The following is a 56,879-nucleotide window of genomic DNA, read 5'->3' on the forward strand; positions in this document are numbered from 1 at the left end:
GGGGAGATTGGCAGCTCGGCGGCAGCACTTTTCGGCCGACGAAAGCGATTGCTCCAAGCTCGCTAGGTTCTGATCGCTTCCGCTGGACTCGCATCGTCCGGTGCCGGACAATACATCTTCATCGACTGAGTCCTTGTGAGGCGGCGCGAAAAAACCATGGCGGATGAGAGACTTCCACGCGATCCCTTGCTGCGCGAGGCCTATGCAAAGGCGTCGCGGGCGGAGCAGGCGGCGCGTCGGTTCATTCATCTGCGCGTGCATTCGGCCTATTCGCTGCTCGAAGGTGCCTTGCAGCTCGGCAAGATCGTCGGCCATGCGGTGCAGGACGAATGCCCGGCAATCGCCGTCACCGACACCAACAATCTGTTCGGCGCACTGGAATTCGCCCAGAAGGCGGTAAAGGACGGCATCCAGCCGATCATAGGCTGCCAGATCGACCTCGCCTTTTCCGGCGAGGCGAGCGACAGCCAGCGCGACCGCAGGCGGCAAGGGCCGGAGATGCGGCCGGTGGTGCTGATCGCCGCAACCGAGGCCGGCTACGGCAATCTGGTCAGGCTGGTAAGCCGCGTCTACCTCGAGACACCGCCCGGTGAAGCGGTGCATCTGACGAGCGAGATGCTGCAGGGCCATTCCGACGGTCTGATCTGCCTTACCGGCGGGCCGCGCGGTCCGATCGGCAATGCCTTGAAGGAGGACCGCCGCGAACTCGCCGAGACCCGGCTCCTGGCGCTCAAGGGCCTGTTCGGCGACCGGCTCTATGTCGAGCTTGAGCGGGTCTCCGGCTATGACCGCGCGATTGAGCAGTCGTCGGTCGACCTCGCCTACCGCCACGATCTGCCGCTGGCTGCCACCAACGAGGCGTTTTTCTTTTCTCGTGAAGACTATGAGGCGCATGACGCCCTGATCGCCATCGCCGAAGGCTCCGTGGTTGCAGCAGACAATCGCCGCCGCCTTTCGCCCGACCACTTCCTGAGAAGCCAGGCCGATATGGCGAGGCTGTTCGCCGACCTGCCGGAAGCAATCGACAACACCGTCGAGATCGCGCTGCGCTGCTCGTATTACCCGAAGACGCGCAATCCGATCCTGCCGCGCTTTGCCGGCCGCGATGTCGCCGACGCCGATGCTGCGGTCAAGGCGGAGGCGCAGGAGCTTGCCAGGCAGGCGCATGAAGGGCTGGAGGCGCGGCTGGCGGCGCATGGGCCGACGCCCGGCTATACAGTCGAGCAATATCGCGAGAGGCTGGATTTCGAGCTCGGCGTCATCGAGAAGATGAAATATCCCGGCTATTTCCTGATCGTCGCCGACTTCATCAAATGGGCCAAGGCGCAAGACATTCCGGTCGGGCCGGGCCGCGGATCGGGCGCCGGCTCGCTGGTCGCCTATGCCACCACCATCACCGACATCGATCCGCTGCGCTTTTCGCTGCTGTTCGAGCGCTTCCTCAATCCCGACCGCGTGTCGATGCCCGACTTCGACATCGACTTCTGCCAGGACCGGCGCGAGGAGGTCATCCGCTACGTCCAGCAGAAATACGGCCGCGACCAGGTCGGCCAGATCATCACCTTCGGGACGCTGCAGGCGCGCGCGGTGCTGCGCGACGTCGGCCGCGTGCTGCAGATGCCATATGGCCAGGTCGACAAGCTGAGCAAGATGGTGCCGTCGAACCCGGCCAATCCGGTCAAGCTCGCCGACGCCATCGCCAACGAGCCGCGCTTTGCCGAAGAGGCGGAGCGCGAGCCGATCGTGCAGACGCTGCTCGATACGGCGCAGAAGCTGGAAGGTCTTTATCGGCACGCCTCGACGCACGCCGCCGGCATCGTCATCGGCGACCGGCCGCTGTCGGAGCTGGTCCCGATGTACCGCGACCCGCGCTCGGACATGCCGGTCACGCAGTTCAACATGAAGTATGTCGAGCAGGCCGGGCTGGTGAAATTCGACTTCCTTGGCCTGAAGACGCTGACCGTGCTGGACAGAGCGGTCAAGCTGATCCGCCGCCGCGGCATCGAGATCGATCTCGCCCACATTCCGCTCGACGACCCGGAAACCTACGCCATGCTGTCGCGCGGCGAAGTGGTCGGCGTGTTCCAGGTGGAAAGCGCCGGCATGCGCAAGGCGCTGATCGGCATGCGGCCCGACTGTATCGAGGACATTATCGCGCTGGTTGCGCTCTACCGGCCGGGGCCGATGGAGAACATCCCGACCTACAACGCCAGAAAGCACGGCGAGGAGGAGATGGCGTCGATCCACCCGAAGATCGACCATCTCGTCAAGGAGACGCAAGGCGTCATCGTCTACCAGGAACAGGTGATGCAGATCGCGCAGGAGCTCTCCGGCTATTCGCTGGGCGAAGCCGATCTGCTGCGTCGCGCCATGGGCAAGAAGATCCGCGCCGAGATGGACAAGCAGCGCGAGCGCTTTGTTTCGGGTGCCGTCGAGCGCGGCGTCGGCAAGCCGCAAGCCGACTTCATCTTCGACCTGCTGGCAAAGTTTGCCGACTACGGTTTCAACAAATCGCATGCCGCCGCATATGCCGTCGTCTCCTACCAGACCGCCTATCTGAAGGCGCATTACCCGGTCGAATTCCTGGCCGCATCGATGACGCTCGACATGGGCAATACGGACAAGCTCGCCGATTTCCGCCAGGATGCGCTGCGCCTCGGCATCGAGGTGGTGGCGCCGTCGGTGATGACGTCGTTCCGGGATTTCGAGGTCGGCGAGAACCGCATTTTCTATTCGCTGGCCGCGCTCAAGGGCGTTGGCGATGCGGCGGTCGAGCACATCGTCGCCACGCGCGGCGAAAAACCGTTCAAGAGCCTCGCCGATTTCTGTGAAAGGGTCGATCCGAAGATCGTCGGCAAACGTGTCTTCGAAAGCCTGATCATGGCCGGCGCGCTCGACTGCTTCTGTCATGACCGCGCGGCGATGATGGCCGGCGTCGAGCGGATGATGGGACTGGCGTCGCTGGCGCAGCAGAATGCCGTCACCGGCCAGCACGACATCTTTGGCGCCTCGCTCGGCGCACAGTCGCAGGCGCTCAACCTGCCGGCGACCGAGCCCTGGCTCGCCGCCGACCGCCTGCACCGTGAATTCCAGGTGGTCGGGTTCTATCTCTCGGCGCATCCGCTCGACGAATACAAGGTGGCGCTGCAGAAAATGCGGGTGCAGACATGGGGCGAGTTTTCGGCCGCCGTCAAACGCGGTGCCGCCGCCGGCCGGCTCGCCGGCACGGTCACCACCAAGCAGGAACGCAAGACGCGCACCGGCAACAAGATGGGCGTCGTGCAGTTTTCCGACACGTCAGGCCAATATGAAGCGGTGCTGTTTTCCGAGGGACTGGCGCAATACCGCGACCTGCTCGAACCCGGCCGCTCTGTGGTCATCACCGTTTCGGCCGAGGACAGGCCGGAAGGCGTCAATCTGCGCATCCAGACCGTGCAGTCGCTGGAGGACGAGGCAAGTCGCGTCCAGAAAGCGTTGCGCATCTTCGTGCGCGACGCAGCACCGATCGGCACGCTTGCCGGCCAGCTTGCCGTGAAGGGCGAAGGACAGGTAAGCTTCGTGCTGATCAAGGATGACGGCCAGGGTGAGGTCGAGATCGAATTGCCCAGTCGCTATCGTATCTCGCCGCAGATCGCGTCGGCCATGCGCGCGGTGCCGGGCGTGGTTGAAGTGGAGCTGGTCTAAGAGTTAGCGCACGCTTATGAAGCGGCGATCTCCGCCGGTTGCGGAGCTCTCCGCTGCAGGTTGAGCAGATTACCCATGAGGATCAGCAGGGCGCCACCGGCGGTGAAGGCGTCGATCTGCTCGTGATAGAGCAGCCATCCGATCACCGCCGACAACGGCACGCGCAAAAAGTCCATTGGCGAGATGACCGTCGCATCGGCATAGACAAGTGCGCGGGCCATGCAGAAATGCGACGACATGCCGGTGAAGGCGATGAGCAGGATCCACGGCCAGAGCTCGAGCGGCGGGTTGCGCCATTCGTAAAGCGCCGGGACCAGGCCAAGCAGCGACTGGATGATCAGCATCCAGAAGATGATGCGCACGACGCTGTCCGTCCGCGTCAGCGACTTGACGAGGACCACCGAGACGCCGAAGCAGACCGCGGCTCCCAGCACGATGACATGTCCCGGATTGACCGCGCCGACGCCCGGACGCACGATGATCACAACGCCGATCAGCCCCAGCACGATCGCCGCGAGCCGTGGCCGGGAGAGCCTTTCGCCGAGGAAAGCGACCGCCAGCAGCGCGGTCCAGATCGGCGTCGTGAATTCGATCGAGATCAGTACCGCAAGCGGGATCAGCGTCAGAGCGTAGAGCCAGGCAGCCTGGCCGGTATAGTGGACGACGTTGCGGGCGATATGGGCCAGCGGACGCCCGGTGCGCATCGCCGCAAAACCGCCTGACATCATGACCAGCGGCAACAGGATGAAAAAGCCGATCACCGAGCGCAGCTCGAGGACCTGGAAGACGTTGAGTTCGGCCGTCGTGGCGCGGCCGGCCACCGACATCGCCAGGAACGAGGCGATCGACAGCGCCATCCAGAACGCGGCCTTGGGGATCGAGGGTGCGGGTACCATGCGGCTATGTCGCAAGCCGGAGCGCTCATCGCAACCGCTAGCCGACGCATTCGGCTGGGCCAGCCGTGAAGCGTTGCAAACAGTGATGTTGAAGCCGGAACCCTCGGCTGAGGGAAGCGTTGGTCGGTCAGTGTTTGCGTGCTGTGTTTTGGATACCAACCAGGAGCGGTCCGATGAAATCACTTGCACGATTTGTACTTGCCGGCTGCCTGACCGCCGGGGCTGGCGCAGCGCATGCCGACGATCCGGATTTTCTTCGCTCATTCCAGGGGAATTTCGCCGGCAAGGGCATCGTCAAGGTCACCACCGATGCCCCGACGGTGAATGTCTCCTGTCATTTCAATTCCGACGCGACGTCGAGCTCATTGTCGCTCGACGGCAGCTGCCGTGGTCTGATCGTGGTGACGCGCGCCATCAGCGCGGATCTGAAGTCCAGCGGGACGAAGTATACCGGCACCTATGTCGGATCGCGCACCGGGCCGGCGCAACTGAGCGGCAGCCGTTCCGGCAACGCTATCAATCTCGGCATCCGTTGGGCCAAGGAGGTCAATGGCGATCGCACGGCGCAAATGAAGGTCGAGAAGAACGGCGAGGACGGCATGCGCCTGACCGTCGTCGATACCGATCCGAAAACCGGCAAGAGTGTGGTGACCACCCGGATCGATCTGCGGCGCACCTGACTATCACTCCTCGACCGGTTCGGGCGGATGGGCGTCGCGGCCCTTGCCGAAGGTATAGCCGGTCTCCACCGCCCTGCGGCCGAACTTGCCGCGCAGCGTGTCGATGGCGCCTTCGGCCATGGCGCGCTTGCGTGACTGGACGTCGACCAGATCGGGCGGGTCCGCCCGGTCATCGTCGGAGAGATCGCTGACGCCAATGCCGAGCAGCCGGTATTTCGTGCCATCCGCTTCCTTGCGCAGCAGCTCGAGCGCGGTCTGAAAGATGCGGTCGGCCAGCCGGGTCGGATCGCCGAGCTGGCGATTGCGCGTGCGGATTTTGAAATCCTGGGTCTTCAGCTTGAGGACGACGGTGCGTCCGGCAATGCCGGATTTCTTCAGCCGGGCCGAGACGTTTTCCGACAGCGCCCTCAGCACCGAAACCAATTCGTCGACGGAGGCGATGTCGGTGTCGAAAGTGGTTTCCGCCGAGACGCTTTTCGCGTCCTGGTCGGGAACGACGCGACGGTCGTCCTCGCCGCGCGAAAGCCGGTAGAGCCGGTCGCCCATCACGCCGTAGCGGCGCATCAGGTCGCCGCGTTCCATGCGCTGCAGCTGGCCGATGGTGCGGATGCCGTCGCGCTCGAGCGTGGCGGCAAAGGCCTTGCCGACCCCCCAGATCAGCGTCACCGGCTGCTCAGCCAGGAAGCCGATAGCCTCGGCCTCGCCGATCACCGAAAAGCCGCGCGGCTTGCGGAAGTCCGACGCCACCTTGGCCAGGAACTTGCAGTAGGAAAGGCCCGCCGAAACGGTGATGCCGATCTCCTTTTCCACGCTGAGTGCGAAGCGCGCCAGCACCACCGCAGGCGGCAGGCCATGCAGGCGCTCGGTGCCGGCGAGGTCGACAAAGGCCTCGTCGATCGAGAGCGGCTCGACCAGCGGCGTCAGCGCCTGCATCATGGCGCGCACCTCGCGGCCGACGCGGACGTATTTTTCCATGTCCGGCGGGAGGACCACCGCTTCCGGGCAGGCTTCGAGCGCCTTGAACATCGGCATTGCCGAGCGCACGCCATGGATGCGGGCGATGTAGCAGGCGGTGGATACGACGCCACGCTTGCCGCCGCCGATGATCAATGGCCGGTCCTTCAACGCCGGGTTGTCGCGCTTTTCGACCGCCGCGTAGAATGCGTCGCAATCGATATGGGCAAGGCGCAGCCGGTAGAGCTCCGGATGGCGGGCGAGCCGTGGACTGCCGCAGCGCTCGCAACGGCGTGCCTCGCTGCGCTGAAAACTCAGGCAGTCGCGGCAAAAACCGTGTTCGGGATTGTTGACAGGGGCCGCCATCGCTGCGAACATAAAGAGAACAAATGCAATGGTACGTCAGGACGGACGCCACGACAAGGCGGTGGGCCGGGAGAGAGCTCATGAATACGACCATAGCGCCGCTAGTGCCCGAGCTTTGGGCGGATTTCGAAGATCTTTTCGGTAAGCAAGGCGCCTGCTACGGCTGCTGGTGCACACATTTCCGGCTGTCGCCGGCAGCGCGCCGCGCGAGCAACCGGGAGCGGAACAAGGATCATATCAAGGCCCGGATCGAGGCCGGGCCACCACCCGGTCTGCTGGCCTTCGAGGGTGGTCAGGCGGTCGGCTGGATGCAGATCGGCCCGCGCGCCGACGTGCCCGAGTGGAACAATAAGGGCAGGGGGTCGGCTCCCGTCGACCCAGCCGATGCGACCGATCCGGGTGTCTGGGCGATCTCCTGTTTCTTCATCCGGACCAAGGCGCGGGGTAGGGGCGTGTCGCACCGTCTGGTCGCGGGCGGCATCGAGTTCGCCCGCCAGAACGGCGCGCGGCTGATCGAAGCCTGCCCGATGGATCTGTCGAAGGATTCGCGCTCGATCGGCCTCTTCGTCGGCTCATCGCGGGTCTTCGAAAAGGCCGGGTTCCAGCGGCTGGTCGAACGCAAGCCGGGCCGGCCGCTGGTGCGACTGGTGCTGTAACAGCCGCCGCAGCACATAGGCCTTCTCTTGCGGCTGTGATGGTATTTGCCTACCAGTGATAGAACGGCTTGAGGGCCGCGATTAAGTGAGGATCGACATGAAGCGCGTTTTGCCACTTGTTTTACTTCTTGCCTGCAGCGCACCGGCCTTCGGCCAAGCGGTCGACAGGCAAGGCGCGAAGCAGCTTTCCGACGATCTGGCGCACTACATCGGCAAGAAGCTGTTCGATATCGGGTTCGTGAAAATTTCAGTCGACGGCGATGCCTACAAGCTCGCTTTCGACTTCAAACCAGTCACGGATTTGATGGCAAAGCAGCAAGCCTTCAAGTTCGACGTCACGCCTTACTTCATCTTGGTCAAGCCACGCAAAGATGGACACTGGGACGTTTCGGCGGACGTGTCCCCGAAGGGGTCTATCGATTTCGTTGGCCCTGAGGGGGCGCAGCACATCGACTTCTCCGTGTCGGACAACAAGTTCGCCGGAGTTTATGACCCCGACCTGGCCGCTTTCGCGAGCGCGACCGGTTCGATGGCTGGCATGACGATGACCACCCGAGAGCCCAAGCAGCAGGCGGATGTCACGGTCGGTCCTGGCACTGCCGTAATAGTTTCGACCAAATCCGCAAATGGCGGCATCGATTTCACCGTGACGGAAAAAATAACAAACTTCGCCGAAACGATCAAAGTCAACGATCCCAAAAGTGGGTTGAGTTTTCCGGCTGCTGTAAAAGCGCCTGAACTTTCCGTGGATGCGGCCGGCAAGGGTTTGCGGACAAAGCCGCTGCTCGACCTGCTTGCTTTCATCGTGGCGACTGACGATGCAGCCAAATTCAAGGCGGATGAGGCGGAGTTCAAATCGCTTCTGACGGCAGCACTGCCATTGTGGGAGCGGATCGACGGCACCTACGGCTTCAAGGACTTTGTGGTGGAGAGTCCGGTTGGCAAGTTCGGTGCGACGCAAATGAATACCGCCGTCGGCATGGACGGCATCGCCAAGAACGGCAAGATCAACTACGCGTTCAAGGTTTCCGGCCTTACAATACCGCAGCAGGTGCTGCCCAGCTGGAGCGTTGCATTGCTGCCGACGGATATCGACATCAACTTCGGCGGCGCCAACATCGATCTGGACAGCATGGCGAAGAAAACCATCCAAACCCTTGATTTCAGCAAGGATCCACCGCTGCCGGCAGATTTCGGCAACCAGATCTCCGCCGATTTCCTGGCCAAGACGCCAAAGGCCATTCTCGGACACAGCACGATCAAGAACGGCAACATCGAGATTGCGATGGAAGGCGAGATGACCTTCCCCGGCAAGAAGCCGCGTGCGGATGTGACAATCGACATCACCGGCTACGATAAGATCGTGGAGACCTTGCAGACGGCGGCGAAGACGGACCCGCAGGCCGCGCAGTATTTCACCGGCGCGCTGGCGATCAAAGGGTTTGGCAAGACGCTGCCGGACGGCCGGCTTGAATGGGTGATCAACACCAAGGCCGACGGTTCAGTGATGGTCAACGGCGCCATGCTGAAGCCGGCCGACCCCATTGGGACGGACGACAGTGGGGAAGAGGCAACGCCATAAAGTATCAGCACTGGCCCGTCGTCGGCGGCAAGTTCTTCGATCTATCCGCTGTCTCGGGATCGCCGCTTATATCGAATGCTCATGATTGTCGTCGCCGAGCGGGAGCGCCCGCAATGCCTTGCCGACTGCGGCGGGTGGCGTTCCGGTCTCCTCGGAAAAACGCATCAGCGTCGGCTCGTGGGCGAGGATGAACTGCAGCACGCCGGCCAGGAATCCCGGCTCGCCGGCGGCCCGGCGGATGGAATGGGCTTCGATGCCGGTGATCGCCAGGAAACGGGGCAGAAGTTCCGGATCGGCGGCGACGAAGCCCAACGCCTTTACGGCAATCGTTTCCGCTTCCTCGCGCATTGACGCTTGGTTTGCCATCGCTACCTTCCTTCGTGGGCGGAATCGTTCTGTTTTCGCAGTAGTGGCAAGTGTTGCCGGCAGCAAGCTCGCCGACCTGGAATCCGAACGCTTTTCGGGCGGCCGGTTTCCGTTTCGTCAATCATATTGCCGTATAGTGGGAACAGGTTTGGTGCGTGCCGACAAGGAGCGCATGACGGCACCCTTCGAGTGGAAGGCCAGCCGGGACGGGAAATCGATGCCAAAGAAGGTTATGATCGTCGAGGACAACGAGCTCAACATGAAGCTCTTTCGCGACCTGATCGAAGCGAGCGGCTACGAGACGGTGCGTACACGCAACGGCCTGGAAGCGCTGGATCTGGCGCGGCAGCACAGGCCGGACCTCATCCTGATGGACATTCAGCTGCCTGAAGTGTCGGGCCTTGAGGTCACCAAATGGCTGAAGGAGGACGACGATCTCCACGTCATCCCGGTCATCGCCGTCACCGCCTTCGCGATGAAGGGCGACGAGGAGCGCATCCGCCAGGGCGGCTGTGAGGCCTATATCTCCAAGCCGATCTCGGTGCCGCGTTTCATCGAGACCATCAAATCCTACCTGGGCGATGCCTGATGCGCCTTTCCAGCCGAGCCGGAGCTTTGTGAAATGACCGCGCGGATCCTCGTCGTCGACGACATCCCAGCAAATGTCAGGCTGCTGGAGGTTCGGCTGCTCGCCGAATATTTCGAGGTTCTGACCGCCACCAACGGGCCGGATGCGATCGAGATCTGCGAGAACGGCAAGGTCGACGTCGTGCTGCTCGACGTGATGATGCCCGACATGGACGGGTTCGAGGTCTGCCGGCGGCTGAAGGGCGACCCGGCGACATCGCACATCCCGGTCGTGATGATCACCGCCCTCGACCAGGTTTCGGACCGGGTGCGCGGCCTCGAGGCCGGCGCCGACGATTTTTTGACCAAGCCGGTCAACGATCTGCAGTTGATGACGCGCGTCAAGAGCCTGGTCAGGCTGAAGTCGCTCACCGACGAGCTGCGGCTGCGCGCCTCGACGACACGCAATATCGGCATCGAGGAGCTTTTGAGCCGCAACTTCGCTACCGACGACGCGGTGCCGAAGGTCCTGCTGGTCGACGAACGCAAATCCTCGTTCGAGCGCATCCAGAAGATGCTGCGCGGCAGTGCCGATCTCGACGTCGCCAACGATCCGCATGCCGGCTTCTTCCAGGCCGCCGAGCAGCCGTATGAATGCGTGATGATCTCGACGGCCTTCGCCGATTTCGACCCGCTGAGGCTCTGCTCGCAATTGCGCTCGCTCGATCGCACCCGTTTCCTGCCGATCATCCTTCTGGCGGACGAGGGCGAGGAGGGGCGTATCATCCGCGGCCTCGAACTCGGCATCAACGACTATCTGATGCGGCCGATCGACCAGCAGGAGCTGACGGCGCGGCTGCGTACGCAGGTGCGCCGCAAGCGCTACAACGACCAGCTTCGCGCCAGCGTCACCCAGACCATCGAGATGGCGGTGACCGATGCCCTGACCGGCCTGCACAACCGCCGCTATCTCGACAGCCATTTGCAGACGCTGTTCGACCGCGCCGTGGCACGGCGCCGGCCGCTATCGGTGATGATCACGGATCTGGACCGCTTCAAGAGCATCAACGACGCGCATGGCCATGACGGTGGCGACGACGTGCTGCGCGAATTCGCGCGGCGGCTGCGCAAGAATGTGCGCGGCATCGATCTAGCCTGCCGCTTCGGCGGCGAGGAGTTCGTCGTGGTCATGCCGGACACCGACGGCGCGGTAGCCGAAAAGGTCGCCGAGCGCATTCGCGCCGAAATCGCCCAACTGCCGTTTGCCGTCGGCACCGAAGGCAAGGCCGTCGAAGTCACCGTCAGCGTCGGCGTGTCGTCGGTGCTGAAGGGGCTAGACACGGTCTCCGCGCTGATGAAACGCGCCGACCTCGCGCTCTACGAAGCCAAGAGCGGCGGCCGCAATCGCGTCGTCGCCAAGGCGGCTTAGCACCGAACACCAATTGGCCAGTCAACGCGACAAGGTTACGAATTTACCTTAATCCAAGCGATTTGCGAGGCTTGGTTAAGAAACGGTTGATTTCCATAAGTTGTTGCGCAAATGTGCAGCCCTTAGACGTAACCGGCACGAGGCTAGATCGCCGGTTCGACCCGAAGAATACCCCATGATGCTCAGGTCCGCCGCATCTCCTGGGTCCGTGGGGTCGGCCGGCCGGCGCTGGCACATAGTGGCCTCCTCGTACCGCTGCCAAACGCCGGCCGGCCCCCAATTTTCAAAACACATCAGGATTCTGCGCCAATATCCGGAAAATATTGGCTTTTTTGTCGTGGCAGATAGACCGCCCCTTGATCCGCACGCTGGGGGCGGGTGCGAATGTGCCTGCAGCCGATTGACAGGGCCTGTCTTCTATGCCGAAATTGGTTGGACCATTGAGCCATTTGTGACCCGTTGGCATGACCGAATTCGGCCTTTCCCCCATACAGGCAACTGCTCGCGACGACGCGGTGCTCAAGGCGCTGGCCGGCTTTGTGATGCGCGAAGCCCTCGGGCCCGGCCAGAGACTGCCGACCGAACGCATCCTTGCCGAGCGCCTCAAGGTGAGCCGCAACACCGTGCGCGAGGCGCTGACGCGCTGGGAAGGGCTCGGCCTGGTCGAACGCCGGCAAGGCAGCGGCACCTATCTCAAGGGAGTGGTCTCGCTGGACATGCTGCACATGCCGCTGACGCTGGCCGGCGGCAATGATTTCACCAGCCTGATGCAGACGCTGGAAATCCGCCGGGCACTGGAAGCGGAAGCCGCCGCCCTGTGCGCCGTTCGCGCGGGCCAGGCCGAGATCGCCGAGATCGCGCGCAAGCTCGACATTATGGAGCAGGCCTTCCACGCGCGCGCCGGCATGTCGGCGGAGGAGGACTGGGAATTCCACCAGTCGATCTATCGCACGTCCGGCAATCCGCTGTTCGAGCAGATCATCGCCGCCATGCACGAACTGTTCCATCGTTTCTGGGAGCATCCGCTTGGCGTTCGTGATTTCGGCCACGCCAGCTTTCCTTACCACCGTACGATCTACGAACGCATCGCCGCGCACGATCCGGAGGGAGCCCGGGCCGAGGCGCTCAAGCTGATCGCCACCGTCGAGGACGATCTGAAGCGCGGTGCGGCCAAACTCAAACTTTCAGGCGAGAAATGAGCGACCATTCCGCCGATTTCGAAAACGACTATCTCGCCGAGGCGGCGACGCTTCTCGCCCATGACGAGCCTTTCCCCGGCGGTGCGGTGGTACCGCCGATCTACCAGACTTCGCTCTTCACCTTCGCCAATTATGCCGAGATGGCCGACACATTCGCCGGCAGGCGACGCCAGCCGATCTATTCGCGCGGCGACAACCCGACGGTCATGGAGTTCGAGGCGCGTGTCGCCGCTCTCGAAGGGGCGGAGGCCGCGCGCGGCTTTTCCAGTGGCATGGCAGCGATCAGCGCCACGGTGCTTGCTTTCGTCGGTGCCGGCGAGCGCATGGTCGTCGTGCGCAATTGCTACGGCGACGCCTATAGGCTGTTCGAACGGCTGTTGCCGCGGCTCAACATCAAGGTGGACTATGTCGACGGTTCCGATCCGGACGCGGTCGCGGCAGCACTTCCCGGCGCCAAGCTGCTTTACCTGGAAAGCCCGACGTCGATGATGTTCGAGCTTCAGGACATAACCCATCTGGCACGGCTGGCCAAAGAGCAGGGCATCGTCACCACGATCGACAATTCCTGGGCGACCCCGGTGTTCCAGAAGCCGATTTCGCACGGTGTCGACCTGGTGCTGCATTCGGCTTCGAAATATCTCGGCGGCCACAGCGATACCGTCGCCGGTGTGGTGGCCGGTTCGGCGGCCCATGTTCGACACATCAACGAGCAGACCTATTCCTACCTCGGCGGCAAACTTTCGCCTTTCGAGGCCTGGCTGTTGCTGCGTGGCCTGCGCACATTGCCGCTGCGGTTGCCGCATCACATGAAGAGCGGGCTGACCATCGCCGAACGGCTGAAGGCGCATGGCAATGTCGAGCGGGTCAACCACCCGGCCTATTCCAACCATCCAGGCAAGGCGACGCTTGCCGGCTATGCCGGGCTGTTCTCATTCGAGGTGACGGAAGACGTTGACATCCCGGCTTTCGTCGATGCGCTGAAACTCTTTCGCATCGGCGTCAGCTGGGGCGGCCATGAGAGCCTGGTCGTTCCGGCAAAGGCCTCGCTCGAGCAGACGCCGGGCCTGAATTCGATGGCGCGCTTCGGCGTCAGCCCCCGAACCATCCGCTTCAGTGTCGGATTGGAGAGTGTCGAAGACCTGTGGGCGGATGTTGCCCAGGCCTTCGACAGAGCAAAAAGATAAAAGGAGCCGTTCAAAATGGGAGTGCTGAACATGAAAAAACTGAGCATCCTTCTTGGTGCCGTCGCGGGTCTTGCGATTTCCGCCGGCAGCGTGCTGGCCGATTCCACGGTCAAGATGGTCGAGGTCATCACCAGTCCGCCGCGTACCGAATTCCTCAAGAAGCAGATCGCCGAGTTCGAGACGGCCAATCCGGGCGTCAAGATCGAGCTGGTATCGCTGCCCTGGGGCCAGGCATTCGAGAAATTCCTCACCATGGTGCAGGCCGGCGACACGCCCGACATCGTCGAGATGCCGGAACGCTGGATGGGTCTCTATGCGACCAACGGCCAGCTCGAGGATCTCGGGCCATACATGTCCAAATGGGACGATGCCAAAACGCTGGGCGAACGTGCCAAGCAGTTCGGCTCGACGGTCGACAACAAGCAGTACATGATCCCTTACGGCTATTACCTGAACGCGCTGTTCTGGAACAAGAAGCTGTTCAAAGAGGGCGGCCTGGACGGTCCGCCGGCGACGCTCGATGAATTCGTCGAAGACTCCAAGAAGATCTCGGCGATACCGGGCAAATATGGCTACTGCCTGCGCGGCGGCCCGGGCGCCTTCAACGGCATGCATATGTTCATGAACATCGCCGCCGGCAAGGGCGGCTATTTCAACGAGGACGGCACCTCGACCATCAACGAGGAAGGCTCGGTCAAGGGCCTGCAGATGCTCGCCGACATGTACAAGAACGGCCTGGCGCCGAAAGATGCGGTGAGCTGGGGTTTTAACGAGACCGTCACCGGCTTCTACAGCGGCACCTGCGCCATGCTGAACCAGGATCCCGACGCGCTGCTCGGCATCGCCGACAAGATGAGCGCCGACGACTTCGCCGTGGCGCCGATGCCGGTCGGGCCGAGCGGCAAATCCTATCCGACGCTCGGTTATGCCGGCTGGGCGATGTTCGCCAATTCCCAGCACAAGGACGATGCGTGGAAGCTGATGGCGACGCTGTTGTCGCCCAAGGACAATCTGGAATGGGCAAAGGAAGTCGGCGTCATTCCGATCCACAACGGCGCCGACCAGGACGCTCACTTCAGGACGGAGCAATTCAAAGGCTGGTTCGAGGAACTGAACAACGGCGACAAATACGAGATGGTGACGCCTCCGACGCATCTGGAAAATCTCGGCAATTTCGTCGACCAGGTGGCGATCAAGAATTTTCAGGAAGTGCTGCTTGGTCAGAAGGCGGCCAAGGACGTGGCCGACGAATGGGCCAAGTTCCTGACCAAGGAACAGCAGGATTGGATGGCCAAGAACAAGAAATAGCTTTCCTCCCTTCTCCCCGTTCACGCGGAAAAGGTGTCACGAAGTGACGGATGAGGGGCGGCGCCAACCCGACTTGGCTCGCGCTGCCTCTCATCTGCCTGCCGGCATCTTCTCCCCGTAAACGGGGAAGGCGCTGTCGCCAGCCCATGCTTGTTCCAGGAGACGATCCAGCACCAATGACCTACGCCGTGTCCGAAATACGATCCGCCGGCAGGCCGCGAAAGAAGCGGCTATCCCATGCTGCGATCGAGCCCTGGCTCTATCTCAGCCCGGCGATCGTGCTGCTGGTCGTCGTGCTCTTGGTGCCACTGGTTATCGGTATCGGTTACTCGTTCCGCAAATTCTCCGCTTTCAAATCCGAATATGTCGGGCTTGGGCAGTATCAGGCGATGCTGTCGGATCCCGTGCTCGGGCAGGCGCTCGTCAACACGCTGTGGTGGACGGCAGCCAGCCTGTTCTTCCAATTCTTCCTGGGACTTGGCCTGGCGCTGCTGCTCGACACACCGTTCCGGGGCAGAAAGATCGTACAGGCCGTGGTCTTCCTGCCCTGGGCGGTGCCGTCCTTCCTCTCCGGCCTGACCTGGGCCTGGCTGTTCAATCCGATCATCGGGCCGCTGCCGCATTGGCTCTACGCATTGGGGCTGAAAGCCGAGCCTACCAACGTGCTCTCCGATCCGTCGACCGCCATGTGGGGGCCGATCGTCGCCAATGTCTGGTTCGGCATTCCCTTTTTTGCCATCACGCTTTTGGCGGCGCTGAAGTCGATCCCGTCGGAATTGCATGAGGCGGCGGCGATCGACGGCGCCTCGCCGTGGCAGCGCTTCACCAAGGTGACGCTGCCGTTCCTGGCGCCGACCATCGTCATTACCGTCATGCTGCGCACGATATGGATCGCCACCTTCGCCGACCTGATCTTCGTCATGACCGAAGGCGGGCCTGCCGGTTCGACGGCCACGGTGCCGGTCTATATCTATGTCAGCGCGTTCAAGTCGCTGGACAAGGGCTATGCCTCGGCTGTGGCGGTGCTGCTGCTCGTGCTGCTCATCGTCTATGCGGTTGCGCTGATCGGCATCCGCCGTTCGCTGGTAAGGCACGTCTGATGATTGCCGGACGTTCCGCTTCCTCGCGCGTTGTCGGCGGCATCGGCCTTTACGGCGCCATCGGTGCCTACATGGCCTTCGCGCTGTTCCCGATCTTCTGGACATTGAAGATCTCGGTCACGCCCGAGCGGCTGCTCTATTCCGAAGGCATCACTTTCTGGCCCTCGCAAACGACGCTGCAGAACTTCATCACTGTGCTCGAAGCCACCGATTTCCCGCGTTACTTCCTGAACAGCGTTATCGTTTCGGTGTCGACGGCAGCCTTCGTAACGGTCATTGCCACGCTTGCCGGCTACGCCATGTCGCGATTTTCCTTCCGCGGCAAGGCGACCCTGGCCATCCTGCTTTTGCTCACCCAGACTTTTCCGCTGGTGATGGTCATTCCGCCGATCTACCGCATCATGGGACAGATCGGCCTCATCAACAGCCTGACCGGCCTCGTCGTCATCTACACCGCGTTCAATACGGCCTTTGCGACCTTCCTGATGCAATCCTTCTTCGACGGCATCCCGCGAGACCTGGAAGAGGCAGCCATGATCGACGGCTGCACGCGCCTGCAGGCAATGCGCAAGGTGATCGTGCCGCTGACGCTGCCCGGTATGGGCGCGACGCTCGGCTTCGTCTTTACCGCCGCCTGGAGCGAGTTGCTGTTTGCGCTGATGTTGATTTCCAGCGACGACCAGAAGACTTTCGCGGTCGGCTTGCTCACCTATATCGGCAAATTCGCGGTCGACTGGGGACAGATGATGGCGGCTTCCATCCTGGCGCTGATCCCGGTCTGCGTCTTCTTTGCCTTCCTGCAACGCTACCTCGTCACCGGCCTTACCGCCGGTGCCGTCAAGGGATAGATCGATGGCCTCCGTCACACTCGACAAAGTCCGCAAAGACTATGGAGCCGTGCGCGTCCTGCACGCGGTCGATCTCGAAATCGCCGACGGTGAGTTCGTCGTTCTGGTCGGCCCGTCCGGCTGTGGGAAATCGACCCTGCTACGCATGATCGCCGGGCTGGAGGAAGTCTCCGACGGGGAGATCCATATTGGCGAGCGCCTAGTCAACGACATCGCGCCAAAGGACCGCGACATTGCCATGGTATTCCAGTCCTACGCGCTCTATCCGCACATGGACGTGTCGAAAAACATGGGTTTCAGCCTGATGCTGAGGAAGGCCGGCAAGCCGGCGATCGATGCAAGGGTGGACAGTGCTGCCAAGCGGCTCGGGCTCGATGCGCTTCTGCAGCGCCTGCCGCGGCAATTGTCCGGCGGCCAGCGTCAGCGCGTCGCCATGGGACGGGCCATCGTGCGCGACCCGAAGGTCTTTCTCTTCGACGAGCCGCTTTCGAACCTCGACGCCAAGCTGCGCGTCCACATGCGCGCCGAGATCAAGGCGCTGCACCAGCAACTGAAGACCACTTCGGTCTATGTCACCCACGACCAGACCGAAGCAATGACAATGGCCGACCGCATCGTCGTCATGCATGACGGCCTCGTCCAGCAGGTCGGTGCGCCGCTCGATCTGTACGACCGGCCGGTCAACATGTTCGTCGCCGGGTTCATCGGCTCGCCCGGCATGAATTTTCTGCCTGCCGTGGTTGAAAAGGGCGCCAAGCCGGATGCCATCCTGGCCGACGGCCAGAAGCTGAGGCTGCCGGACGGCCTGCCGCTCAGGGATGGCGATGCGATCACCGTCGGCTTGCGGCCCGAGCATATCCGGCTCGCCAATAATGGCCCGCTGAAAGGCGAGGTGGGTGTCGTGGAGCCGCTCGGCCTGTCGACCCAGTTCTATGCCAGGCTTGCCGGCCAGCAGGTCTGCGTGTTTGCCATGGGCCGGGCCAGCGTGAAGCCGGGTGAGGCCGTGCGCCTGTCGGCTGATCCGGCATCGCTGCATCTGTTCGATCCGGCTAGCGGCAGTCGCATCGGCTAGTCCTGTATTCCCGAAACGAAAAACGCCGCCCGGAGGGCGGCGATTCGGTACTGCGAGAGAAAACCCGATTACTTGATCTTGGTTTCCTTGAATTCGACGTGCTTCTTGGCGACCGGATCGTATTTGCGGAACGACAGCTTGTCCGTCTTGGTGCGGCTGTTCTTGCTGGTCACGTAGAAGAAACCGGTGTCGGCGGTCGACAGAAGCTTGATCTTGATGTTTGCGGCTTTGGCCATGATGTTCGTCCGTTAATGTTCGTGGAGTTTTGGCCGCTGGAGCACGGGGAAACACCCGGACGCGGGAAACTTGCCGCGACACATAAAGAACGCGCCCGGAAAGTCAACCCTTGTCCAGGTTCTGTGTCGTAAGCAGATGAGTTGTCCGGATTAGGTAGCACATGAGTTGTCCGGGTTTATTGCCAGCCGATGGAGGCTGGGGATGAAGCGGACAATTGATGTGCTACCAAAACCCGACAACTTGATTGGCTGCCGACGGCCGCGGGAGGCTCCTGTGTGCCTCCGGCCGTCCTAAGCAGGCTCCGGGTGGCGTCTCAGTTTGAATGCTGGCTATGAGTATCGAGCGATGGACGGCTGATCGATCACCCAAAGCCAGTTCCCGTCACTTTGCCGGCGAGCGATTTCCGCAGTCACGGTGCCATCGGCAAGGCGCGTGGACGTAAGCGCCAAATCCCCGTTGATGATAGTCGGACGCTGATCTCCGAGATCAAACTTTCGTCCCGCTGCCACCAACTTGGCGTAAAATCGGCTGATGGCGTCTCTGCCGCAGGCCAACTGTCCGTTGCCGGTATCGAGGACGGCACCGGGTTCGTAAAGAGCAGCCATTCCTTCCGCGTCTCCCGCTTGCTCGCGAGAAACCAATAGCCGCGCCAGGTCCTGGGGATCGCTTGCCGGTTTGCGGTTTGCTTCATCATTCATTGGCAGGCTTCCTGACAGCCAAATTCAAACCGAGATACGACCAGATTCCGGTCACTCCGCCGCGACGGTTTCCGGCCGCATCGCCTTCTTCCAATCTCCCGTCGTGTTCCACCAGCGGTTCGGGTTGGTGCGATCGTCGAGACCCTTGGAGCGGCTGGCAAGCAGTGGCTGAATGCGGATCACCGGTTCCTGATAGCTGTGAACCTGGTAAATCGCTTCGACGACGCGAGCGGCGAGCTTCTGGTCGTCAGGCAGTTCGAACGACACCTCGACAGTGCCCGGCCGCATGCGTAATTCCGTTTCGGCGCCGGCGGCGGCACCTTCAAGTGGCCGGTAGCGTTCGATGCCGTCCGCCGACTGAAAGGCATTGCTGTCATATTTGCCCATTCTGAGCGGTGCGATCGCGACGACCGCCTCCATAATGCGGTCGACATCGGCTGCCGGTGCCTGAAAGGTCACCAGCAGCAGCAATTCCATCCGCAGCGATTTCGTTTCAAAGCCACTGTCGATCATCCGAGGTCTCCCTGCTTATGCACTTTGAGGGAGCATATACTCGAGCCCTCCTGACATGGTTGTGTCAGTAGTTGGTCAGCAGTGGGAGTGATGTCGGCAGCGGGGCCTGCTCAGAGGATTTTGCGGAGCAGCCTGGTGCCGACCAGCACGATATAGCAGGCGAAGAACAGGCCGAGCGCCCAACCGAAGCCCGACGGCCCGAAAGCGTCCATGCCGATGCCGATTGCCTGCGGGCCAAGCACCATTCCGACACCGTAGCAAAGCACGAAGGCGGCATTGGCGGAGGCCAATTCGTGGCCGGAAAGCTGCGAGCCGAGATGCGCCAGACCGATTGTGTACATGGCAGCGACCACACCGCCCCAGACGAACAGAAGCGCTGCCATCAAATGCCAGTTCTGCGCGAAGAACGGCATGAAGACCGTGCCTGCAAGCCCGACAGTGGCACAGGCCATCAGCAGATAGCGGCGGTCGCTGACGCGGTCGCTGATCATGCCGATGGGGATTTGCAACAGCACGTTGCCGAGGCCGATCATGGTGAGCAACAGGGCTGCGTCCGCTTCGGAGTAGCCGATGCGGTTGCCGTAGACCGGGAACAGGGCAAAGCCGCCGGTCTCGACCGCGCCGAACACCAGCACGGCGGCGGTCGCCGTCGGCACCAGCCAGATGTAACGCAGGAAATTGCTGGTTTCGCCGTCGGAGACGATCGTCGGGCTTTCGTTGCGCGCCGCCAGAACCGGTATGGCAGCCAGCGTTACCAGCGCGATGGTGACGCCGAAGGGCAGGAAACCGCTGCTGCCGAGATGAGCGAACAGCCATGGCCCGGCGGCAAAGCCGAGTGACAGCACTGTGGCATAGATGCCGAGGACGAGGCCGCGTCGGTGCGGCGGCGCCGAGGTGCTGATCCAGAATTCCGACAGGATGAACAGCACCGTCAGCGCGATATGCAGGAGCACGCGCAACGGAAACCACATCCAGAAGGCTGGTGCGAAATGGAAACCGACAAAGGCCAGCGCCCCGGCCGCAATCATGGCAAGCATCGTCCAGGCGACCCCGAACCGCATGGCGAGTGGGGTGGCGAGCGGCGCGCCGGCGATCGACGCGAGGCCGGCGACCGCGGTGTTGAGACCGATCATCGACGCGGAGTGGCCACGCGTTTCCAGGATCACGCTGAGCAGTGGCATGCCGAGGCCGATGGCAATGCCGACGACGCTGATCGACGAGATCGCCGCAACCATCGGCAGCCAGTGTACGCGTTCCTCGACCTCTCGCTGGGTATCCACTGTCATGAAATGCCTGGCTGCTCTAGAGAATTTCGCGGACGAAGCGATTGCGGACAAGCCGGTAGAACGGCACGGGACCGCCGGGGCTCAGCAGCGGATCCCGAGCGAGCCGCGTTTCCAGCTCCTCCAGGACCGTGCGCGTGATGTCTGGAATATCGGCTTGCCTGGCCTTGGCCAGCGGCAGCCAAACGACGTCCTCCAACTCGTCGGTCGGACCGCCATCCGGCAGCTCCACGGCGACGTCGTCGCGCCATGCGGCGAGAAAGCGCGTATCGAAGCGGCGCACCCGATTGGGCGGTGTGATGGCGCGGGCGATGAAGCGCAGCGCTTGCAGCGACGGCATGACGCCGTACTCGACAAAGCCCTGCCAGTCGCGCTTGGCGCTCGCGAAGGCGCCTTTTTGGCCGATCAGCAGGCCGGCCTCCTCATAGGTTTCGCGGATTGCCGACAGAGCAATGGCGCGGGCGCGGACAGGGCTGGTGCGGCCGCTGCCGGCGGTCAACCTCGCTTCGTCCTCGGGATGAAGTGCGCTGGCTACGGGGATGCGGCTGTCGGCCGGATCGGTGCGGCCGCCCGGAAACACGAACTTTCCCGGCATGAAGGCATGACGGGCGTGGCGCCGGCCCATCAGCACCAGGAACTCATCGCCCTTGCGGTCGAGCAGGATCAGCGTCGCGGCGTCGCGCGGGCGTATAGGCTTGGCCTCGAGCGCGACCCGCTCAACCTTGTCGACTTCCGCCTTGGTCACAACGTCCATGCGCTCGACCTAGCGGAATCTTCTCCGATGCGAAAGTGGCGTTCAGCCATGCCGATTTGCGCCAGCCTCGGTTTCAAGCCTCGGGATGCGACTCGATCAGATCTTCTTCACCGCCAAAGCCGTGCATATAAAACGCCCATTGCAGGCCGATGACAGCGCCCTTGACCGGCTGCAGCAGGACGACGGCGAGAATGATGGTCAATGGCACCCAGATGGCGATGTGCTGCCAGGTCGACAGCGTCGAGGTCGCCTCGACACCCATGAAGGCGCCGAGCACGATGTGGCCGACAATGACCACCACAAGATAGGCCGGCAGGTCGTCGGCGCGATGGTGGTGGAGCTCCTCGCCGCAATGATCGCATTTGTCGACGGTTTTGACGAAGGCGCGAAACAGCTTGCCCTCGCCGCAATGCGGGCAGCGGCCGAGCATGCCGCGCTTCATTGCCGTCCATAGCGGCCGGGCGGTCCGGCCCGAGTGATGTTCGCCGCCGAAACCCCGTTCTTCCACCTGCAGTTCTGTTGGCATTACCGTCTCCTGCCGCGCGAGCCTGGACGCGATTGCGACGCTCGGGCGCGGCCTTTGGCCTTGTGGAACGACCGTTTGGAGCCGGGCAGCGGCTTTGGCTCGGTCAGCATCTCGAAACGCATCGCGCCGGCCATCGGCGCCACCTCGATCAGGCGAACCTCGACGCGATCAGCAAGCTGATAGCCCTTGCCGGTGCGTTCTCCGAAAAGCGATCGAGCAGTTTCGTCGTATATATAGTAGTCGCCGCCCAGGGTTGAAACCGGAATGAATCCATCCGCGCCATACTGTGGCAATTGGACAAACAGGCCCGATTTGGTGACGCCCGAGATGCGGGCGTCGAAACGGTCGTCGATCCGCTCGGCGAGATAGGCGGCGATCAGCCGGTCGACCGTGTCGCGCTCGGCGGCCATCGCGCGCCGCTCGGTCGCCGAAATCAGCGCCGAGACCTCTTCCAGCCGTTCCGCCTCGTCCTTCGTCAGGCCGCCCGGACCAAGGCCGAGTGCGGCAATCAGCCCACGATGCACGATCAGGTCGGCATAGCGGCGGATCGGCGAGGTGAAATGCGCGTAGCGCTTAAGATTGAGGCCGAAATGGCCGATATTGGCGGGCGAATATTCGGCCTGGCTCTGCGAGCGCAGCACCACTTCGTTGACCAGCCCCTCATTGTCGGCGCCGCGCCCGCGAGCGAGGATGCCGTTGAACTGGTTCGGCCGCATCTGTGCACCGCGCGCCAGCGACAGGCCGAGCGTCTGCAGGAATTCACGCAGCGATTCCTGCTTGGCGAGCGAAGGCGCATCGTGGATGCGGTAAACCAGCGCCTGCCGCTTCGCCTCCAGCGTCTCGGCGGCGGCGACATTGGCCTGGATCATGAACTCTTCGATCAGTTTGTGCGCGTCGAGCCGCTCCGGCACGACGACCTTGTCGACGGTGCCGTCCTGCTTGAGAAGGATCTTGCGCTCGGGCAGATCGAGTTCGAGCGGCTGGCGCGTGTCGCGGCCGCGCTTCAGGATCGCGTAGGCGTCCCATAGCGGCTTCAGCACCGCATCGAGGATCGGGCCAGTCGTGTCGTCCGGTGCGCCGTCGATCGCCGCTTGCGCCTGCTGATAGGCGAGTTTCGCCGCCGACTTCATCATGATGCGATGGAATGAGTGTCTGAGTTTGTGACCATCGGCCGAGAAAGTCATACGCACCGCAATTGCCGGACGATCCTGGCCCTCGCGCAGCGAACAGAGGTCGTTCGAGATGCGTTCCGGCAGCATTGGTACGACTCGGTCGGGGAAATAGACCGAATTGCCGCGCTTCAGCGCTTCGCGATCAAGCGCCGTGCCATAGCGCACGTATGCAGCGACATCGGCAATGGCGACGGTGACAACCACGCCGCCGGCGTTCTTCTCGTCGGTGTCGGGCATAGCGAACACCGCGTCGTCATGATCCTTGGCATCGGCCGGATCGATGGTGAGCAGCGGCAGCTCGCGCCAATCCTCGCGGCCGGCAAGCGTCGCCGGCTTGACCGCCTCCGCCTCGGCGATGACGTCCGCGGGAAAAATATGGGGAATGTCATGTGCGTGGATGGCGATCATCGAGACCGCCTTTTCGCTGGTCAGCGACCCCAACACCGCCAGAACCTTGGCTCTCGGCAGCCCGTAGCGGGAGGCCCGCGCCGGCTCGACCTCGACCAGGTCGCCATTCTTGGCGCCGTTCTGGAATTCCTTGTCGACGACCAGCTCCGGCTGGCGCCTTTCCACCGGCTCGATGCGGAGCGTGCCGTCCTTCAGCACACGGAAAACGCCGAGAACCGCATCGGTGCGCTTCTCGAATATCTTCATTACCCGGCCGGTATAGGCCGGGCCTGCCGGATCGTCGGTCGGAAAGGTCTTGGCCAGCACGCTGTCGCCGATGCCCGGCGTCGGGCCATTGCCGCCGCGCGACACGCGGATCGCTATGACCGGAGGTTCGCCATTGCCCACGGCTTCGGTCGGGTGCGCCAGCAGCACACCATCGGCGTCACGGCCGAAGATGTCGAGCACCGCGACGTGGGGCAGGGTGCCGACGCGGGCAAGCCGCTTGCGCTCCTTGGTCAGCAGGCCTTCATCCTGCAGGTCGCGCAAGACGTCCTTCAGCCAGATACGGTCTTCGCCGCGCAGCGCAAACGCCTTGGCGATGTCGCGTTTTCCGGCGCGGTCCGGATTTTCGGCGATGTAACGCAGTATCTCGTCGCGTGAAGGCCGGTAATTGTCCCTGACCTTGGCACGGGTATCGGCGGTGCGCAGATCGCCGTGGCTTCTTCCGGAGACTTTGCGCGCCAACCCGTCCTATCCCTTTTTCCTGGCCGCCGGTTTTTTGGCCGCAGCCGGTTTCTTCGCAGGCGCGGCCGCTTTGCGGAAGGGCTTCCTGGCGCCATTGCCGTCCTTGGCTTCCTTTTCCGCAATGAGCGCCACCGCATCCTCGATCGTCACCGATTGCGGATCCTTGCCCTTCGGCAGCGTCGCATTAACCTTGCCGAAATTCACATAAGGCCCGTATTTGCCGTCGCGCACGACGATCTTGCCGCCGCCTGCAGGATGTTCGCCAAGTTCCTTGAGCGCAGCGGCTGTGCCGCCATTGCGGCCGCCTTTGCCCTTCAATTGCTTTTCGGCGATCACCGAGACGGCGCGATTGAGGCCGATCGAGAACACGTCCTCGATGCTGTCGAGATTGGCGTAGGTGCCGTCATGCAGCACGAACGGCCCGTAGCGCCCCAGCCCGGCCGAAATCATCTTGCCCGATTCCGGATGCTTGCCGACGTCGCGCGGCAGCGACAACAGGGCGAGCGCCTTTTCGTGATCGATCGAATCGACAGTCCAGCCCTTGGGCAGGCTGGAGCGCTTGGCATCCTTGCCGTCGCCGCGTTGGATATAGGGGCCGAACCGGCCATTGCGCAGCGTGATCTCCTCGGCGGTATAGGGGTCCTTGCCGAGCACTTTGGTGCCGTCTTCGCCATTGCCGTTCTCGCCATTGGGATTGGCGGCGTCGCCGAGCTGGCGGGTGAAGGAGCATTCGGGATAGTTCGAACAGCCGACGAAGGCGCCGAACTTGCCGAGCTTCAGCGACAGGTTGCCGGTGCCGCATTTCGGACAGATGCGCGGGTTCGAACCGTCTTCCCGCGCGGGAAACACCAGCGGCGCCAGTTCCTCGTTCAACGCATCGAGAACGTCAGTGACGCGCAACTCCTTGATGTCGGCGACGGCGCCGGAAAAATCCTTCCAGAAATCGCGCAGCACGTCCTTCCAGGCGAGCTTGCCGTCGGAAATCTCGTCGAGCTTTTCCTCCAGCGAAGCGGTGAAGTCGTACTCGACATAACGCTCGAAGAAGCTTTCGAGGAAGGCCGACAATAGCCGGCCCTTGGCCTGCGGCACCAGCTTGCGCTTGTCGATGGTGACATAGTCACGATCCTCGAGGGTCTTCAGGATCGCCGTATAGGTCGACGGCCGGCCGATGCCCAACTCTTCCAGCTTCTTGATCAGCGAAGCTTCCGAATAACGCGGCGGCGGTTCGGTGGTGTGCTGGGTGGCGTTGATCGCCTCGCGGGTGAGCTGCTCGCCGGCACGGATCTCGGGCAGGCGGCGGCTTTCCTCGTCTTCCGAATCTTCTTCCTTCTGCTCGATGTAAGCGGCAAGGAAGCCATCGAAACGAACAACCGAGCCGACAGCACGAAGCTCGGCGGTACGCGAACCGTTGATGGCCTCGATCTCAACCGTGGTGCGCTCGATCTCGGCCGGCTGCATTTGGCTGGCGATGGCGCGTTTCCAGATCATCTCGTAAAGCCGCGCCTGGTCGGCGTCGAGATACTGCCTGACGGAAGCCGGCGTGCGCATGAAATCAGTCGGACGGATCGCTTCGTGCGCTTCCTGGGCATTCTTGGCCTTGGCGGAATAGACGCGCGGCTTTTCAGGCAGGTATTTGGCACCGAATTCCTTGGCAATCGCATCGCGTGCGGCAGAGATCGCCTCCGGTGCCATCTGCACGCCATCGGTTCGCATATAGGTGATCAGGCCGGTGGTCTCGCCGCCGATCTCCATGCCCTCATAGAGCCGCTGCGCCACCTGCATGGTGCGGTTGGCCGAAAAGCCGAGACCCGATGAGGCTGCCTGCTGCAGCGTCGAGGTGGTGAAGGGCGGGCCGGGATTGCGCCTGGTCGGCTTGGCTTCGACCGACACTGCCTTGAAGCTGGCGCCTTCGAGCATCGCCTTGATGTCGTCGGCCTGCGCCTTGTTGGAAATGTCGAGCTTTTGCAGCTTCTTGCGCTCGAAGGCGGTCAGCCGCGCCTCGAAATTTTCCTTGCGCGGCGTACCGAGAATGGCGGCGACCTGCCAGTATTCCTCGCGGATGAAGCGCTCGATCTCGGATTCGCGGTCGCAGACCAGACGTAGCGCCACCGACTGGACGCGGCCGGCGGAGCGGGCGCCGGGCAGCTTGCGCCACAGCACGGGCGACAGCGTGAAGCCGACCAGATAGTCGAGCGCGCGGCGGGCGAGATAGGCATCGACCAGCGGCGCATCGATCTGGCGCGGATTGGCCATCGCCTCCAGCACCGACGCCTTGGTGATGGCGTTGAAGACGACGCGGCTGACCGGCTTGTCCTTCAGCGCGCGCTTTTGCTTCAGCACTTCCAGGACATGCCAGGAGATCGCTTCGCCCTCGCGGTCCGGATCGGTGGCGAGGATCAGCCCGTCGGCGTCCTTGACCGCCTTGGCGATATCGGCGAGACGCTTTCCAGACGCGGTGTCGACGGCCCAGGACATGGCAAAGTCCTCGTCCGGACGCACCGAGCCATCCTTGGCCGGCAGATCGCGGACATGGCCAAACGAGGCCAGAACCTTGTAGTTCTTGCCGAGGTACTTGTTGATTGTCTTCGCCTTGGCCGGCGATTCGACGACGACGACGTCCATACGGTCTCATATCAGTTGTGATGCGGCAGAAGAATTCCGCTGCGCGCGACGAAATCTCGTTCAATGTGTCGCTCACATGGCCGCGCTTTTGCATCCGGTCAAGGCCAAGCAGTCAAAATGCGGCCCTGTACCGAATGCGCAACCCAACGGCGCGCCATGCGATTTTCCGCAATCCTGGACAAGGGAAATGGCCAGCCTATCGCTGAACAAACCCGGCAATTGATCCTGGAGAACGGGACAAACTCTCCCGCGGATATAAGAGAAACATCGAGCACGCGCCAGCCCTGCTTGAACAGATGCTGTGAAGCGCGCAATCGGTAGCCCGGCATTTTGCTCGGACAGTCGCAAGGAACTGGCGTGCTGAAAAGCTGGCCGCCGGGGCGGTTGGGTCAAGTTCCCGGCGACCAGCCGTGTTACCGCCTGTTACAGCGGATCAGAAGCTCAAGGCTTAGTCGGCCTTGGCGATATGCCAGACGCCGCCGACACCCTCGCCGGCGACGGCGCCGGCCTTCTTGTCCTTGCTGAACGTGTAGAGCGGCTTGCCTTCGTAGGCCCACATCCTGGTGCCGTCGGTGCGGTCGACGATCGTCCATTCGCCCTCGGCCTTGGCGTTGGCGTCAGCCTTCAGCGGCGGCCAATTGGCGGCGCATTTGTCGTAGCAGTTCGACTTGCCGGCCTCGTCCTTGTCGTAGGTGTAGAGCGTCATGCCGCTGGCATCGGTGTAGATCTTGGTGCCGCCGACCTCCGCTTCCTTCCACGCCTCGGCGGCGAAGGATGCGGCAGTGCCGAGCAAAAGCGCGGCCATGCCAATTGCGATCGTTTTCATGGACTTCTCCCTGGATCGTTCGAAAAGCGCGCGGAACCGCGGCTTCGTTGTGATCAACGCTGCCTGGCGGCCCTTTCTTCCCGGGCTGCTTTCCCGTCGATCAGGCGAGGGCGACGACTTGCCACGCGATAGTAACGGGGACCACGTGATGGGCCACGCGATGGTGATTGGCGGACGGCCGTTGTCGCGGCTATATGGCTGCGCAGTCATCTGGAGACGGAAATGGCATTGGACGTCGGCTATGTCAGTGCGATCGGGGCGGGAGCAATTTCGTTCCTGTCACCCTGCGTGCTGCCGCTGGTGCCGCCTTACCTGTGCTATATGGCCGGCGTGTCGGTCGACGATTTCCGCGGCGAGGCCGGCATTGCGGCAAAGGCCGGTGCGCGAGGCGCGCTGGTTAATTCCTCCATCGCCTTCGTGCTCGGCTTCTCGACCGTCTTCGTCGCGCTCGGCGCCGGCGCCTCGACCATCGGCCATCTGCTGCGGGTCTGGCAGGAGCCGCTGGCAATGGCGGCCGGCGTGCTGATCATCCTGATGGGGCTGAATTTCCTCGGCGTGCTGCGCATCCCTTTGCTTTCACGCGAGGCGCGCTTCCAGTCACAAGGCAAGCCGGCCAGCCTGATCGCCGCTTACGTCATGGGCTTGGCCTTCGCCTTTGGCTGGACGCCCTGTATCGGCCCGGTGCTGGGGCCAATCCTGACGCTTGCCGGCGGCCGCGAGACGGTGGGCGAGGGCGCGCTGCTGCTTGCCGCCTATTCGCTCGGCCTCGGCATACCGTTCCTGATCGCTGCGCTGTTTTCCGGCGCCTTCATGCGCTTTCTCGGAAAATTCCGCGTCCATCTCGGCCGCGTCGAAAAAGCCATCGGCGCGCTGTTGGTGGTCGCCGGCGTGTTTTTCCTGACCGGCGGCGTGCAGACGGTGTCATACTGGCTGCTCGAGAATTTTCCGGTGCTGGGGCAATTGGGCTAGGTTCGCCGCCCGGCCCAAGCGCGAGGCCGTAGCTGCGGCGCAAGGCACCGCAGCTACGTGGTCCGTTCAACCTTCGAAATAGCCCGGCTGGTCGATATCGGCGATGAGCCCGGGTCCGCTCGGCGCCCACCCCAGCAGCGCGCGAGTCCGTTCGCTCGAGGTCGGGACATCCATCGCCGCGAACATCGCGAACCAGCCAAAATGATCGGCGGCTTCTTCCCCGGACTTGGCGACGACCGGCACGTTCAGGCGCCTGCCGATCACGCCGGCGATGTCCTTGAACGGCACGCCTTGTTCGGCGATCGCGTGATATCGCCCGCCACCGGCTCCATGCTCGAGCGCAAGCCGGTAAACGCGAGCGGCATCGAACCGATGCACGGCGGGCCAGCGATTGAGCCCTTCGCCGGCATAAGCCGACACGCCCTTCCTGCGAGCAAGGTCGATGAGAATAGGAACAAAGGCGTGGTCGCCCTGGCCATGGACCGACGGCGGAAGGCGGACAACCGACGCGCGCACCCCGCGTGCCGGCAGCGCGGCGGCTGTCGCTTCGGAGGCGCGGGGATATGAGGCGGAAGCGGGAACAGGCGCATCTTCCTCGGTCGCTGTACGGCCGCGCGCCTGGAGCGCGGTTCCGGAGGTGACGAGCAGGGGCCGCTCGGAGCCTTCGAGTGCACCGCCCAAGGCCTCGATGGCGCGCCGGTCCATCTCGCAGTTTTGCGCGAATTTCGAGAAGTCGTGGTTGAAGCCGGTATGGATCACGCCGTCGGCTGCTGCTGCGCCGCTGCTGAGGCTTTCGAGGTCTTCGAGGTCACCTCGATGCACCTCGGCTCCGGCGGCGGCAAGCGACTTGGCCGACGCCTCCGAGCGGGCGAGGCCGAGCACCTGATGGCCGGCGCCGATGAGTTCTTGAACGACGGCAGAACCGACGAATCCGGTCGCTCCGGTAACGAAAACACGCATCACGACTTCTCCTTGTTCATTTCTGACCACGACCATGCTCGCGGCCCAGTTGTGTCGTGATAGGCGCTTGAGAAAATACGATCTATGCGGTAAAGTCCGTATTGTCTTCGCAATCGTCCGGAATGACCTGTGGATCCCCTTTCAGATGTGCTCTCGCTGCTGAAGCCGCGAAACTATATGTCGGCCGGTTTCGATGCTGGTGGTGAATGGTCGATCCAGTTCCCCGACCAGCAGCAAAGCATCAAGACCGGAGCGGTGGTCTCCGGCCGTTGCTGGCTATCTGTGGAGGGCGTTGCTGACGCAGTGCGCCTTGAGACGGGAGACTGCTTCCTGCTGCCGAGTGGATGGCCTTTCCGCCTTGCAAGCGACATGAGCTTGACGCCTGTTGAAGCCGTCAAGATTTTTCCGCCTGCGCGAGCCGGCGGTGTCGTGACCCACAATGGCGGTGGTGATTTCTTTCTGGTCAGCAGCCGCTTCGCGCTTGGCGGCAATCATGCCGGCATCCTGTTGCGGATGCTGCCAGCCATTGTGCATATCCGCAAAGAGTCGGACCAGTCGGCGCTGCGCTGGTCGGTGGAGCGGATGATGCAAGAGCTGCGCGAGCCGCAGCCGGGCGGCTTTCTGGTGATCCAGCACCTCGCCCACATGATGCTGGTTCAGGCGTTGCGGCTGCATCTTTCAGAAGGATTGAAAGGTGGCATCGGCTGGCTCTTTGCCCTGGCGGACAAACAGATCGGCGCGGCGATCAGCGCCATGCATGACGATCCGGCACATGGCTGGACGTTACAGGAGCTGGCGCAACGGGCCGGCATGTCGCGATCGACCTTTGCGCTCAGATTCAAGGAGACGGTCGGCGCGTCGCCGATGGACTATTTGACGCGCTGGCGAATGCTGCTGGCCGGCGACCGGCTGACGAATTCCAGCGATCCCGTCGCCGTCATCGCGCTGTCGCTCGGCTACGAATCCGAAAGCGCGTTCAGCACAGCCTTCAAGCGGGTCATGAACTGTTCGCCGCGGCAATATAGCCGTGGCCGAACTCCCGTCTTCGCATCGCGTAACGAGCCGGAAGCCGCTTGAGCCGATCGGGCTTGGGCGTGTCGCGGGTAGGAGGTTCCACGCCTCACCGGAATTTAACCGCATTGGTGCAGCATGGCGCCGGTGCTACTAACGCTTCGATTCCAGACCCCTTTCAACGGTTGCTGTCCCCATGAGCCAGAGATCCTGCCTGTCCATCATCCTCGCCGCTGGCGAAGGCACGCGCATGAAGAGTGTAGTGCCGAAAGTGCTGCACACAATCGCCGGCCTGCCGATGGTTGCCCATGTCGTCAAGGCGGCCGAAGCCGCCGGCAGCGGCGATCTGGCGCTGGTGATCGGCCATGGCGCCGATGAGATGCGCAAGGCCGCACTCAAGTTTGCGCCGAAGGCCGAGGCTTTCGTTCAGGAAAAACGTCTCGGCACCGCGCACGCCGTGCTTGCCGCACGCGCAGCAATATCAAAGGGTTATGACGACATCTTAGTGATGTTTGGCGACACGCCGTTGATCGATCCGGAAGCGCTCGCGGCGGCGCGGCTGAAGCTGGCGGAAGGTGCGGCCGTCGTCGTGGTCGGCTTCCGTACGGAAAATCCTTCGGGCTACGGCCGGCTTATCGAAAAGGCCGGCAAGCTCGTCGCCATACGCGAGGAGAAGGACTGCTCGGACGAGGAGAAGAAAGTCACCTTCTGCAATGGCGGGCTGATGGCGGTCGCTGGCAGGCATGCGCTGATGCTGCTCGATCAAGTCGGCAGCAAGAACGCCAAGGGCGAGTATTATCTCACCGATATCGTCGAGATCGCGGCTGCGCAGGGACTTGATGTGGTCGCCACCGAAGCCAGTTTCGAGAACGCGCTCGGCATCAACAACCGTGCCGAGCTTGCTCAGGCGGAAGGTATCTGGCAGACGCGTCGACGCCATGAAGCGATGCTTTCCGGGGTGACGCTGATTGCGCCTGAAACCGTGTTCTTCTCGCACGATACCGAGATCGGTGCCGATACGATCGTCGAATCCAATGTCTGGTTCGGGCCGGGCGTGAAAATCGCCACGGGCGCCAAGATCCATGCCTTCAGCCATATCGAAGGCGCCACCATCGCGTCGAATTGCGATGTCGGGCCGTTCGCGCGGCTGCGGCCCGGGGCCGATCTGAGAAACAAAGCCAAGGTCGGCAATTTCTGCGAGGTAAAGCAGGCGATCGTCGAGGAGGGCGCCAAGGTCAATCACCTGACCTATATCGGCGATGCCCGCATCGGCGCGGGCGCCAATATCGGCGCCGGCACCATCACGTGCAATTATGACGGCTATTCGAAATTCTTCACCGATATCGGCGAGGGCGCCTTCATCGGCTCGAACTCCTCGCTGGTGGCGCCGGTGTCGATCGGCAAGGGCGGCTACATCGCTTCGGGCAGCGTCATCACCGAAAGCGTGCCCGACGATGCGCTGGCTTTCGGCCGCTCCCGCCAGCGGACGCTGCCCGGCAAGGGCAAGGAGTTGCGCGAGCGTTTTGCTTCGGCCGCGGCGGCCCGCAAAAAAGGCTAGCCTAACGGAACTCGGCGACAAGCTCAATTTGGCCGACGATTGCATCGTTGAAGGCGGACAGGTCTTCGGCCGGGATCCAGTATTCCAGATGCGCCCGGCTGCCGGCATGCTGGACGCTGTAGCGGTTCAGAAAGCTGCGACGCACCTCGAAACGCGTCACGAAACCTGATCCGCTCGCGGGCACGTTCCAGTCCCGGGCGATCTGGGTGGCATAGGCCTCGCTTGTAACCGGATAGAAGATCGGCTGATCGGCGAGTCGAGGCGGAAAGGCGCGCATCCCTGACTTCTGGATCAACTCCAGTTCGCGTGGCCCAACCGGACGCCAAAGCGTCACCGTCTCAATTCGTTCGTTCATAGCCGCATCGTGTCTTTGACTGATTTCAGGAGCCGTTGAGCCGAGATAGGATACATAAGCGGAGAAACTGAGCAATTGCAGTAACCTGATTGCAAGTGGGCCCTGTCATGGTGCATCTGTGCAGGATAGTCCGGCTGATACCGGACGAAATGGAATGTGATTTTTCGCGGCAGCCCGGCAGTCTCTAAATAGCGCCGGGTTTGAGGTCGGAATCGGGGGCAAGCGCCATGTGCGGTATCGTTGGAATTGTCGGTAACTCGCCGGTCGCGCCGCTTATCGTCGATGCGTTGAAAAGGCTCGAATATCGCGGCTATGACTCGGCCGGCGTCGCCACGATCGAGCACGGCAGGCTTGACCGCCGCCGCGCCGAGGGCAAGCTGGTCAATCTCGAGCGCCGGCTGAAGGACGAACCGCTCGACGGCATGATCGGCATCGGCCACACGCGCTGGGCCACGCATGGCGTTCCGAACGAGAGCAATGCGCATCCGCATTTTTCCGACGGCGTCGCCATCGTCCATAACGGCATCATCGAGAATTTCGCCGAATTGCGCGACGAGCTGATGCGCGACGGCTACAGCTTCGCCTCGCAGACCGATACCGAAGTCGTCGCGCATCTGGTGGCGCGCGAACTGGCCAAGGGGCTGAAGCCGGTTGAGGCGGCGCACCAGGCGCTGAAGCGGCTGGAAGGCGCCTTTGCGCTCGCCATCATGTTCAAGGGCGACGAGGATCTGATCGTCGGAGCCCGCAACGGCCCGCCGCTCGCCGTCGGTCATGGCGACGGCCAGATGTTCCTTGGCTCCGACGCCATTGCGCTTGCCCCTTTCACCAATTCGATCACCTATCTGGAAGACGGCGACTGGGCGGTGGTGCGCCGCAACGAGGTCGATATCTTCGATATGGGCGGCAACAAGGTCGACCGCAAACGCCAACAGTCGCTCAGCACGAGCTTCATGGTCGACAAAGGCAACCGCCGCCATTTCATGGAAAAGGAGATCCATGAACAGCCGGAAGTGATCTCGCACACGCTGGCGCATTATGTTGATTTCGTGGGCGGCGTCTCGAAGCCGCTCGACCTGCCGTTCGATTTCGCCAAGATCGACCGGCTGGCGATCTCGGCCTGCGGCACCGCCTATCTCGCCGGGCTGATCAGCAAATACTGGTTCGAGCGCTATGCGCGGCTGCCGGTCGACATCGATGTCGCCTCGGAGTTCCGTTACCGCGAGATGCCGCTGTCGAAGACTGATGCCGCTTTCTTCATCTCACAATCGGGCGAGACCGCCGACACGCTGGCGTCGCTACGCTACTGCCGCAAGGCCGGCATGAAGATCGGGGCGGTCGTCAATGTGCGCGAATCGACCATGGCGCGCGAATCCGACGTCATCCTGCCGACGTTGGCCGGCCCGGAGATCGGTGTCGCTTCGACCAAGGCGTTCACCTGCCAGCTTTCCGTGCTGGCCTCGCTGGCGGTGCGGGCGGGCGTGGCGCGCGGAACGATTTCGCATGAGCAGGAGAAAACGTTGATACGCGAGCTGTCGGAAGCGCCGCGTTATGCCAACCAGGTGCTGAAGCTCGACGGACAGATCGAAAAGATCGCGCGCGACCTCTCGCACTACAAAAACGTGCTCTATCTCGGTCGTGACACCAATTTTCCGCTGGCCATGGAAGGCGCGCTGAAGCTCAAGGAGATTTCCTATATCCATGCCGAGGGCTATGCCGCCGGCGAGCTGAAGCACGGGCCGATCGCTCTGATCGACGAGAACATGCCCGTAATCGTCATCGCCCCTCATGACCGCATCTTCGAAAAAACGGTGTCGAACATGCAGGAGGTGGCGGCGCGCGGCGGCAAGATCATCCTGATCACCGACGGCAAGGGCGCGGCACACGCTACGGTGAAGACGATGGAGACGATCGTTTTGCCGGACGTGCCGGAAATCATCTCGCCGATCATCTACGCGCTGCCGATCCAGATGCTCGCCTACTTCACCGCCGTGTTCATGGGCACGGACGTCGACCAGCCTCGCAACCTGGCGAAATCGGTAACGGTGGAATAGGTCTCGTTTAAAAACTTCGCCATTCCAAAGCGCCTTCGGGTTCAGTAGTGTCGCGCTGCAAACACACGCTGCGGTGAACCATGTCGGATGCTCTCAAGACCTCAGGCATGACCCGGCTGAGAAACTATTTCCTGACCGGCTTCGTCGTTTGCGCGCCGCTCGCGATTACCGCCTACATTGCCTGGTCGCTGATCGGCTGGGTCGATTCCTGGGTGAAACCCTACATTCCGGTACGCTACAATCCGGACACTTACCTGCCGTTTCCAGTGCCGGGTTTTGGGCTGATCGTTGCCCTGATCCTCATCACCTTCATCGGGTTTATGACCGCCAATATCGTTGGCCGCGCCATCGTCAATTTCGGCGAGCGCCTGCTTGGCCGCATGCCGCTGGTGCGCGGCATCTACCGTTCGCTGAAGCAGATTTTCGAGACCGTGCTGTCGAACAAGGGCGACATGTTCCGCCAGGTCGGGTTGGTCGAATATCCGCGCAAGGGGGTCTGGTCGCTGGTTTTCGTCGCCAGCGAGAAGGAAACCGAGATCAACCAGAAGCTCGACCGGGAAGGCGATCCGCTGATTGCCGTATTCATGCCATGTACGCCCAACCCGACGACGGGCTTTCTGATGTATGTGCCGAAATCCGACATTGTGCTGCTCGACATGACAATCGAGGACGGAGCCAAGCTGATCGTGTCGGCCGGCCTGGTGGCGCCGGCGGTCAAAATGGTGACCGTGAACGGCGAGCAGATCCACGGCGCGCTTGCCAATCCTCCGCTCGACGCGATGCCTCAGCCGGCACGCAGGAGCCGCACGGCCTCATCGCGGCCGAACAGATAGAGCAGCAGGCGCAGCGCCGCGCCGCGTTCGGACTGCAGTTCGGGATCGCGCGACAGGATCAGCCGCGCATCGTCGCGAGCGGCCTCGAGCAGGTCGGCATGCGCCTCGATGCGCGCCACCTGGAAGCCCGGCGTGCCGGACTGGCGGGTGCCGAGCAACTCGCCTTCGCCGCGCAGCTTCAGATCCTCTTCGGCGATGCGAAAGCCGTCCTCGGTCTCGCGCATCACCGACAAACGGCGTTTTGCCGTCTCGCCAAGCGGGTCCTTGTAGAGCAGCACGCAGGACGATGGCTTGTCGCCGCGCCCGACCCGGCCGCGCAATTGGTGCAACTGGGCAAGGCCAAAACGCTCGGCATGCTCGATGACCATGATTGTCGCGTCCGGCACATCGACGCCGACCTCGATCACTGTGGTGGCGATCAGGATGCGCGTCTCACCCTGCTTGAAGGCGCGCATCGCCTCGTCCTTATCGATGCCCTTCATGCGGCCATGCACCAGGCCGATCCGATCACCGAACAGCGGCTTCAGCGAGGCAAAACGGTCCTCGGCCGACATCAGCTTGATCTCCTCGGATTCTTCGACCAGCGGACAGATCCAGTAGATTTTCTGGCCATCGGCGACGGCGTCGAGCATGCGTCCGATCAGTTCGTCGAGCCGTTCAAGCGGCAAGGTGACGGTGCGGATCGGCTGGCGGCCCGCCGGCTTTTCCGTCAGCTTCGACACGTCCATGTCGCCAAATGCAGTCAGCACTAGCGTCCGGGGTATCGGCGTTGCCGTCATCACCAGCATGTCGGGCGCATCGCCCTTGGCGGTGATCGCAAGGCGCTGGTGGACGCCGAATCGGTGTTGCTCGTCGACGACGGCGAGCACGAGGTCATGGAACGTCACCGTTTCCTGGAACAGCGCATGGGTGCCGACGACGATGTCGATGTCGCCATTGGCCAGCCCGGTCAGCGTGTCGGCGCGCTCGCGGCCCTTTTCGCGGCCGGTGAGGATGGCGACGCGCAAACCGGACCGTTCCGCCAACGGCGCAATCGTTGCGAGATGCTGGCGCGCCAGGATTTCGGTCGGCGCCATCAATGCCGCCTGGCCGCGGGCCTCGACGGCACGCGCCATGGCAAGCAGCGCGACTACCGTCTTGCCGGAGCCGACATCGCCCTGCAAAAGGCGCAGCATGCGTTCGGGGTCGCTGAGATCGGCGTTGATTTCGGCAAGCGCCATTTCCTGCGACATGGTCAGCGAATAGGGGAGTACCGCGCGCAGTTGTTCGACTATGCGGCCGTCGCCGACGAGTGGCCGGCCCGATAATCGGCGGACCTTGGCCCGCACCAGCGCCAGCGATACCTGGCCGGCCAAGAACTCGTCATAGGCAAGGCGCCGCCACGCTGCGCCGTCGACAGAGACGTCGATCGGGTCGGCAGGATTGTGGATGCGGTTGAGCGCATCGCTGAAAGCAGGAAAGGCATGGCGGCGCCGGAACTCACCGTCCTGCCATTCGGGCAGCACCGGCAGGCGGGCCAGCGCCTGGCCGATGGCCCGGCGCAGCACCTTGCCCGAGAGCCCGGCGGTCAGCGGATAGACCGGCTCGACCAGCGGCAGGTTTTCCGCGTCGCCGGCAAGTGCGATATGGTCGGGGTGAACCATGGTCGGGCGGCCGTTGAACCATTCCATGCGGCCTGAGACGACGACATGCTCGCCTACGGGCATTCCTTTTTCGAGATAGGCGGCATGGGCATGGAAGAAGGTCAGCGCGATCTCGCCGGTGTCGTCATGGGCGTAGACCCGGTACGGGACCGACCTGTTGCCGCGTGGCGGCGGCTGGTGGCGGTCGATGCGGACGTCGAGCGTAACGATGGCGCCTTCCGCCGAGCCGGCGATGCCAGGCCGGTTGCGGCGATCGATGACAGTATGCGGCAGCACGAACAAGAGGTCCCCGGCGCGCGCTGCCCGGTCGCCGAGATCCGCCGCCACGACTTTTTCGATCAGGGCGCCAACTTTTGGCCCGACCCCGGCAAGCGAGGTGATCGGGACAAACAGCGGATCGAGGAGGGAGGGACGCATGATGTCAGCTTATGTTGCGGCGACTGTAGCGCAAGGCTGACACCGCCTTCTATCCACGCTATATGCGCCGCCTGGGCAAGGATGTTGCAAGATGACGGGAACGAAACGATCAAGCGAGGGCCTCGATGCCCGCCGCCGCAAGCTTCTGTTTCGTTCGTGGCACCGCGGCATGCGCGAGATGGACCTTATCCTCGGCAGCTTCGCCGATGCCGAGATCGGCGCCTTGACCGGCGACGAAATCGACCAATATGAGAGGCTTCTCGACATTCCCGACACTGAATTCCTGCCCATCGTCACCGGCGAGTGCCCGGTTCCGGCGGATATCGCCTGTGCCGTCCTGCAAAAAATCCTGGCTTCGCGCCGGGCGATGACCTTCTGAACAACGTGTAGCCATGAGCCTTATTCCTACGATCGGTCTGCCGAAAGGCCGCGCCGGCCAGTTCATCGTCGATGGCGTCGCCGACGGCTACGAAGCCTTTGCGCTGGTGCAGGCTGCCCACGAAATCGCACCGGACAAGTCGGTGCTGTTCGTGGCACGCGACGGCCAGCGTCTGCCGGCGATCGTCGAGGCGCTTGCCTTTGCCGCGCCGGGCCTGCCGGTGCTGGAACTGCCGGCCTGGGATTGCCTGCCTTACGACCGCGTCTCGCCCGGCGCTGACGCCGCCGCAAGGCGGCTCGATGCGCTGGCAGCGATGATCGCGCTGGCGAAGAAGCCGCACCGCGCCGTCATTCTCACCACCGCGAATGCCTTGCTTCAGCGCATTCCGCCGGCGGAACTCGTCGAGGCGCAGACCTTTCACGCCAAGCCCGGTAACCAGATCGACATGAACATACTGGTGTCGCGGCTGGAGACTTCTGGCTTCGAGCGGGTGCCGACGGTGCGCGGCATCGGCGAATTTGCGGTGCGCGGCGGCATTCTCGATCTCTTCGCGCCGGGATGGGCGGAGGCGCTGCGCCTCGATTTCTTCGGCGATACGCTGGAATCGATCCGTGTCTTCGATACGGCAACACAGCGCACCACCGGCCAGCGCAGGTCGATGGCGCTACAGGCGATGAGCGAGGTGGCGCTGACGCCAGAGACAATCAGCCGCTTCCGTCGCGCCTACATCGACGCCTTTGGCGCGCCCTCGCGCGACGATGGGCTCTATGCGGCGGTCAGCGAGGGCAGGCGGTTTGCCGGCATGGAGCACTGGCTGCCGTTCTTCTATGAGCGGCTGGAAACCGTGTTCGATTACCTGCCTGATGCGCCCGTGGTTTTCGACCATCTGGCGCATGAGGCACTGGCCGAGCGCCATGCGCTGATCCTCGATCATTACGAGGCGCGCAAAAAGCAGGCCGACGGCGCCTTGAAGGATGCCGTGCCCTACAAGCCGGTGCCGCCGGATTTGCTTTATCTGTCGCCCGAGAACCTGATTGCCTCCCTTGGCCCGCGGGAAGCGATCGACTTCACCTCCTTCGACGCGCCCGATGCCGGCGCGAAAAAGGTGTTCCATGCCGGCTCGCGCCATGGTCGCAGCTTCGTCGAGGAGCGCGCCGACCCTAACGCCAACGTCTTCGACGTCGTCGTAAAACACATTTCCGACGAGCGCGCTGCAGGCCGCCGTGTCATCGTCGCCGGCTGGACTGAAGGTTCGCTCGACCGGCTCGGCCAGATCCTGGCCGAGCATCACCTTGGCAACCTGAAGCCGGTGGCGACGCTTGCCGAAGCCGAAAAGCTTGAGCCAGGGCAGGCGGGACTGGCCGTGCTGCCGCTCGAATCCGGCTTCGAGATGGAGAAACTGGTCGTCGTCGCCGAGCAGGACATTCTCGGCGACCGGCTGATCCGGCGCTCGAAGCGCAAGAAGCGCGCGTCTGACTTCATCGCCGAGGCTTCGGCATTGTCCTCAGGCGACATTATCGTCCATGCCGACCATGGCATTGGCCGCTTCATCGGGCTGCGCACCATCGAGGCGGTCGGTGCGCCGCACGATTGCCTCGAAATCCACTATGCCGGCGACGATCGGCTGTTCTTGCCGGTGGAAAACATCGAGCTGCTGTCGCGCTACGGCTCGGATTCGGCCGAGGCGACGCTCGACAAGCTTGGCGGCGGTGCCTGGCAATCGCGCAAGGCACGGCTGAAGAAACGCCTGCTCGACATGGCCGGGCAGCTGATCCGCATCGCCGCCGAGCGGCAGATGCGGGCCGCACCGGCGCTGATGCCGGCGGAAGGCGTCTATGGCGAGTTTGCAGCGCGTTTCCCCTATGAGGAAACCGACGACCAGCAAACGGCGATCGATTCGGTCATGGATGATCTGGGCGCTGGAAAGCCGATGGACCGGCTGATCTGCGGCGATGTCGGCTTCGGCAAGACCGAAGTCGCGCTTCGTGCCGCCTTCGTCGCGGCGATGGAAGGCTTTCAGGTCGCGGTGGTGGTGCCGACGACATTGTTGTCGCGCCAGCATTTCAAGACCTTCTCGCTGCGCTTCTCCGGCCTGCCGATCCGCGTCGCCCAGGCCTCGCGGCTGGTCGGCGCCAAGGAACTGGCCGAGACCAAGAAGGGCGTCGCCGAAGGCCAAGTCGACATCGTCATCGGCACGCACGCACTGCTCGGCTCCTCGATCTCGTTCAAGAATCTCGGCCTGCTGATCATCGACGAGGAGCAGCATTTCGGCGTCAAGCACAAGGAGCGGCTGAAGGATCTCAAGACCGACGTCCACGTTCTGACGCTGTCGGCGACGCCGATCCCGCGAACGCTGCAGCTTGCCTTGACCGGTGTGCGTGAGCTGTCGCTGATCGCCACGCCGCCGGTCGATCGCATGGCCGTGCGTACCTTCATCTCCCCCTTCGATCCGCTGGTCATCCGCGAGACGCTGCTGCGCGAGCGCTACCGTGGCGGCCATTCCTTCTATGTCGTACCGCGCATCAGCGATCTCGCGGAAATCCATGATTTCCTGCGCGAATCCGTGCCTGAGCTGAAAGTGGCCGTGGCCCACGGCCAGATGCCGCCCGGCGAACTCGACGACATCATGAACGCCTTCTATGACGGCCAGTACGATGTGCTTTTGTCGACCACAATCGTCGAATCCGGCCTCGATATACCGACCGCCAATACGCTGATCGTGCACCGCGCCGATATGTTCGGACTGTCGCAGCTCTATCAGCTGCGCGGCCGCGTCGGCCGTTCGAAGGTGCGCGCCTATGCTCTGTTCACGCTGCCGGCCAACCGCAAGCTCACCGATACAGCCGAGCGTCGACTGAAAGTGCTGCAGTCGCTCGATACGCTCGGTGCAGGTTTCCAACTGGCCAGCCACGACCTCGATATCCGCGGCGCCGGCAATCTGCTTGGCGAAGAGCAGTCGGGCCACATCAAGGAGGTCGGCTTCGAGCTCTACCAGCAGATGCTGGAGGAGGCCGTGGCCGAAGTGAAGGATTCCGGCGAGGTGCAGGACGGCGGCTGGTCGCCGCAGATCGCCGTCGGCACGGCGGTGATGATCCCGGAAAGCTATGTCCCGGATCTGCAGCTCAGGCTGGCACTCTATCGCCGTCTTGGCGATCTCGAAAATACGGAAGAGATCGATGCTTTCGGCGCCGAGCTGATCGACCGGTTCGGGCCGCTGCCGGAAGAGGTAAAGCATCTGTTGAAGATCGTCTTCATCAAGGCGCTTTGCCGCAAGGCCAACGTCGAGAAGCTCGACGCCGGGCCGAAAGGCGTCGTCATCCATTTCCGCAAGCGGGAATTCCCCAATCCGGTCGGGCTGGTCAAGCTCATCGGCGAACAGGGCTCGCTGGCCAAGATCCGGCCCGACCAGAGCGTCGTCTTCAGCCGTGACTGGGCGACGCCCGAAAAGCGGCTGGCGGGCTCAGCGGTTGTCATGACGCAGCTGGCGCGGCTGGTGGAGAAGGCGGCGGCGTAGCCGGGTGTCGCTGGTGCTCTGAACAACAACCGCGCCGGCACTTTCGCCGCCGGCCGTCATTCGCCAGCGCTGAGATTCCGGTCTAGAATAGGAAATCGGCTTCGTGTATGGAGCCGCGACCCCATATGGGGCGGATTGGCGGGCGATGGCGTCCGCCTGAAAGAGCGTTGGGTGCTTCGATGACGAAATGGTCGCCGAATTCGTGGAGAGCTAAGCCGATCCAGCAGGTTCCTGCCTATCCGGACCTTGTCGCGCTGAGGAACACGGAAACCCAGCTCGCTACCTTTCCGCCGTTGGTTTTTGCAGGTGAGGCACGCAAGCTGAAGAAGCAGCTTGCAGCCGTCGCTGCCGGTGACGCATTTCTTCTGCAGGGCGGCGATTGCGCCGAGAGCTTCGCCGAGCATGGCGCGGACAATATCCGCGACTTCTTCCGCGTCTTCTTGCAGATGTCGGTGGTACTGACCTTTGCCGGCGCGCAACCGGTGGTGAAGGTCGGCCGTGTCGCCGGCCAGTTTGCCAAGCCGCGCTCGTCCGACAATGAGACCAAGGGCGGAGTGACGCTGCCCAGCTACCGCGGCGACATCATCAACGGCATCGAATTCGATGCCAAGTCGCGCATTCCCGATCCTGCAAGGCAGGAGATGGCGTACCGCCAGTCGGCGGCGACGCTCAATCTTTTGCGTGCCTTCGCCCAAGGTGGCTACGCCAGCCTGGAGAACGTGCATCAATGGATGCTCGGCTTCGTCTCCGACAGCCCGCAGGGGGAGAAATACGAATCGCTCGCCAACCGCATTACCGAGACGATGGACTTCATGAAGGCCGTCGGCATCACCTCGGAGACCAATTACGCGCTGCGCGAGACCGATTTCTACACCAGCCATGAGGCGCTGCTGCTCGGTTATGAAGAGGCGCTGACCCGCGTCGATTCGACTTCGGGCGACTGGTACGCCACCTCCGGCCACATGATCTGGATCGGTGATCGCACGCGCCAACCCGACCATGCGCATGTCGAATATTGCCGCGGCATCAAGAACCCGCTCGGTCTGAAATGCGGGCCGTCGCTGACGCCGGACGGCCTGTTGCAACTCATCGACCTGCTCAATCCGGAGAACGAGCCCGGCCGGCTGACGCTGATCGCGCGTTTCGGCTCCGACAAGGTTGCTGACCACCTGCCGAAGCTGGTGCGCGCGGTGCAGAAGGAAGGCCGCAGCGTTGTGTGGTCGTCGGACCCTATGCATGGCAACACCATCGAAGCCGCTGGATACAAGACACGGCCGTTCGATCGCATCCTGAAGGAGGTGCAGACCTTCTTCGAGGTGCATCGCGCCGAAGGCACGCATCCCGGCGGCATCCACATCGAGATGACAGGCAAGAACGTCACCGAATGCACAGGTGGCGCTCGCGCCATCACCGCCGAAGAACTGCAGGATCGCTACCACACCCATTGCGATCCGCGTCTCAACGCCGACCAGGCGATCGAGTTGGCGTTCCTGGTGTCCGATCTGCTCAAGAAGAGCCATCCGGTCCAGCACAAGCAGGCCGTCAACGGCTGATTAGAACGTATCCGATCATCGAGCTGGTCAGCGAAACGCGTCCGGCCGGTGTCGCATTTGCTCGTGCCTAATGCGCGCAAAACTGGAATCTTGCCAAGCGATGGCAATTGCATCGGGAGAGCCGACATGGCTGACACTCACACCGGATCATGCTTGTGCGGGGCAGTGCGGTTCCAGACACGAGGACCGCTACGCGGTGTCATCTACTGTCATTGCTCGCAGTGCCGGAAGCAGAGCGGGCATTTTTATGCGGCGACCAACGTTGCCGACCGAGACATCACAATCACCGGCACGGAGAGCATCACCTGGTACGAGGCTTCTTCGTTCGCCAGGCGCGGCTTCTGCAAGACATGCGGCTCTCTGCTGTTCTGGAAGCCGAGCGACGATGGCTATGTTTCGGTCATGGCAGGCCTGTTCGACGCGCCAACCGGGCTTCAAGGAGAATGCCATATCTTCGTCGGCGACAAGGGCGACTATTACGCCATCGACGACGCGCTGCCGCAGTTCGAGAAGTCGACGCCTTCGATCAAGGTGGCAGACGGCTGATTTTTGCAGAGGTCGCCTTATTCCCTTGATCCAGCCATTGCGCTATCCCCTGCCGGTGATTCCGAAGGGTTCTGGCATGCAGCGGCTGATCGACGCTTTTTACAATTCGGTGCGGGCGTTTCGCAAACTGGCCGCCAGCGAGGAGGCCTTCCAGTTGGAGCTGGTTCTGCTCGTGCTTGCCTTGCCGCTCGGCTGGTTCCTTTCGGAATCGTGGCGCGGCTATGCGCTGCTGATCGGCGCGGTGCTGCTCATGATCATGATCGAGGTGTTGAACACCGGCATCGAGGCGGCGTGCGACGCGTTCAGCCGCGAATTCAACATCGATATCCAGCTAGCCAAGGATTGCGGTTCGCTGGCGGTGCTGATTTCGGTGGTGATCGCTGCCGGCGTCTGGGGCGTCGCCGTCATCGAGCGGATACTCGGGGTACCGATCTGAGGTTTCATACACTACATGCCGTCACTGCATTTCTCGTTTGACCATGATCTTTTCCGAAAACCGGTACCACTTTTCGGGATCATGGTCTGAGGAAACCGACATGGCCGATACCGCCGGATTTCTGCTGCTTGAACGGGAGGGCCTGCCGGACGATCTGCGCTGGCTGATCGAGAAATATCCGCGCGAGGATTGGCAGGCGCATGCCAACATCCACGGCATGGCCAATATGTGGCTGCAGCGGCACGACATGTTCCGCGAGCTTGGCGGCATGCTCACCAGCGGTATTGGCGATTATCGGGAAGGTAGGCTGAGCGCGCCGGAATTCGCGCGCTGGTTCGCGCCGCGCCTCAACCATTTCCTCGGCAATCTCGACGGCCATCACAATGTCGAGGACCATCATTATTTCCCGGTCTTCGCCAGGGCCGAGACCCGTCTGAAGCGCGGCTTCGAAATCCTGGATGCCGATCACCGCACAATCCATGAGGGACTGGAGCGCAATGCCCAGGCGGCAAATGCCTTCATCGGCACGCTTCAGGAGAGCGAGGACAAACAGCGCTTCGCCGCCGATGCCTATGCCGACGAGAACGGCCGGCTGATCGCCATGTTGACCCGGCATCTTGCCGACGAGGAAGACCTGATCATTCCGCTGATCCTCGAGAAGGGCGACCGCGCGCTCGGCATTGATTGACGATCAGCTTCCCTTGCGAAGCTCCCTCTTGGCGAGGAAGTGCGACGCCCAGCCGAGGATGGCCACGACGAGGCCGATTGCCAGAGCGATCAGCAACCGCTCGTGGCGGGCCAGCGCCTGGCCAACGATGCGCTCCGCTCCCAGCCCGAAGACATAACCGACAGTGCAGAACAGTGCCGCCCAGACTACCGACGAGACGGCGTTGAGGATGACGAAGCGCGCCGCGGCGATGCCCGATAGCCCGGCCGCGATACCGCCAACCAGGCGCAGGCCATAGATGTAGCGGTTCGACAGCACGAAAATGTTGGGATGAGAGGTGACAAGGCGGTAGGCGTGACTGAAGCCCGGCCGGGCTCGGAGCCTGATTACGAATTTATGGTCGGCGAAGCTCCGTCCCAGGATGAAAAAGAACGTGTCGCCACCGAAGGCGCCGAGCGCCGCCGCGAGGAAGGCCTGCCACGGGACGAAAACATGCTGATGCGCAAAGAAACCGCCAAGGATGGCGGCGCTTTCGCCCTCGGCGACACAGCCCAGAAAAACCGCGACCAAACCATATTGCTCAATGAGGCGATGGATGGCTTCCGTCATGAAGACGTCCGCTGCTTCGACAGAATGTCGTCGATGCGCTTCACCTGCTCGGCCAGCCGAGCGATCTCGTCGCGCATGCCGATGATTTGGCTGTGGCGCAGTTCGTCGAGTTTTTCGTGCAATGCCATGATCTCGATCTCGGCCTTGAGATTAACCTCGTAGTCGTGGGCGGCGTCGATACGATCGCGCTCGGTCTGGCGGTTCTGCGCCATCATGATCACTGGCGCCTGCAGGGCAGCAACCATGGAAAGCACGAGATTGAGGAAGATGAAGGGATAGGGATCGAAGGCGGCGCGCGACAAGAGCCAGACATTGCCTGCCGTCCACAGGATCAGGAAGCCAATGAATGTCAGGATGAAGGACCACGAGCCGCCGATCCGGGCGATGGTATCGGCCAGGCGATCGCCAAACGTCTGGTGAAAGGCGACGGCCTTGTTGGTGTCCTTGGAGATCGTGGTGCGCTCGAGCGTTGATTGCAGCACCCGGCTTTCGAGCGCGCTGAGGCCGTCCGGCTTTCGCTTCAGCCAGCGGTTTGCCATGTCCTCGATCGTTTTATTCATCGTCGCCTCCGTCGTCAGCGATAGAGGTAGAAGCTGCCGGTTCAAACGGGAAGTGGTAGATTGACGCGATGGGTCAGGAAACAATGGTGGATTTTCGGAAAATTCGCGCCCGTGCAGCGAAACGCAAAGGCGGTGAGGCAGCGCTTACGTCGCTGCTGGGCCCTATGCCCGACAATGCCGCGGTGGCAAAGATTGCGGACGACCGGATCCTGTCGACCATGGCCGAGCGGGTCTTTGCCGCCGGCTTCGTCTGGCGTGTTATCGAGCAGAAATGGCCGGGTTTCGAGGAAGCGTTTCTTGGCTTCGAGCCGAAGCGGCTGCTGTTCCAGCCCGACGATTTCTGGCACGATCTCACCGCTGACAAGCGCATCGTCCGCAATCCGCAGAAGATCAAGTCCGTACGCGACAACGCGGCCTTCGTCGAGCGCGTGTCGAAGGAGCATGGCAGCTTCGGCAAGTTCCTGGCCAATTGGCCGGCGGATGACCAGGTCGGGTTGATGGCCTATCTCGGCAAGCAAGGCAGCCGGCTCGGCGGCAATACCGGCCAGTATTTTCTGCGCTGGCTGGAGTGGGACGCCTTCATCGTCTCGGCCGACATGGCGGCAGCGCTACGCGACGCTGGGCTCGACATTGCGGAGAGCCCGACATCGAAGAAGGACCTGGGCAGGATCCAGGTGCAGATCAACGCCTGGGCGGCGGAAACCGGGCTGCCGCGCCGACACATTTCGCGCATTCTGGCAATGTCGATCGGCGAGAACCATCCACCGGAAGCCTTGCGCGAATATATGGGCGAATAGGACCGAACGGTTGGTCCAAACGAACGCCATTGCCCGACGAATTTTGCCGCGCTAAACCCACGGGCATGACAGAAAAGACCGCTCCAGACATATTGCGCATCGCCGTTGCCCAGCTCAACCCGACAGTCGGCGACGTCGCCGGCAATCTTGCCAAGGCACGCGAGGCGAGGGCGGATGCCGCCCGTCAGGGCGCCGACCTCGTGCTGTTCACCGAGCTTTTCCTTGCCGGCTATCCACCCGAGGATCTGGTGCTGAAGCCCGCCTTCCTGAAAGCCTGCGAACGGGCGGCGGAGGATTTCGCCGGCGATACGGCCGACGGCGGCCCGGGTTTCATCATCGGCACGCCGCTGAAGCGCAAGACCGGCACGCACAATTCGATCATCTTTGCCGATGGCGGTAAGATCCTTGCCGAACGCTACAAGCTCGATCTGCCGAATTACGGTGAGTTCGACGAGAAGCGTGTCTTCCAGGCCGGCCCCGAGATCCAGGGGCCGATCAATTTCCGCGGCGTGCGCGTGGGAGTGCCGATCTGCGAAGACATCTGGGGCGAGGTTGCCGTCTGCGAGACGCTGGCCGAAAGCGGCGCGGAAATCCTGCTGGTGCCGAACGGCTCGCCCTATTATCGCGGCAAGGTCGATGTCCGCCACCAGATCGTCATCCGCCAGGTCATCGAATGCGGCCTGCCGATCATCTATGCCAACCAGCTTGGCGGCCAGGACGAGCTGGTCTTCGACGGCGCATCGTTTGCCATAGGTTCTGACAAGACGCTGGCCTTCCAGATGAGCCAGTTCGAGGAGACGGTCAACGTCACCACCTGGAAGAGAAGCCGCGCCGCCGCAGGGGCGCAAAATGGAAATAATTCCGATGGTTGGGTCTGCACTGACGGACCGATGTCGAAAATCCCGGAGAAGGAGGAGGCCGACTATCGCGCCTGCATGTTGGGCCTGCGCGACTACGTCAACAAGAACGGCTTCAAGAATGTCGTGCTCGGCCTTTCCGGCGGCATCGATTCGGCGATCTGCGCGGCACTGGCCGTCGATGCGCTCGGCGAGGAACGGCTGCGCGCCGTGATGATGCCTTACCGCTACACTTCGAAGGACTCGCTCAAGGACGCCGAGGACTGCGCCCGCGCGCTCGGCTGCCGCTACGATATCGTGCCGATCTTCGAGCCGGTCGAGGGCTTCCTGCACACACTGACGCAGCTTTTCGAGGGCACCAAGGAAGGCATCACCGAGGAAAACCTGCAGAGCCGGGCCCGTGGCACCATCCTGATGGCGATTTCCAACAAGTTCGGCTCGATGGTGGTCACTACCGGCAACAAGAGCGAGATGTCGGTAGGCTACGCCACGCTCTATGGCGACATGAATGGCGGCTTCAACCCGATAAAGGACCTCTACAAGATGCAGGTCTATGCGTTGTCGCGCTGGCGCAACGCGCATGTGCCGCCGGGCGCGCTCGGCCCGTCCGGCGAGGTGATCCCGAACAACATCATCGACAAGGCGCCCTCGGCGGAGCTCCGTGAGAACCAGACCGACCAGGATTCGCTGCCGCCCTATCCAGTGCTCGACGACATATTGGAGTGTCTGGTCGAAAACGAGATGGGCGTCGACGAGATCCTTGCGCGCGGCCATGACCGGGCGACGGTGACGCGCGTCGAGCACCTGCTTTACGTCGCCGAATACAAGCGCCGGCAGGCGGCGCCCGGCGTGAAGATCACCAGGAAGAATTTTGGCCGAGACCGCCGCTATCCCATTACCAACCGGTTCAGGGATGGCGGGTAGGCGATTGGCTGCATAACGGTTTAGCCATGGCCAACTTTGAGATCAGCTTCGACCTGTCGCAGATCGACTTCCGGGCGACGTCCGACATTTTGAAGGAGAGCTATTGGGGCAGCGGCCGCAGCGATGAACTGCACCGCCGCGCCTTTGCCAACTCACTGTGCGTCGGCGCCTATGTCGGCGGCAATCAGGTCGGCTTCGGCCGGGCGATCACCGACCGTACGGTATTTGCCTATCTCGCCGACATCATTGTCTGGCCTGGGTATCGCGGGCAAGGCATCGGAACCCGGCTTGTCCAGGCGCTTATCGGTCATCCGGATTGCAAGACTGTCACGCATTGGAGCCTGTCGACCAACGACGCCCACGCGGTTTACGAGAAGCTCGGCTTCAGGTCTTCCACCGACGGCCGCTATATGCGCTTCGACCGTATCCCGGCAACCTGAACAGAGGCAGCGCACAACCCGCGATTGTTGCAAAATCGTCTCACTGCTTGGACCAGATGCGCTTTGGGCTATCTACTGACTTGGCGCGGCGTTGAGGCGTCTCTATAAACGCCTTTCCGCGATCCCCTTGGGGAGGACCGAAATGCCAGGATTTGACATCGTTATGCGAGGCCGCGAAGCCTAGGTCTCAATCGGCAAGCCAGAAGGTTCTTACCTTTGCGCCAAAGCCGAGCTGAGAACAGGCGTTCGTCGATGCCGGTCGCCGCCCGTATTCGGGCGAGCCGCCAAATGTGCCGAACCTCCGCATTCCTTGGGTGTTAATTCGCCCGACGCGGTTTTTTCAATTTTCGACCTTTTCCGGGATCGGGCTCGTTTGCGCCCGAATGACATCATGGCTCGTTTTCGAATAGATTTGCGCGCGGGCGCCTTTCGCAGCGTTCTTGGCTTCACGCTCAGCCATTGGCGGCGTCAGCCGTGGCGGCTTGCCGGCATTATGGGCACGTTCCTGCTGTCGACCTTGGCCGACGTGCTGACGCCGCTCTATTCCGGCCGGCTGGTCGACGCCGTTGCCAGCAGTGCCGCGGCCGACGATGTCGCATGGAATGCGGCGATGGCTGCCTTTTCGATGCTGGTTGCCCTGGCGCTCACCGGTGTCGTGCTGCGCAATCTCGCCTTCATGGCCATTGTCGAGCTGACGTTGAAGATGATGGCGGATATCGCCGCCGACGCCTTCCACCGCGTCCAGCGCTTCTCCACCGATTGGCACGCCAACAGCTTCGCCGGATCGACGGTGCGCAAGATAACGCGCGGCATGTGGGCGCTCGACCTGCTCAACGACACGATCCTGATCGCGCTGCTGCCGTCGGTCGTCATGCTCGTCGGCTCGACGCTGCTGCTTGGCTGGTTCTGGCCGCTGATGGGCGCGATCGTCGCCACCGGTTCGGTTCTGTTCATCGCGGTGACGACGATGCTGTCGCTTGGCTATGTCGCGCCTGCGGCAAGGCTTGCCAACGCGTGGGATACACGGCTTGGCGGCTCGCTGGCCGATGCGGTGAGCTGCAACGCGGTGGTCAAGGGTTTTGGCGCCGAGGAACGCGAGGAGACACGGCTTGCCGAGGTCGTCGCCAAATGGCGCGGCCGCACGCGGCGCACCTGGGTGCGCGGCACCGTCAACGGCACCACGCAAGGCACGATGCTGCTGCTTTTGCGGGCAGCGGTCATCGGATTCTCCCTGCTTTTGTGGTCGTGGGGGCAGGCAAGTGCCGGCGACGTCGCCTTCGTGCTGACCTCATTCTTCGTGCTGCAAGGCTATCTGCGCGACATCGGCACGCATATCCGCAATCTGCAGCGCTCGATCAACGACATGGAGGAACTGGTCGACTTCCAGTCCGAACCACTCGGCATCGAGGATCGGCTCGGCGCCAAACCGATCCGGATCACCGATGGCCGTATCACCTTCGACAATGTCACGTTCCACTACGGTAGCCACCGTTTGCCGCTCTATCGCGACTTTTCGGTGGATATCGCGCCGGGCGCGCGGGTCGGGCTGGTTGGCCATTCGGGCTCCGGCAAGACGACGTTCGTCAAGCTGATCCAGCGCCTCTATGACGTGACTGCGGGAAATATCCTGATCGACGGCCAGGATATTGCCGATGTGGCGCAGGCGTCGCTGCGCGCACAGATCGCGATCGTCCAGCAGGAGCCGATCCTGTTCCACCGGTCGCTGGCCGAAAACATCGCCTATGCCCGGCCGAGCGCCACGCAGGCCGAGATCGAGCACGCGGCGCGGTTGGCCAGCGCGCACGACTTCATCGCCAATTTGCCGAAAGGCTATGGCACGCTGGTCGGCGAGCGTGGCGTAAAGCTGTCGGGTGGTGAGCGTCAGCGCGTTGCAATCGCACGCGCCTTCCTCGCCGATGCGCGCATTCTCATCCTGGATGAGGCAACGTCGAGCCTCGATTCGGAATCGGAGGTGTTGATCCAGCAGGCGATGGAGCGCTTGATGGTCGGCCGCACGACGCTGGTCATTGCCCACCGGCTGTCAACGGTGCGGGCGCTGGACAGGCTTTTGGTGTTCGATCGCGGCCGCATCGTCGAAGAGGGCTCGCATGACCAGCTGATCCGGCTGCAAGGCGGCATCTACCGTAGGCTGTTCGAACGCCAGGCGCTTGAGCTGACCAAAGGCCTGGTGATCTGACGGTTACGGCGCCGCGCGCCTTAATAGACGCGCGGCGCTGCCGTCTTTTCTTCGTCTTCGTCATGTTCTATGTCTGCCGCAGAGCGCGGGGGCGCGTCTTGTCAACAGCAAAACCATCCGGTACGCCCCGCTCATGACAGTTACCGTCCGTTTCGCCCCGTCACCGACCGGCCGCATTCACATCGGCAATGCGCGCACCGCTTTGTTCAACTGGCTGTTCGCCATCAAGAACAAGGGTCGCTTCATCCAGCGCTTCGACGACACCGACGTTACCCGTTCGACGCAGGAATTTTCCGACGCCATCCTTTACGACCTGCATTGGCTGGGCATCTTCCCCGATGCCACGGAGTATCAGTCGCGGCGGGTCGAAATTTATGATGCCGCACTGGAAAGGCTGAAGGAGGCCCGCCTCGTCTATGCGTGCTATGAGACGCCTGAAGAGCTCGACCTGAGGCGCAAGGTGCGCCGCACGCGTGGCCTGCCGCCAGTCTATGGCCGCGAGGCGCTGACGCTGACGCCTGAGCAGGTCGCGGAATATGAGGCCGATGGCCGGCGGCCGCACTGGCGCTTTCTGCTACCCAACTTCAGCAGCGATCCGCTGCAGCCGGAGCGCACCGAAATCCACTGGAACGACCTGGTGCGCGGCGAGGAGACCGTCGACCTCGCCTCGCTTTCAGATCCGGTTCTGCGGCGCGAGGACGGCACCTATCTCTACACGCTGCCTTCGGTGATCGACGACATCGAAATGGGCGTCAGCCATGTCATTCGTGGCGACGACCACGTCACCAATACCGGCGTCCAGATAGCCCTGTTCCGGGCGCTCAGCGCCGAGCCGCCGGTGTTCGGCCATCACAATCTTCTGACAACAGCATCAGGCGAGGGGCTTTCCAAGCGCACCGGCGCGCTGTCCATACAGAGCCTGCGTGAGAGCGGCATGGAGCCAATGGCGGTCACTTCGCTGGCGGTGCTCGTCGGTACCTCGGAAAACGTCGTGGCGGTGCCGACGATGGCTGAACTTGCCGAGCGCTTCGATCCGGCGGCAACATCGAAATCCGCCGCCAAATTCGATCCGGACGAGCTCTTCGTGCTCAACCGCACGCTGCTGCACCACATGCCCTTTTCCGAGGCGCGCGACCGGCTGATCGTGCTCGGCATCTCTGGCGAACAGGCCGAGCCTTTCTGGCTGGCGGTGCGCGGCAATCTCGACAGGCTGGCCGATGCAGCAATCTGGTGGCGCACACTTCGCGACGGTCCAGAGGAGCCGGCGGAGTTTTCCGACGATGACCGCGACTTTCTTCGCCAAGCGTTCGAACTGCTGCCGGAGGAGCCTTGGAACGGCACCGTCTGGAAAGACTGGACCGGCAAAATCCGAGCGGCGAGCGGCCGTAAGGGCAAGGCACTGTTCATGCCGCTGAGGCTGGCGCTTACGGGACAGCCTTCGGGTCCGGAGCTTGCAGAGCTGTTGCCGCTGCTGGGTCGGGAAGGAACGTTGGCCCGACGACCCTGACCTTGCGCTGTTCCGGCGGCGGCAGGGACGTCGGCGAGGGCACGGGTTTGACGGCAAGGCGTCTGATCGCCTCACGGTCGAGGCCGCCTTGCGCATTGGCCAGGGTCTCCGGGTCGGCGCCCGGATCAGGCCTGGCAACCGGCAGCGGAATGAACGGGGTGGTCTCCACATTCGCTTCGGATCGTTCCGGGCTGGGCGGGTTGCCGGCGATGATTTCGAAATTCTGCGCGGCGTTGCAGCCGCAGGCCGGCGGCCGCGGCATGTCGGACTGCTTGTAGAGGTAGGCCGTCGGCAGTTCGATATAAGGCCTGCCGGTCACCGAAGACGTCATCGACGCCGAATCGCCGTTCATGCCGCGCGTGTAGAAAACCTGCATCTCGGTGCCGGGGCAGCTCGATTCGCAATTCTTCTGGTCGCGCTCGAAATCGCCCAGCGAGGCAGCATTCGACATCGGGAAGAAATAGCCGTCGCAGGTCCGCACGCACATGGTGCGGAATTCGCCTCGGGGCTGGCCCAACTCGTCGGCGTTGTTGAGCATGCTGCCGATGTTGCGCGGCTGACTTAGCTCTTCAGCCTGGTCGGGCTCGTCAGGCTGGCCGGGCGCACCGGGTTCACTGCCCAAAAACTGGTCGAGCAGGTTTCCGTTGCCGTTTTCACCGCTGGCTTCGCGAACCGGTGCGAGCGTCGGCGGCGCCGTATCATCGCGGCAGCCATTGGCGTCGAGCGAGGCCAATATGCGCGCGCGATCGCGTCGCGAACCACCGCTGTCAAGCTCAGCGCGCTTGGCCTGCAAGGCGTCGAGATTGGCAGCCATGCGATCGATGGTGGCGTCGAGTGCTGCGCATACGTTGGCGTTGCGGCGAGACAGCGAAAAGCCGCAGCCGGAGCTGCTGGACTGGCTGACGGCCTTTGAAATCTGCTGGCGCTGCCGGGCGATCGCGTCGTCATATTTCCTGAGCAAGGCTGGCTTGCCGCCGCCACCGCGAGAAGCGGCGGCAAGATCGGCTTCAAGCTGGCGGCAGAGGCGGGAAGCGGCCTGCGCCTGAGTGACCGCAATGTCGCACAGTAGCAGGGCACCGAGCAGCGCGGCGGCACGCGTCAGCTTCCAACGTGCGCCCCTCATCCCTCCGGAACTCCGCCTGTCTGCCGTTCTGAAAGCTACCGCGCTTGCGGTTAAGCGTTTGTTTAGCATATCGCTGATTCCGGCTTCAGCTCAAATCGGCGATGGCTTGCGCCTTGTGCGCGGCTTCGACCACGACCAGCGCGTCATGTCGACCACGCCGCACGGCATACTCGGACATTGTCAGGACCGACATCCTGGCGTTGCACGAAAAAGGCGTATTCGCCCAGAAGAATGCCTGGATCCAGCAATGCCCGGAGGCTTGGCATGACCGCGATTACCCGTCGAGCCGCACTGCAATTTGGTCTTTTGTGCCTGGCGATGCCGGTTGCCATGGCGCAGGAAAAGCCCATCACGCCGGATTGGGGCACCAAATTGGTCGAAGCCGCCCGTGAGCAGATCGGCGTCACCACGCTCTACGATCCGACCTATACACGGCTGGCCTATCCGGGCGGGGACGTTGAGCCCGAGCGAGGTGTGTGCACGGATGTCGTGATCCGCGCCTATCGCCGCGCCTTCGATCTCGATCTCCAAGAATTGGTGCATGAGGATATGCGGGCCAATTTTGCCGCCTATCCGAAGGCTTGGGGCCTTAAAGCGCCCGACCGCAACATTGACCACCGCCGTGTGCCCAATCTTGCGGTCTATTTCGAGCGGCGAGGTGCCGCCGTGCCCGTCAGCCAAGACCCCGCCGACTATCGGCCTGGGGATCTCGTCGCCCAGATGCTGCCCGGCAATCTGTCGCATATTGCCATCGTGTCGTCCAATCGCTCCAGTTTGGTGCCGACAAGAAGGCTGGTCATTCACAATATCGGCGGCGGCGCCAGGGAAGAGGACACTTTGTTTGCCTTCAGGCAGACAGGGCATTTCCGGTTCAGGCCAATCTGAGAAAGCCAGCGGCTACCCCAGATCGACAATGGCTTGCGCCTTGTGCGCGGCTTCGACCACGGCCAGTGCCGTCATATTGACGACGCCGCGCGAGGTGACCGACGGCGTCAATATGTGCGCCGGGCTGTCGGTGCCGAGCAGGATCGGGCCGACATGCAGCGCGTCCATCATCGTGCGCAGCGCGGTCAGCGTGATGTTCGCCGAATCGAGATTGGGGAACACCAGCAGATTGGCTTCGCCCTTCAGCCGAGAATGCGGATAGACGCGCTGGCGCAGCTGCTCCGATAGCGCCGAGTCGGCATGCATCTCGCCGTCGCATTGCAGGTCGGGCGCGATCCGCGCCAAGATCGCCGCCGCCTGCCGCATCTTCATGGCGCTTGGCGAATCGCGGGAGCCGAAATCCGAATGCGACAGCAGCGCTGCCTTGGGCTCGATGCCGAAACGCTGAATTTCCTCGGCCGCCAAAACGGTCATCTCAGCAATCTCCTCGGCGGTCGGATCGACGGAGACATGGGTGTCGGTGAGGAAAATGATGCCGCGCTGCGAAATCAGCATGGAAAGTGTCGACAGGTCGCGATCCCTAATGCCGGCGCGCGGCCCGATGATCAGCGTCACGTTGCGCAAATGGCGCTCGAAACGGCCTTCGAGGCCGCAGACCATGGCGTCGGCGTCGCCGCGCTTCAGGGCAAGGGCGGCGATCACCGTATTGTCGGTGCGCACCATGGTGCGCGCCGCTTCCGTCGTCACCCCACGCCGGCCGGCAAGCTCGATCAAAAGGTCGACATAGTGGCGGTAACGCGGATCGTCTTCCGGGTTGATCAAGCCGAAATCGACGCCCGGCTTGATGCGCAGCCCGTAGCGCTTCAGCCGCACCTCGATGACATGCGGGCGGCCGATCAGGATCGGTTCGGCAATGCCTTCCTCGAGCACGACTTGCGCGGCGCGAAGCACGCGCTCGTCCTCGCCGTCGGCGTAGATGACGCGCTTGGCGCTCGACGTCTTGGCCATCGAAAACACCGGCTTCATGACCAGGCCGGAGCGGAAGACGAAGCGGTTCAGCTTGTCGATATAGGCGGCGAAATCGGTGATCGGCCGGGTCGCGACGCCGCTCTCACAGGCTGCCTTGGCGACGGCAGGGGCAATGCGCAGGATCAGCCGCGGATCGAAAGGCGAGGGGATCAGGAACTCCGGACCGAAGATCGGCGTCTCGCCGGAATAGGCACGGGCGGCGACGTCGGATGGCTCTTCGCGGGCAAGCGCTGCAATCGCTCGCACGGCGGCCATTTTCATCTCTTCGTTGATGGCGCTTGCGCCGCAATCCAGCGCGCCACGGAAGATGTAAGGAAAACAGAGTACGTTATTGACTTGATTGGGGAAATCGGAGCGGCCCGTGCAGATCATCGCGTCGGGCCGTGCTGCCCGTGCCGCTTCCGGCATGATCTCGGGATTGGGGTTGGCCAGCGCCAGGATCAGTGGCTTGGGCGCCATGTGGTGGAGCAGTTCCGGTTTCAGTACGCCGGCGGCAGACAGGCCGAGAAACACGTCGGCGCTGGGCAGAACGTCGGCCAGCGTACGCGCTTCGGTGTCCTTCACATAGGGGTCTTTCCAGCGGTCCATCTCCTCGACGCGGCCCTTATGGGCGACCCCGAACCGGTCGGTGACCCAGATGTTTTCGACCCGCGCGCCGAGCGAGACCAGAAGGTTGAGGCAAGCAAGCGCCGCAGCGCCGGCGCCTGACGTGACGATCTTGATGTCGGAGATGGACTTGCCGGCGAATTCCAGCCCATTGAGCACAGCGGCGGCGACGATGATGGCGGTGCCGTGCTGGTCGTCATGGAAGACCGGTATGCCCATGCGGGCTTTCAACTGCTCCTCGACTTCGAAGCATTCGGGCGCCTTGATGTCTTCCAGGTTGATGCCGCCGAAGGTCGGTTCCAGCGCCGAGATCGTCTCGACCATGCGCTCGATGCCGGGTGCATCGATCTCGATGTCGAAGACATCGATGCCGGCGAACTTCTTGAACAGCACCGCCTTGCCTTCCATCACCGGCTTGGAGGCGAGCGGACCGATATTGCCGAGGCCCAGCACCGCCGAACCGTTGGTGACGACGCCGACAAGATTGGCGCGGGCTGTATAATCGGCGGCGGTTGCCGGGTCGTCGCGGATTTCAAGGCAGGGGGCGGCGACCCCCGGCGAATAGGCAAGCGCCAGGTCGCGCTGATTGCCGAGCGGCTTCGTCGCCTGGATTTCAAGCTTTCCGGGACGGGGGTGCTTATGGAAATAGAGCGCTGCTTCGTCGAGGTCGGATCGGGCCGCCTTCTTGCTTTCGCCTGTCATGACGGCCGCCTCCTCAGTTCAGTCCGTTGGTGTTTTGAGTCTCTTAGCATGCAGCCGAGGCTTTTCGAGAGGTGATATGTCGCAAGCGCGAGCTT

The 56,879-nt window shown here is 62.8% G+C and carries 48 protein-coding genes; 29 read left to right on the forward strand and 19 right to left on the reverse strand.

The genetic code is table 11. The annotated features are described in order from the left end of the window. Positions 1 to 156: 156 nt before the first annotated feature. Positions 157 to 3,684: a DNA polymerase III subunit alpha gene (gene dnaE / locus NKI95_RS28360; protein ID WP_352720906.1), complete on the forward strand. Its 3,528-nt coding sequence runs from the start codon at positions 157 to 159 to the stop codon at positions 3,682 to 3,684. Between the two features lie 14 nt (positions 3,685 to 3,698). On the opposite strand, the gene NKI95_RS28365 is transcribed toward dnaE, so the two are convergent. Next, positions 3,699 to 4,580, reverse strand: coding sequence for a DMT family transporter (locus NKI95_RS28365; RefSeq protein WP_352720908.1), 882 nt, complete (start codon positions 4,578 to 4,580; stop codon positions 3,699 to 3,701). 173 nt (positions 4,581 to 4,753) lie between these two features. Between NKI95_RS28365 and NKI95_RS28370 the strand changes: the two genes are divergently transcribed. Beyond that, positions 4,754 to 5,260 (forward strand): hypothetical protein, encoded by a 507-nt coding sequence (locus NKI95_RS28370; protein WP_352720910.1) that lies wholly within the window; start codon positions 4,754 to 4,756, stop codon positions 5,258 to 5,260. 3 nt (positions 5,261 to 5,263) lie between these two features. On the opposite strand, the gene NKI95_RS28375 is transcribed toward NKI95_RS28370, so the two are convergent. After that, entirely contained in the window at positions 5,264 to 6,592 is a 1,329-nt protein-coding gene (locus tag NKI95_RS28375) for a DNA polymerase IV (RefSeq protein WP_352720911.1), read from the reverse strand. 68 nt (positions 6,593 to 6,660) lie between these two features. Between NKI95_RS28375 and NKI95_RS28380 the strand changes: the two genes are divergently transcribed. Continuing rightward, complete coding sequence (locus NKI95_RS28380; protein WP_352720913.1) at positions 6,661 to 7,236, forward strand: GNAT family N-acetyltransferase; 576 nt, start codon at positions 6,661 to 6,663, stop codon at positions 7,234 to 7,236. Positions 7,237 to 7,333: 97 nt separating this feature from the next. Further along, positions 7,334 to 8,818, forward strand: coding sequence for a hypothetical protein (locus NKI95_RS28385; RefSeq protein WP_352720915.1), 1,485 nt, complete (start codon positions 7,334 to 7,336; stop codon positions 8,816 to 8,818). Between the two features lie 66 nt (positions 8,819 to 8,884). On the opposite strand, the gene NKI95_RS28390 is transcribed toward NKI95_RS28385, so the two are convergent. After that, a complete protein-coding gene (locus NKI95_RS28390; RefSeq protein WP_352720917.1) occupies positions 8,885 to 9,184 on the reverse strand; it encodes a DUF3572 domain-containing protein in 300 nt (99 codons plus the stop codon). 172 nt (positions 9,185 to 9,356) lie between these two features. Here NKI95_RS28390 and NKI95_RS28395 point away from each other — a divergent pair, with 172 nt between their 5' ends. The 8 genes from NKI95_RS28395 to NKI95_RS28430 all read left to right on the forward strand — a co-directional run bounded on the left by NKI95_RS28395 (position 9,357) and on the right by NKI95_RS28430 (position 17,891). Beyond that, positions 9,357 to 9,773: a response regulator gene (locus NKI95_RS28395; protein WP_348625950.1), complete on the forward strand. Its 417-nt coding sequence runs from the start codon at positions 9,357 to 9,359 to the stop codon at positions 9,771 to 9,773. A gap of 33 nt (positions 9,774 to 9,806) precedes the next feature. Beyond that, entirely contained in the window at positions 9,807 to 11,180 is a 1,374-nt protein-coding gene (locus tag NKI95_RS28400; RefSeq protein ID WP_352720919.1) for a PleD family two-component system response regulator, read from the forward strand. A gap of 464 nt (positions 11,181 to 11,644) precedes the next feature. Further along, positions 11,645 to 12,379 (forward strand): FadR/GntR family transcriptional regulator, encoded by a 735-nt coding sequence (locus NKI95_RS28405; protein ID WP_352466359.1) that lies wholly within the window; start codon positions 11,645 to 11,647, stop codon positions 12,377 to 12,379. Then, positions 12,376 to 13,563 carry a PLP-dependent transferase gene (locus NKI95_RS28410; protein WP_352720922.1) on the forward strand — a complete coding sequence of 396 codons (1,188 nt, stop codon included), beginning with the start codon at positions 12,376 to 12,378 and terminating at the stop codon, positions 13,561 to 13,563. The genes NKI95_RS28405 and NKI95_RS28410 overlap by 4 nt, the downstream gene beginning before the upstream one ends. Positions 13,564 to 13,593: 30 nt before the next feature. Then, entirely contained in the window at positions 13,594 to 14,871 is a 1,278-nt protein-coding gene (locus tag NKI95_RS28415; protein ID WP_352720923.1) for an ABC transporter substrate-binding protein, read from the forward strand. Positions 14,872 to 15,047: 176 nt separating this feature from the next. Then, the gene (locus NKI95_RS28420) at positions 15,048 to 15,971 is read left to right on the forward strand and encodes a carbohydrate ABC transporter permease (RefSeq protein WP_352720925.1); all 924 of its coding nucleotides are present in this window, start codon (positions 15,048 to 15,050) and stop codon (positions 15,969 to 15,971) included. Further along, complete coding sequence (locus tag NKI95_RS28425; RefSeq protein ID WP_352720926.1) at positions 15,971 to 16,819, forward strand: carbohydrate ABC transporter permease; 849 nt, start codon at positions 15,971 to 15,973, stop codon at positions 16,817 to 16,819. The genes NKI95_RS28420 and NKI95_RS28425 overlap by 1 nt, the downstream gene beginning before the upstream one ends. Before the next feature lie 4 nt (positions 16,820 to 16,823). Next, positions 16,824 to 17,891: an ABC transporter ATP-binding protein gene (locus tag NKI95_RS28430; RefSeq protein ID WP_352720928.1), complete on the forward strand. Its 1,068-nt coding sequence runs from the start codon at positions 16,824 to 16,826 to the stop codon at positions 17,889 to 17,891. A gap of 68 nt (positions 17,892 to 17,959) precedes the next feature. Here the strand turns inward: NKI95_RS28430 and rpmG are convergent, their stop codons facing one another. The 9 genes from rpmG to NKI95_RS28475 form a co-directional block, all read right to left on the reverse strand. Then, positions 17,960 to 18,127 carry a 50S ribosomal protein L33 gene (gene rpmG / locus NKI95_RS28435; RefSeq protein WP_006201775.1) on the reverse strand — a complete coding sequence of 56 codons (168 nt, stop codon included), beginning with the start codon at positions 18,125 to 18,127 and terminating at the stop codon, positions 17,960 to 17,962. Between the two features lie 330 nt (positions 18,128 to 18,457). Continuing rightward, entirely contained in the window at positions 18,458 to 18,826 is a 369-nt protein-coding gene (locus tag NKI95_RS28440; protein WP_352720930.1) for a YybH family protein, read from the reverse strand. A gap of 51 nt (positions 18,827 to 18,877) precedes the next feature. Beyond that, positions 18,878 to 19,339 carry a YqfO family protein gene (locus NKI95_RS28445; RefSeq protein ID WP_352720932.1) on the reverse strand — a complete coding sequence of 154 codons (462 nt, stop codon included), beginning with the start codon at positions 19,337 to 19,339 and terminating at the stop codon, positions 18,878 to 18,880. 110 nt (positions 19,340 to 19,449) lie between these two features. Further along, positions 19,450 to 20,625, reverse strand: a complete 1,176-nt coding sequence (locus NKI95_RS28450; protein ID WP_352667885.1) for an MFS transporter — start codon at positions 20,623 to 20,625, stop codon at positions 19,450 to 19,452. Between the two features lie 16 nt (positions 20,626 to 20,641). Continuing rightward, a complete protein-coding gene (locus NKI95_RS28455) occupies positions 20,642 to 21,376 on the reverse strand; it encodes an NUDIX hydrolase (protein WP_352720934.1) in 735 nt (244 codons plus the stop codon). Positions 21,377 to 21,449: 73 nt separating this feature from the next. Beyond that, the gene (locus NKI95_RS28460) at positions 21,450 to 21,902 is read right to left on the reverse strand and encodes a DUF983 domain-containing protein (protein ID WP_352720935.1); all 453 of its coding nucleotides are present in this window, start codon (positions 21,900 to 21,902) and stop codon (positions 21,450 to 21,452) included. Further along, complete coding sequence (gene rnr, locus NKI95_RS28465) at positions 21,902 to 24,208, reverse strand: ribonuclease R (RefSeq protein ID WP_502909270.1); 2,307 nt, start codon at positions 24,206 to 24,208, stop codon at positions 21,902 to 21,904. The genes NKI95_RS28460 and rnr overlap by 1 nt, the downstream gene beginning before the upstream one ends. Before the next feature lie 6 nt (positions 24,209 to 24,214). Next, a complete protein-coding gene (gene topA / locus NKI95_RS28470; protein WP_352720936.1) occupies positions 24,215 to 26,830 on the reverse strand; it encodes a type I DNA topoisomerase in 2,616 nt (871 codons plus the stop codon). 448 nt (positions 26,831 to 27,278) lie between these two features. Beyond that, entirely contained in the window at positions 27,279 to 27,656 is a 378-nt protein-coding gene (locus NKI95_RS28475) for a COG4315 family predicted lipoprotein (protein ID WP_352720937.1), read from the reverse strand. A 222-nt stretch (positions 27,657 to 27,878) separates the two neighbouring features. Between NKI95_RS28475 and NKI95_RS28480 the strand changes: the two genes are divergently transcribed. Next, positions 27,879 to 28,625, forward strand: coding sequence for a cytochrome c biogenesis CcdA family protein (locus NKI95_RS28480; protein ID WP_352720938.1), 747 nt, complete (start codon positions 27,879 to 27,881; stop codon positions 28,623 to 28,625). 66 nt (positions 28,626 to 28,691) lie between these two features. Here NKI95_RS28480 and NKI95_RS28485 read toward each other — a convergent pair whose 3' ends face one another. Further along, a complete protein-coding gene (locus NKI95_RS28485) occupies positions 28,692 to 29,585 on the reverse strand; it encodes an SDR family oxidoreductase (protein WP_352720941.1) in 894 nt (297 codons plus the stop codon). 129 nt (positions 29,586 to 29,714) lie between these two features. Here NKI95_RS28485 and NKI95_RS28490 point away from each other — a divergent pair, with 129 nt between their 5' ends. After that, on the forward strand, positions 29,715 to 30,662 hold the full coding sequence (locus NKI95_RS28490) for an AraC family transcriptional regulator (RefSeq protein WP_352720942.1): 948 nt from the start codon (positions 29,715 to 29,717) through the stop codon (positions 30,660 to 30,662). A gap of 130 nt (positions 30,663 to 30,792) precedes the next feature. Next, positions 30,793 to 32,154: a bifunctional UDP-N-acetylglucosamine diphosphorylase/glucosamine-1-phosphate N-acetyltransferase GlmU gene (glmU, locus tag NKI95_RS28495; RefSeq protein WP_352720944.1), complete on the forward strand. Its 1,362-nt coding sequence runs from the start codon at positions 30,793 to 30,795 to the stop codon at positions 32,152 to 32,154. Position 32,155: 1 nt separating this feature from the next. Here the strand turns inward: glmU and NKI95_RS28500 are convergent, their stop codons facing one another. Continuing rightward, positions 32,156 to 32,509, reverse strand: a complete 354-nt coding sequence (locus NKI95_RS28500; RefSeq protein ID WP_352720998.1) for an ADP-ribosylation/crystallin J1 — start codon at positions 32,507 to 32,509, stop codon at positions 32,156 to 32,158. 227 nt (positions 32,510 to 32,736) lie between these two features. Between NKI95_RS28500 and glmS the strand changes: the two genes are divergently transcribed. Then, positions 32,737 to 34,560: a glutamine--fructose-6-phosphate transaminase (isomerizing) gene (glmS, locus tag NKI95_RS28505; protein ID WP_352720947.1), complete on the forward strand. Its 1,824-nt coding sequence runs from the start codon at positions 32,737 to 32,739 to the stop codon at positions 34,558 to 34,560. Positions 34,561 to 34,640: 80 nt separating this feature from the next. Continuing rightward, positions 34,641 to 35,393 carry a DUF502 domain-containing protein gene (locus NKI95_RS28510; RefSeq protein ID WP_352720949.1) on the forward strand — a complete coding sequence of 251 codons (753 nt, stop codon included), beginning with the start codon at positions 34,641 to 34,643 and terminating at the stop codon, positions 35,391 to 35,393. On the opposite strand, the gene recG is transcribed toward NKI95_RS28510, so the two are convergent. Beyond that, positions 35,345 to 37,453, reverse strand: a complete 2,109-nt coding sequence (gene recG, locus NKI95_RS28515) for an ATP-dependent DNA helicase RecG (protein ID WP_352720951.1) — start codon at positions 37,451 to 37,453, stop codon at positions 35,345 to 35,347. The genes NKI95_RS28510 and recG overlap by 49 nt on opposite strands. A gap of 91 nt (positions 37,454 to 37,544) precedes the next feature. Here recG and NKI95_RS28520 point away from each other — a divergent pair, with 91 nt between their 5' ends. From NKI95_RS28520 to NKI95_RS28545, 6 genes are all read left to right on the forward strand, one after another. Next, positions 37,545 to 37,832, forward strand: a complete 288-nt coding sequence (locus NKI95_RS28520) for an FAD assembly factor SdhE (RefSeq protein ID WP_352720953.1) — start codon at positions 37,545 to 37,547, stop codon at positions 37,830 to 37,832. A gap of 13 nt (positions 37,833 to 37,845) precedes the next feature. Next, positions 37,846 to 41,346 (forward strand): transcription-repair coupling factor, encoded by a 3,501-nt coding sequence (mfd, locus tag NKI95_RS28525; protein ID WP_352720955.1) that lies wholly within the window; start codon positions 37,846 to 37,848, stop codon positions 41,344 to 41,346. A 179-nt stretch (positions 41,347 to 41,525) separates the two neighbouring features. Next, complete coding sequence (locus NKI95_RS28530; RefSeq protein ID WP_352720957.1) at positions 41,526 to 42,899, forward strand: class II 3-deoxy-7-phosphoheptulonate synthase; 1,374 nt, start codon at positions 41,526 to 41,528, stop codon at positions 42,897 to 42,899. Positions 42,900 to 43,025: 126 nt separating this feature from the next. Further along, positions 43,026 to 43,445, forward strand: a complete 420-nt coding sequence (locus NKI95_RS28535) for a GFA family protein (protein ID WP_352720958.1) — start codon at positions 43,026 to 43,028, stop codon at positions 43,443 to 43,445. Between the two features lie 76 nt (positions 43,446 to 43,521). After that, positions 43,522 to 43,881 (forward strand): diacylglycerol kinase, encoded by a 360-nt coding sequence (locus tag NKI95_RS28540; RefSeq protein WP_352720999.1) that lies wholly within the window; start codon positions 43,522 to 43,524, stop codon positions 43,879 to 43,881. Between the two features lie 100 nt (positions 43,882 to 43,981). Continuing rightward, positions 43,982 to 44,569: a hemerythrin domain-containing protein gene (locus NKI95_RS28545; RefSeq protein ID WP_352720960.1), complete on the forward strand. Its 588-nt coding sequence runs from the start codon at positions 43,982 to 43,984 to the stop codon at positions 44,567 to 44,569. A 3-nt stretch (positions 44,570 to 44,572) separates the two neighbouring features. Here the strand turns inward: NKI95_RS28545 and NKI95_RS28550 are convergent, their stop codons facing one another. Then, complete coding sequence (locus tag NKI95_RS28550) at positions 44,573 to 45,157, reverse strand: DedA family protein (protein WP_352720962.1); 585 nt, start codon at positions 45,155 to 45,157, stop codon at positions 44,573 to 44,575. After that, positions 45,154 to 45,717 (reverse strand): DUF1003 domain-containing protein, encoded by a 564-nt coding sequence (locus NKI95_RS28555; RefSeq protein ID WP_352466385.1) that lies wholly within the window; start codon positions 45,715 to 45,717, stop codon positions 45,154 to 45,156. Before NKI95_RS28555 ends, NKI95_RS28550 begins: the two co-directional genes overlap by 4 nt. Before the next feature lie 83 nt (positions 45,718 to 45,800). Between NKI95_RS28555 and NKI95_RS28560 the strand changes: the two genes are divergently transcribed. The 5 genes from NKI95_RS28560 (at position 45,801) to gltX (ending at position 52,439) form a co-directional block, all read left to right on the forward strand. Next, the gene (locus tag NKI95_RS28560) at positions 45,801 to 46,514 is read left to right on the forward strand and encodes a DNA-3-methyladenine glycosylase I (protein ID WP_352720963.1); all 714 of its coding nucleotides are present in this window, start codon (positions 45,801 to 45,803) and stop codon (positions 46,512 to 46,514) included. A gap of 65 nt (positions 46,515 to 46,579) precedes the next feature. Further along, the gene (locus NKI95_RS28565; RefSeq protein ID WP_352720965.1) at positions 46,580 to 48,295 is read left to right on the forward strand and encodes an NAD+ synthase; all 1,716 of its coding nucleotides are present in this window, start codon (positions 46,580 to 46,582) and stop codon (positions 48,293 to 48,295) included. Positions 48,296 to 48,321: 26 nt separating this feature from the next. Further along, positions 48,322 to 48,735: a GNAT family N-acetyltransferase gene (locus NKI95_RS28570; protein WP_352720967.1), complete on the forward strand. Its 414-nt coding sequence runs from the start codon at positions 48,322 to 48,324 to the stop codon at positions 48,733 to 48,735. Between the two features lie 391 nt (positions 48,736 to 49,126). Then, positions 49,127 to 50,932, forward strand: a complete 1,806-nt coding sequence (locus NKI95_RS28575) for an ABC transporter ATP-binding protein (protein ID WP_352720970.1) — start codon at positions 49,127 to 49,129, stop codon at positions 50,930 to 50,932. A 133-nt stretch (positions 50,933 to 51,065) separates the two neighbouring features. Beyond that, positions 51,066 to 52,439, forward strand: a complete 1,374-nt coding sequence (gene gltX, locus NKI95_RS28580) for a glutamate--tRNA ligase (RefSeq protein ID WP_352720972.1) — start codon at positions 51,066 to 51,068, stop codon at positions 52,437 to 52,439. On the opposite strand, the gene NKI95_RS28585 is transcribed toward gltX, so the two are convergent. Next, positions 52,357 to 53,562, reverse strand: coding sequence for a DUF2865 domain-containing protein (locus NKI95_RS28585; RefSeq protein ID WP_352720974.1), 1,206 nt, complete (start codon positions 53,560 to 53,562; stop codon positions 52,357 to 52,359). The two genes, gltX and NKI95_RS28585, sit on opposite strands and share 83 nt — an antisense overlap. A 264-nt stretch (positions 53,563 to 53,826) precedes the next feature. On the opposite strand from NKI95_RS28585, the gene NKI95_RS28590 reads away from it, so the two are divergent. Then, positions 53,827 to 54,447, forward strand: a complete 621-nt coding sequence (locus NKI95_RS28590) for a DUF1287 domain-containing protein (protein WP_352720976.1) — start codon at positions 53,827 to 53,829, stop codon at positions 54,445 to 54,447. A gap of 12 nt (positions 54,448 to 54,459) precedes the next feature. Here the strand turns inward: NKI95_RS28590 and NKI95_RS28595 are convergent, their stop codons facing one another. Continuing rightward, positions 54,460 to 56,784: an NADP-dependent malic enzyme gene (locus tag NKI95_RS28595; protein WP_352720978.1), complete on the reverse strand. Its 2,325-nt coding sequence runs from the start codon at positions 56,782 to 56,784 to the stop codon at positions 54,460 to 54,462. Positions 56,785 to 56,879 lie beyond the last annotated feature (95 nt).

Origin of the sequence: Mesorhizobium sp. M0306 (assembly GCF_040321655.1) — a bacterium.
Taxonomy (GTDB): Bacteria; Pseudomonadota; Alphaproteobacteria; order Rhizobiales; family Rhizobiaceae; genus Mesorhizobium.

What these genes read in the sequence shown, in the direction of transcription:
- dnaE (WP_352720906.1), top strand. Translation starts at nt 157, where the DNA reads ATGGCGGATGAGAGACTTCCACGCGATCCCTTGCTGCGCGAGGCCTAT.
- NKI95_RS28365 (WP_352720908.1), bottom strand. Translation starts at nt 4,580, where the DNA reads ATGGTACCCGCACCCTCGATCCCCAAGGCCGCGTTCTGGATGGCGCTG.
- NKI95_RS28370 (WP_352720910.1), top strand. Translation starts at nt 4,754, where the DNA reads ATGAAATCACTTGCACGATTTGTACTTGCCGGCTGCCTGACCGCCGGG.
- NKI95_RS28375 (WP_352720911.1), bottom strand. Translation starts at nt 6,592, where the DNA reads ATGTTCGCAGCGATGGCGGCCCCTGTCAACAATCCCGAACACGGTTTT.
- NKI95_RS28380 (WP_352720913.1), top strand. Translation starts at nt 6,661, where the DNA reads ATGAATACGACCATAGCGCCGCTAGTGCCCGAGCTTTGGGCGGATTTC.
- NKI95_RS28385 (WP_352720915.1), top strand. Translation starts at nt 7,334, where the DNA reads ATGAAGCGCGTTTTGCCACTTGTTTTACTTCTTGCCTGCAGCGCACCG.
- NKI95_RS28390 (WP_352720917.1), bottom strand. Translation starts at nt 9,184, where the DNA reads ATGGCAAACCAAGCGTCAATGCGCGAGGAAGCGGAAACGATTGCCGTA.
- NKI95_RS28395 (WP_348625950.1), top strand. Translation starts at nt 9,357, where the DNA reads ATGACGGCACCCTTCGAGTGGAAGGCCAGCCGGGACGGGAAATCGATG.
- NKI95_RS28400 (WP_352720919.1), top strand. Translation starts at nt 9,807, where the DNA reads ATGACCGCGCGGATCCTCGTCGTCGACGACATCCCAGCAAATGTCAGG.
- NKI95_RS28405 (WP_352466359.1), top strand. Translation starts at nt 11,645, where the DNA reads ATGACCGAATTCGGCCTTTCCCCCATACAGGCAACTGCTCGCGACGAC.
- NKI95_RS28410 (WP_352720922.1), top strand. Translation starts at nt 12,376, where the DNA reads ATGAGCGACCATTCCGCCGATTTCGAAAACGACTATCTCGCCGAGGCG.
- NKI95_RS28415 (WP_352720923.1), top strand. Translation starts at nt 13,594, where the DNA reads ATGAAAAAACTGAGCATCCTTCTTGGTGCCGTCGCGGGTCTTGCGATT.
- NKI95_RS28420 (WP_352720925.1), top strand. Translation starts at nt 15,048, where the DNA reads ATGACCTACGCCGTGTCCGAAATACGATCCGCCGGCAGGCCGCGAAAG.
- NKI95_RS28425 (WP_352720926.1), top strand. Translation starts at nt 15,971, where the DNA reads ATGATTGCCGGACGTTCCGCTTCCTCGCGCGTTGTCGGCGGCATCGGC.
- NKI95_RS28430 (WP_352720928.1), top strand. Translation starts at nt 16,824, where the DNA reads ATGGCCTCCGTCACACTCGACAAAGTCCGCAAAGACTATGGAGCCGTG.
- rpmG (WP_006201775.1), bottom strand. Translation starts at nt 18,127, where the DNA reads ATGGCCAAAGCCGCAAACATCAAGATCAAGCTTCTGTCGACCGCCGAC.
- NKI95_RS28440 (WP_352720930.1), bottom strand. Translation starts at nt 18,826, where the DNA reads ATGAATGATGAAGCAAACCGCAAACCGGCAAGCGATCCCCAGGACCTG.
- NKI95_RS28445 (WP_352720932.1), bottom strand. Translation starts at nt 19,339, where the DNA reads ATGATCGACAGTGGCTTTGAAACGAAATCGCTGCGGATGGAATTGCTG.
- NKI95_RS28450 (WP_352667885.1), bottom strand. Translation starts at nt 20,625, where the DNA reads ATGACAGTGGATACCCAGCGAGAGGTCGAGGAACGCGTACACTGGCTG.
- NKI95_RS28455 (WP_352720934.1), bottom strand. Translation starts at nt 21,376, where the DNA reads ATGGACGTTGTGACCAAGGCGGAAGTCGACAAGGTTGAGCGGGTCGCG.
- NKI95_RS28460 (WP_352720935.1), bottom strand. Translation starts at nt 21,902, where the DNA reads ATGCCAACAGAACTGCAGGTGGAAGAACGGGGTTTCGGCGGCGAACAT.
- topA (WP_352720936.1), bottom strand. Translation starts at nt 26,830, where the DNA reads ATGGACGTCGTCGTCGTCGAATCGCCGGCCAAGGCGAAGACAATCAAC.
- NKI95_RS28475 (WP_352720937.1), bottom strand. Translation starts at nt 27,656, where the DNA reads ATGAAAACGATCGCAATTGGCATGGCCGCGCTTTTGCTCGGCACTGCC.
- NKI95_RS28480 (WP_352720938.1), top strand. Translation starts at nt 27,879, where the DNA reads ATGGCATTGGACGTCGGCTATGTCAGTGCGATCGGGGCGGGAGCAATT.
- NKI95_RS28485 (WP_352720941.1), bottom strand. Translation starts at nt 29,585, where the DNA reads ATGCGTGTTTTCGTTACCGGAGCGACCGGATTCGTCGGTTCTGCCGTC.
- glmU (WP_352720944.1), top strand. Translation starts at nt 30,793, where the DNA reads ATGAGCCAGAGATCCTGCCTGTCCATCATCCTCGCCGCTGGCGAAGGC.
- NKI95_RS28500 (WP_352720998.1), bottom strand. Translation starts at nt 32,509, where the DNA reads ATGAACGAACGAATTGAGACGGTGACGCTTTGGCGTCCGGTTGGGCCA.
- glmS (WP_352720947.1), top strand. Translation starts at nt 32,737, where the DNA reads ATGTGCGGTATCGTTGGAATTGTCGGTAACTCGCCGGTCGCGCCGCTT.
- NKI95_RS28510 (WP_352720949.1), top strand. Translation starts at nt 34,641, where the DNA reads ATGTCGGATGCTCTCAAGACCTCAGGCATGACCCGGCTGAGAAACTAT.
- recG (WP_352720951.1), bottom strand. Translation starts at nt 37,453, where the DNA reads ATGCGTCCCTCCCTCCTCGATCCGCTGTTTGTCCCGATCACCTCGCTT.
- NKI95_RS28520 (WP_352720953.1), top strand. Translation starts at nt 37,545, where the DNA reads ATGACGGGAACGAAACGATCAAGCGAGGGCCTCGATGCCCGCCGCCGC.
- mfd (WP_352720955.1), top strand. Translation starts at nt 37,846, where the DNA reads ATGAGCCTTATTCCTACGATCGGTCTGCCGAAAGGCCGCGCCGGCCAG.
- NKI95_RS28530 (WP_352720957.1), top strand. Translation starts at nt 41,526, where the DNA reads ATGACGAAATGGTCGCCGAATTCGTGGAGAGCTAAGCCGATCCAGCAG.
- NKI95_RS28535 (WP_352720958.1), top strand. Translation starts at nt 43,026, where the DNA reads ATGGCTGACACTCACACCGGATCATGCTTGTGCGGGGCAGTGCGGTTC.
- NKI95_RS28540 (WP_352720999.1), top strand. Translation starts at nt 43,522, where the DNA reads ATGCAGCGGCTGATCGACGCTTTTTACAATTCGGTGCGGGCGTTTCGC.
- NKI95_RS28545 (WP_352720960.1), top strand. Translation starts at nt 43,982, where the DNA reads ATGGCCGATACCGCCGGATTTCTGCTGCTTGAACGGGAGGGCCTGCCG.
- NKI95_RS28550 (WP_352720962.1), bottom strand. Translation starts at nt 45,157, where the DNA reads ATGACGGAAGCCATCCATCGCCTCATTGAGCAATATGGTTTGGTCGCG.
- NKI95_RS28555 (WP_352466385.1), bottom strand. Translation starts at nt 45,717, where the DNA reads ATGAATAAAACGATCGAGGACATGGCAAACCGCTGGCTGAAGCGAAAG.
- NKI95_RS28560 (WP_352720963.1), top strand. Translation starts at nt 45,801, where the DNA reads ATGGTGGATTTTCGGAAAATTCGCGCCCGTGCAGCGAAACGCAAAGGC.
- NKI95_RS28565 (WP_352720965.1), top strand. Translation starts at nt 46,580, where the DNA reads ATGACAGAAAAGACCGCTCCAGACATATTGCGCATCGCCGTTGCCCAG.
- NKI95_RS28570 (WP_352720967.1), top strand. Translation starts at nt 48,322, where the DNA reads ATGGCCAACTTTGAGATCAGCTTCGACCTGTCGCAGATCGACTTCCGG.
- NKI95_RS28575 (WP_352720970.1), top strand. Translation starts at nt 49,127, where the DNA reads ATGGCTCGTTTTCGAATAGATTTGCGCGCGGGCGCCTTTCGCAGCGTT.
- gltX (WP_352720972.1), top strand. Translation starts at nt 51,066, where the DNA reads ATGACAGTTACCGTCCGTTTCGCCCCGTCACCGACCGGCCGCATTCAC.
- NKI95_RS28585 (WP_352720974.1), bottom strand. Translation starts at nt 53,562, where the DNA reads ATGAGGGGCGCACGTTGGAAGCTGACGCGTGCCGCCGCGCTGCTCGGT.
- NKI95_RS28590 (WP_352720976.1), top strand. Translation starts at nt 53,827, where the DNA reads ATGACCGCGATTACCCGTCGAGCCGCACTGCAATTTGGTCTTTTGTGC.
- NKI95_RS28595 (WP_352720978.1), bottom strand. Translation starts at nt 56,784, where the DNA reads ATGACAGGCGAAAGCAAGAAGGCGGCCCGATCCGACCTCGACGAAGCA.